Source organism: Paenibacillus sp. (genome assembly GCF_048976745.1).
Taxonomy (GTDB): Bacteria; Bacillota; Bacilli; order Paenibacillales; family Paenibacillaceae; genus Paenibacillus.
On sequence record NZ_JBHGUU010000011.1, the window covers coordinates 115,344 to 173,014 of the forward strand.

A 57,671-nucleotide genomic window follows, 5' to 3' on the forward strand; every position below is an offset into this window, starting at 1 on the left:
GAAGGCTATACCTATACTCCGCACTGCTTCTCCTTCTCGCCTTCACAGGTGGGTGTACCATTCTAAACACAGAAACAGCACAAGGGCAGCAACAGCAGGACCATCTGGCAAGCCTTGAGAAGGATACGGCTCCAGAGTATACGATATCCTGGACCATGCATCAGAATATCCCTGTTCCTGAGGACGCAGAGATGATTGCCTATATTGAGGATCGGTTTGATGTCGATCTGGAGGTGTGGAACCTTGAGAACAAGCGATACGAGGAACTGCTGGATCTGAAGCTTGCTCAAGGGAAAATACCCGATCTGTTCCGAATCAGACAACCGCATGATCTGCTTAAATATCAAATGCAAGGAGTCTTGGCGGAAATTTCCCCGGACGTACTTGAACAATATGCGCCAAATATCGTAAAGCGAATTCGGGATTATGATTCACGTTACTTGGCGTATGGAAAAATAAACGGCTCTCTATATGGAATACCGGCCATTAATCAGACCAACATCTATCGAACTCCTGTCGTATACCGAGAGGACTGGCTTCGGAAGCTTGGTCTGGACGTTCCGAAGACATTGGATGAATTTGAAACGGTCATGTATGCTTTTGCCAAAGATGACCCGGACGGGAATGGTAAACCGGATACGTATGGCCTATCCAGAGAGGGATTAAATGTGGTGTTTGGCGCTTTTGGACAGTCCGTTTTCACTGAGCAGCTGTATTTTAACGAGAAAAACAACCAACTGGTAATTGGCGCCTTGGAGCCTGAGATGAAAAAAGCCCTGACTTATATGCAAAAATGGTATCGAGACGGGATTATCGACCCTGAGTTCATAACCGGTGAAAACAAAGGCGGTTATAAACATCTATCCCATGCTTTTATTAATGGAAAAATTGGGATGACCTCGATGGGCAACTATTATCACTGGAATCAAGCGGGGGATTACAGTGTCCTCGATGAAAAGGGCCAAGAAACTCCAGTGGAACCCTCGTTCAATGTCAAAGAGCTGTTACAGAAGAATGCAACCGCAGAGATTATATTTGGTTCTCCTGTTATTGGTCCTGATGGACGTAGCGGTTCAAAAGGGAACAATCTGTTGATGAATTTTATTGCTATAGGTGCTGATGCTGCAAAGGAGCCGGGAAAACTGGAGAAAATTCTGCAGATCCTCGATTATGTAAGTGCCAACCCCGATCCTGCGGAGCAGATCAAAATGGAGTATGGCCTTCCAGGAAAACACTGGAATTGGGGCGCCGATGCTTCAAGCTCGTTCTATTTACTTTATCCATACAACCGAATGGAGAATTATATGAATAGGATCGGCTCAAGTATTGGCATGACGGTTCCAGGTGTACCCTCGGACAAACGTGAACAGTGGGCTGCATCTTCCGGGTTGACGGAGAATGGTATCTATAATCGCCTGGAGGTTGCAACCCCTGCCCTGATACAATATTCATCTGAGTTGATTAGCATGAGAGACAGAGCATACATCTCCATCATCACCGGCGATCAGCCTGTCGGGTATTTTGATACTTTTGTGGAAGAATTTAAAGATGCAGGTGGGCAACAGGTGCTGCTTGAAGCGAATCATTGGTTTAAGGAGCATAAGGAAACAGGTCGCACGCGATAGGTAGGACAGTTTAAAACATACATTTTCCATGAGTTTCTGGATTATACATGTGTATTCCTATACACCCATCCTTCCCTGACGTAACGTCACTCTCTATCCCTTTGCACTCGCGTTAGATCCGCGCAGTGAACGGGCTGAACTGCTTCGTGCCGTGCTTCCGGATTTGGAGGCGCTGCCTGAGGGTGTGTTCTCAAAACGCTTGCGTTCAGTCCGCTCCATCTGCACAATCTGACCTTCGTGCACCACGATATGCAAGGAACCAAACTCCATGTCATTCAGCTGTCCGGCAATTCGGTCCAACCATACCTCATCCACTTTTAACGGCTTAGCCATAGAGCCGCCTCCTCTTCTCGGGCTACTGCCCGCCATATTCCTAAGCTGCCATCCAACGGATTTATAAATCATTCTTATCCAACCTATATACTTGGTTTATACATTAGCAGGGCTTCCAGTAGCTGTCAATCTGTATTTTCTTCTTCCCATAATCACTTTTCTGAAACGGCTTTGTGTCCAAGCCAGCTCTTGAGCAGCAACGTGGCGAGAGCCAGAATCAGGAGCAGGGAAGCCACGGCAAATGAAGCCGAGAATTGATATTCGTTGTACAAAATCTCCACATGTAGCGGCAGCGTATTCGTCTCCCCGCGGATATGTCCGGACACCACAGATACCGCTCCGAACTCGCCCATGGCACGGGCATTACACAGAATGATACCGTACAGCAGCCCCCATTTGATGTTGGGCAAGGTTACACTCCAGAAGATTCGCCATCCGGAAGCACCCAGCGTAACCGCCGCTTCCTCTTCCCGGGTTCCCTGGTCCTCCATGAGTGGAATCAACTCCCTGGCTACAAAGGGGAACGTAATAAACAGCGTTGCAATGACAATGCCTGGCAGCGCAAAAATGATTTTGATATCATGTTCGGACAGCCACGGCCCAAACCACCCATTCGAACCAAAGACCAATACAAAGATCAACCCGCCCACCACAGGTGAGATGGAAAAGGGAAGATCAATCAGCGTGATCATGAGTCCCTTACCTTTGAACTGGAACTTGGTAATAACCCAGGCAGCGGCCACGCCAAATATCGTATTCAACGGCACGGTAATCGCGGCAACCAATAACGTGAGCTTCAGTGCAGACATGGCGTCCGGCTCGGTAAGAGCCGCGATGTATACACCCCAGCCCTGCTTCAACGCCTCCATGAGCACAATGGCCAGTGGCAATATAAGCAGCCATAGGAGTACCAGGCTCGCCAGTCCAATCAACAACCATTTGCCCCATGGAGCTTCCGTTGTTGCACGGTTGGTTCCGCGGCCAGATCGTACGGGTGGAACAGGGCTCAGTGGGACAGAACTCGCCATATGCTGCACCTCCTTTGGTTTGGGTGAGTGACTTTTTTTAATAACCTTATTCCATCACGCTTTATTGTCATGCCCTGCCCGCCTTCCGACTCCAGCGCTGCAAGGAATTAATAATCAGCAGCAGGATGAAAGAGACTAAAAGCAGCAGCAAAGCTACAGCTGTAGCGCCCGCATAATCGAACTGCTCCAGCTTGGCCATGATCAGCAAGGGGGCAATCTCCGTTTTCATCGGCATATTACCTGAGATAAATACAACGGAGCCATATTCGCCAATCCCCCGGGCAAAGGCCAAAGCGAATCCGGTCAGCAGTGGCGGAATCAGATCCGGCAGCAAAATGGTACGGAATATTCGCCATCTTCCTGCGCCCAGTGTGGCAGCCGCTTCTTCCACCTCAGCCTCCAGCTCCTCCAACACCGGTTGCACCGTACGAACCACGAATGGAATGCCGATAAACATCAGCGCAAGCGTAATCCCGGCCTGTGAATAGGCGAGCTTAATGCCCAAAGGCTCTACAAACTGCCCAATCCAGCCATTGCCGGCATAGATCGCCGTAAGGGCAACCCCTGCTACCGCTGTTGGCAAGGCAAAAGGCAAATCAATGACTGCATCAAACAGCCTTTTGCCAGGAAACTCATACCGAACAAGCACCCATGCTAGGAGTAACCCCAGCACGAGATTAATCAGGGCCGCTGCACCTGCGGTCAGAAAGCTGACCTGGAAGGAAGCCAGCACCCTGGGATTGGTCGCAACCTCAATCATGGTTGCCCACGTCAGCCCTGTTGAGTTAAATAACAGCGCCGCCAGTGGAATAAGTACAACCAGGCTCAGGTAGAGCACACTGTAACCCATCGTTAATCCGAATCCCGGCAATGTGCGTCTTTGCGTCACCATCACCTTGCTCATGCACGTTCATCCTCTCTGCCTTCAGCCGGTAAGGCTGGTTGGCCGCTCACAGCGCGATTGATCGGGTGTTCATTGAACAGAGCAACCTTAGCTGCCCGGAACATAGATCTGGTCGAAGATACCACCGTCATTGAAATGTTTGGCCTGAGTATCCCGCCATGTACCGAATACATCTTTCAACGTGAACAGTTCAAGTGCCGGGAACTGATCTTTGAATTTTTCCTCCACGCTGTCCAGCGTTGGGCGGTAATAATTTTCAGCGGCAATGGTCTGCCCCTCTTCACTGTACAAATATTTCAGGTAGGCATCCGCCACATCGCGGCTTCCTTTTTTTTCTGCATTTTTGTCCACAATCGCAACGGGTGGTTCAGCCAAGATACTAACCGAAGGCACCACAATATCGAATTTGTCCGGACCCAGCTCTTTTACCGATAGGAAAGCCTCATTCTCCCAGGCAAGCAGCACATCGCCAATGCCACGTTCAACAAACGTCGTCGTAGACCCACGAGCACCCGAATCCAGTACAGGCGCATGTTTGAACAATTCGCCAACAAATTCCTTCGCTTTCTCTTCATCATTGTTATTTTGCTTGAGGGCATATCCCCAAGCTGCCAAGTAGTTCCAGCGCGCTCCGCCAGACGTTTTGGGATTCGGGGTGATGACTTGGGTATCCCCTTTGATCAGATCATCCCAGTCCTTGATGCCTTTGGGATTGCCTTTACGTACAAGGAATACAATCGTGGAGGTATACGGAGAGCTGTTATGCTCGTATTTGTCCTGCCAACCTTCATTAATCAGACCTTTATCTTCAATCGCATCAATATCGTATCCCAATGCCAGTGTCACCACATCCGCATCCAGTCCGTCAATAACCGAACGGCTCTGTTTGCCTGATCCCCCATGGGATTGCTTGATCGTCACTTCCTGGCCCTTCTCTTTCAACCAATGCGCCGCAAACGCTTTGTTATATTGCTCATAGAGTTCCCGTGTTGGATCATAGGAAACATTCAGCAGTTCGATGGCCTTCGCCTCTTCCTTGCCGCCTTCCGCTCCCCCCGATGTTCCTGCCGCACTGGACCCGCCACTATCCGATCCGCATGCTGCCAGTACTCCTGTTAACACCAGTGCCAGACCAACCAGAATACCCTTGTGAATTCTCTTTTTCATAGATAACACTCCCCCGATATAGATCTGCATGACTACCTCAGGCCGGCTGACTGAACAGGATCGAACGCCCCGTAAAAAAAACAAGAAGACGGAGGAACCCCCGCGCACTTCTCCCCATAAAGTCATGCCGGCCCTAGGCCGTGTATGCTTTCATCCGGAAAGGATGCGCTGCGGTGTTCCTCCGTCTATACGGTGAGAACGTTATTCTGTTCAGGTTGTATGTTTTATTATTCCTACCTGTTTAGTGAGTTATATACGTATAATAAAGGCAGTCTATATACCTGTCAAACGTTTTTTCCGATTTTTACCGTATTTCTGCACCATTGGCAAAAAAAAGAGGAACAACGAACCACCGTCCGTTGTTCCCTTCAGCGAATCCCATACTTCGCTGTCTATTGTAAATAGGAATGGAATTGGACTGCCATGCCTGGTCCATTCGTCATCTGCCCGCATACCGGATATTCGGTACCGGTGGTGTGTTCATGCCTTCTCCCAGATAAAATCCGGTGTGTGGCGGTTGATTGTAGGCTACATTTTGCCAAGCGACGCCAAGACGGTATACCGGATCATGCATCAGCGTATAGATGCGTTTGTCCGTAACTGCTGTTGTGGTATAGATCCGCAGCGCTGAGCTGTCATTTGTCCGCCACACCACTTCCTCTCTCCAATCCCCGAACAGGTCGGCCTGCAGATTCGGCGTAGACTTGGTCCCGTTGTTGGAAGTAACGCCGGATGCGGTGAGCAGGTTCACCGTTGTGCTGTTGGCATAATTCCACTTGTCGATTCGGTTACTGTCCAGCAATTCACGGAGCAGGTCACCATCCCACCAGATTCCAAAATTCGTGGAGGAAGGCAGGGTTGTCCCAAGTTTCTGCCCTTTGGCTGTGTACAGACTGCCGTCCGCCCATACTTCGGCGCCTTTATATCTTGGATCGATATCTGCCGCCATGCCACGTCCAATATCCTTCGTTGTTTTGACTCCCCAAATGAGCTGGCCTGTACCTGCATCCCGGAATTCCACTCCGGCATTGGACGGTGTCTCATGAACCTGAAATACCTCAAGTCCAGGGCGATCCGGGTCGAGGTCGCTCAAATGCATGGCATCGCCATGATGGAGTCCTGTCGTGTACAACCCTTTGCCGTTATCATCCACCGCCATGGCACCATAGACAATCTCGTCTTTCCCGTCCCCGTCTACGTCCGCCACACTCAGATTGTGATTGCCCTGCCCGGCATAACCTGAGTTGCCCGATGTGTTGGAATCAAATGTCCATTGCTTGGTTAGCTGCCCATTGCGCCAGTTATAGGCCACCAGTACTGTGCGGGTGTAGTATCCACGCGCCATGACCAGACTTGGTCGCTCCCCATCCAGATAAGCAATGGCAGCGAGGAATCGATCCACCCGGTTGCCGTAGTTGTCTCCCCAGTCAGATACATTGCCACGCGCCGGTTCGTAATTCACCGTGGATAGTGCTTTACCAGTCTGCCCATTGAATACCGTCAGGAATTCCGGGCCAGATAATACATAACCACTGGAATTACGATAATCTTTGCTGGCATCACCGATGACCACGCCAGTGCCATCCTTGGTGCCATCGGCTGTTTTCATCGCGACCTCGGCTTTGCCGTCACCGTCGAGATCATACACCATGAACTGGGTGTAGTGAGCACCCGCACGGATATTTTTGCCCAGACTAATTCGCCACAGGCGTGTTCCGTTCAATTTGTAGGCATCGATAAACACTTCCCCGGTATAACCGCTCTGAGAGTTATCTTTGGAGTTGGAGGGGTCCCACTTCACAATCAATTCATACTCCCCATCACCATCCAGATCACCTGCACTGGCATCGTTGGCACTGTAGGTGTAGGCTACTCCATCGGGAGTTGTCCCACCTGCGGGTACACTGAGCGGTACGGACAGATAATTGTTGCCCCATACGCTCGCTGCTGTTGAAGCAGCCTGCTCTGTTCCACTGACGACAGCGCGAACCGTATATTTGGAACTGCTTGTCCCACTTGCATCCTGAAGGTTGGTGCTATTCGTTATGGGCGTAGCGTTCACCTTGGTTCCATCCCGATAGACGTTAAACGATACATTCGAACCTTCCGTACCCAGAAGTCGCCAACTGACAAACACACCTGTCCCGGTCTTTACCGCCACCAATCCGCGATCCAGATATTCCATCTGCCTTGTACCCGCGGCATGTGTTACCGGCGTGTTATCCAATCCAAGCGAAGTGACCAGTAACGCGGAACTCAACAACGATACTCCGGCTGTACGTAATGTGCGCTTCCACAGTGATGATCCTTTTCCCATAAACAATTGCCTCCCCAATTGTAGTGGTAAGCCCGATGCCCTTGTAGCGCCATTTTATATGTAAGCGCTTTAATATATTTAGTTTAAATTAAACATATAATTCCATCTATAGGTCTAATTTAGTAATTCATTGATATGTACATAAAAAAGCCGAAGGATTTCTCCTTCGACTTCGTACTTTTTTGAATAAATTCATAACTTTATACTCCGCCTGCTCCGTGGCCCAATAAGGCATAAATGATCGGGCAAATTGTAACTGTAACACTAAAAATGGTTAGCAACAAAGACGTTTTTTTTCGCATTGAGCCGTTGCACCTCACTTGATAAGGATTTGAACTTCTGTTTTGCTTCTGAATCAGCTTGATCTCTGTACTGCTCAAATAATGTCATACATGTAATAATATTTCGATCACTATTAATTTTAACTGACATTTGCAATCCTTCAAGAATAAGATTCATTGCATCATTACGATTTCTCATAAGTTGGTACATCCCCAGATCACTTAAAAACCGCGCATAATTTTCATTAATAATACGTTTATTATAATCTCCAAACTCCGTCTTGTAGGTACGCAAAGGCGTATGTTCAGAGAAACGCTCCAAAATCTCATCAATGTTCCAATCAAACCGATTGGCTGCCTGTATCATGTAACGTAAAGCTAAAAAAATCTCATCAGGATACTTCGAGATATAGTCCGCATATTCATGAACGATCTCCCATTCTCCAGATAACATTCGGTAGAGATACGTATTAGCTGTTGCCCATTCCCCAAATTGTTGCTGTATGCGCTCTGATTCGTCATCCTGTTCCTGTAACCAGCCCTGTCCATATGCATACAACGATACAAACTCCAAAGCTTTTTTATAATCTCCATACTCCTCATACACTGTGGATCGAATCAACCAAGCATATAAAATATAAGTATAGAGTGGACGTTCGGTTTGATTTTCATGCTGTTCCCTTCGTTTAGAAAGGTGTTTGGACTCATAAAAAATCTTCGCCAATTTGTACATCTCTTGTGCTAAACCATCCACTTTATCCCATTTATGAACGGCCATAAACACATGAATCAAATGTTTCAGCGCGTCCAGTTGATATCCCTCATCCAACCGGTCAACGTAGGGCTCGAACAAGATAGCTGTCCTTAGATTTTCCTCCAGGTTCTCTCCTTGTCCAATTAAAAACAACCGATATTGACACATCGCGAGCCGTTCGGAATGCTGATATTTCTCAACTTCACTTACACTCTTATATAACAATGCCGCCGCAGACCGCTGATCTCGTTCAAACAATTGTTCCGCCATCTCATATAATTCTGTTGCGTAATCCAGGTCATCCAGTAGCCGGTAAAGAACCTGTTCAATGCAGTCCAGTCGATTCAGCTCCGCACTTTGGATAATAAACGGTCTGATCCTCCGCATTGAGACGGAATAAGCAAAACATTCTTCCACATAGTCGGTAAAAAAATGATCCGCTGCCACGCCCATTCCGGATGAGATCGCAATCAACTGACTCACCGATATGGGGCGATTCCCATGTAAAATACGACTAATTGTGCCTGTATTGATGCCAGATACTTCCGAGAATCGGGAGAGTGTCATGCTGTTCTTATCGATAAAGTGGGTTAATTGCTCCCGAATTGAATTTGCAGGTTCCAAGGAAAGCACCACCCTTCGTGCAACATCCAGATTTTAGGTTTATTCACGATATATTCTGATCATAATGAACGTTCGAACGATGGTCAATAAAAAAATGTGATAATTGCCACTATTTTCAAGTTAATCGCGTATAAAACCAAAAAAGCTGAGAAACCATGTGTTTCCGCATGATTTCTCAGCTTGTAGACCTCTTTTTAGATGTAATAATGTACTCGCACTTATCTATCACTTCACCGAATTACAACTTAAACCACAGGCACAATACATACCGGACGAGGCAGTTCCAGCTTGAACCCGTTATGCGTCAGACGTCCGTCTCTGGAAACCTACAAGGTTATTGCTGTCCTGATTGGCCACGACCAGAATCCCACCTGGCAAAATATTAAAGTTACGCGGTGTCTGCCCAATCGTTGACGTCCACTCTACGGCTTCCAACTCACCACTCTCCTGGTCAATATGGTAGAGTGCGATGCTGTCATCTCCCCGATTGGATGCATACAGGAAACGTCCACATGGAGATACACGTATGTCTGCAGCGGTACCCTCGCCTTTATTTCCTTCTGGCAGTGTGGAAATGTGCTGCACCGTAGTGAACTCCCCTCTGCGCTCATCGTATAGGAATGCCGTAACCGTGTTGTTCAATTCGTTGATGACATATGCCCACTTCGAGTTGGGATGGAACACAAGATGCCTTGGCCCTGCGCCTGGTGGCTGATCCAGCTCACGATGGGTAACCAGACGTCCCTCTTCCAACCGATACACAATGATCTGATCCAGACCGAGGTCACATACGATAGCGTACTGTCCGGACGGATCTGGCTGAATGGAGTGAGCATGTGGCCCTTCTTGGCGTTCTTTGTTGATTCCACTGCCCGTGTGCTCTACCCATGCACTCATCTCACCAAGCGTCCCCTGATCACCTACCGGAAATACATTGACACTGCCGCTGCTATAGTTGGATGAGAACACCCACTGGCCATCTTTGGAGACCGACACATAACATGGAGATGCCCCTCGGGTCTGCTTTCGATCCATCAGGTGCAGCTCACTCGTTGCCGCATCTCTGCGATAAACCAACACCTCGCCCTCGTCCGTCTCACTTGCCACATACAGACAGTTTCCATCTGGGCATAGCGCCAGATAAGACGGATTATCCACGCCATCCATGTGATTGACGATTCGCATCTCTCCTGTATCCGCATTCAACGCACATAGGAATATCCCTGGTTCATTCGCTGACGCATACGTACCTGTATAGAAAAGTGTTTCCTGCGTTGTGACTGGTTCCATATCCAATCTCTCCCTTATCCTATATTCACTGTTCTGATTCTTCCCACTAGTATGTACTTACCCAATTCACGGGCTACTGCTTCACTTCCTGTAACGTGGATTTCTAAATCGAGAACAACCGCGTTGAGCGCTCTCATATCCGTCATTGACTCCCTTATGCCCTCTCACCATAATACAAAGTATGAGACCTAACAACAGACCACCCCTACAGCGTAAATCGGACGGATTTCGTATGCAAAAACTCATTGTGCTTCCAGACTTACTGCTGCAAGAAACCGCAGCTTATCCGGTCACGTCCGGACTATACGTTACCGATATCGGTTACTTTCACGAAGCGGAGCATCATTACCGAGACCGTCCCGATGGTTGTGAATCACACATTCTGATGTACTGTGCCCAAGGCACAGGCTGGTATACGATGGATGGCAGCAAGACATATGATGTCCGCCCGGGAAACCTCGTCATATTACCTGCACATGTTCCTCATGTGTATGGTGCCAACACAGCTGAACCATGGAGCATCTTCTGGATTCATCTGCGCGGTGAACACGCTTTAACCTACATAGAACCATTGTTAACCCATCATATCACGACCATGCCACCGGCCAAGGCTCAAAAATGGCTTGAGCTGTTCCATGAATGTTACGGCGCGCTAGAGACAGGTTACTCCATGCAGACGATGACATATGCCTCCCAGATTATCGGTTATATGCTGGGTATGCTCGCTTATGGACCGGAGACAACCGGAACGGATGGCCGGATTGTAAGCAGCAAACGTGCGGCTGAACAATCCGTTCAATATATGCTGGAGCACCTGGAGAACGGAATCACCCTCAAGGAACTGGCGGCACACGCCCGGCTGTCTGTCCCTCATTACTCTCAGTTATTCAAACAAGCTACCGGGCATTCACCCATCGATTATTTCCTGCGGCTCAAGATCCAGCATTCCTGCCGCTATCTGGATTTTACCGATTGGACTGTGAAGCAGATCAGTTCCGAGCTTGGATTCAAGGACCCGTACTACTTCTCCCGTCTGTTCAGCAAAATGATGGGACGTTCACCCACGGATTATCGAAATAAATCCAAAGGATAGATGCCGTGCATTCACTGTGCTTCACTTAAGCCTTTCAGAATCCTCATGAATTCAATTGGCAAATTCCAGCAACCTTTTGAACAGAAGGGTCGTCTATAGGGGCAAATAACTTTTATATAAAGGGATCATCCCTGGAAAAGTGAGGCGAACCTATCATGAAAAAAAATATAATTGCTACATTAACTGCGGGAGCTCTGCTCACGCTGTCTCTAAGTGCAGGCCCGATCAACGCTGCGCAGGCCCAATTCACGGATATTCAAGGTATCGCAGGAGCAGACAAAATCGAATCTCTCCATCAGGATGGATTCATCAAAGGTGTGAGCGACGGTTTGTTCAAACCTGAACTGGAGTTAAATACCGCTCAGGGTGTTCAACTGATTGCAGATGGACTGAATCTGAATCTGGACACCATTCGTTTTATCAAAATGCCAGTGCCAAGTGACCACTTCACCAATGTCAAAGATGGCGTATGGTACAGTGATGCATTTATCCGCGCTCAATATAATGGCATTCAGATGTCACAGGATATCGATCCGTCCAAGCCGCTTACTCGTGAACAATTCACACTGTTTCTGATGCAAGGCATCGAGGCCAAAGGTGGTCTGCCGATGATTAATATCAAACCTGTGGACATTACCGACGAACAGGAACTTACGCCAGAGTATCAAGGTGCCATCCAACGTTCACTCGTTCTTAAAATCAATGAACTGGATGCCAACGGAAACTTCAAGCCCAAACAAACGATCACTCGTGCCGAAGCAGCAGTGATGATATATAACGCAATCGAGTACATGGAATCGTTCCATGCACCACAAATCCCGGAAAGCCCTGAGAAGTAATCATCTCATGGCGGAAGCTGCATACTCACTTGAGTGGTGAATCCGCTCGATTGGAGCGCACGTGAGTGGACTTTACCACACAACCTCCATATGCCAAACAGCCGCACCTTCCCTCAGCAGGAAAGTACGGCTGTTTGTATTATACCTATATCACTGATGCAATCATCAGATGGAGCTTTTAACTTAGAAAGTTCTGAATTAGAAAGAACCTTTAACAACAACCTCAGACAACGGTAAACGTCCTGATGGGCGAGCAGGCTGTGCCGCTTTACCTACAGTGATCAACAACGTTGGTACAAATCGTGCAGGAATGTTGAAGGTTTCGATCAGTTTTTGTGGATTATATCCACCGATTGGACAAGTATCGTAACCCAGGGAGCGTGCAGCAAGCATAATATTTTGGGAAGCAAAGGATGCATTGCGGATCGCTTCATCGCGAGCGATTTGCGGGCTTTGGTAAGCACCGTTGATCTGTCCAACCAATGCGTCACGAACCTCAGCAGTCAGTGCGCCTGCTTCAACAGCTTGATCGTAGATTACGGTGTTACGGTTTGCTTCCAAATCTCCGAGAACAGCAATCGTAACTGAACTTTCCACGATCTGAGTTTGACCGTAAGCAACTGGCAGCAATTTCGCTTTGTCTGCTTCGGATTCAATCACGAGGAATCTCCAGTGTTGCAGGTTCCATGAAGATGGTGCTTCCGCAGCTGCTGTCAAAATCGCGTTGAGATCAGCTTCAGGCAATTCAAACCCTTGTTCGTACTTTTTGACAGCATGACGTTCGCTAATAACGCGAAGTGTTTCATTTTTTTCAATGCCTGACATGTATTCCACTCCCTAGAATCTATTTTTGTTTGTGTTCTTCTTTTACTTTCGCAAGGGATCTTGAAGTCTACTCTACCGAGTATTTACCTTCCGAAAATAACATCAGCGCAGACGATCTCTCTTCATCTGTGTTCAGGTTATGCCCGGAATCGCTTGAGAACATCCATGGATCTTTCACCGGAGCATACGCCCATGCCGTAACATGCCCACCATGCCTGATTAAACCAGACCATATTCATGGAAGACCATTCGTTGTGGACTCCGTCAGGACTTCTCCTTTGCAGGCAATCCACCTAACGATAATTCACATGCATCCCCACGACCTATGCGCTCTTTCACATCCTGTATGGATATACGATCAAAATAAGCGCTGAGCGCCTCTTCGCCTCCATTATAAATGTTCCCCATCACATCCTGCATATTGGAAGATACCACGCACGATGAACCGGACTCCCCTGAGCACCAGTTAGGGCCGAGTGAACCACCAGCTACCAGTCTATATAATTCTCCGAGCTTGATCTCTTGACTTGGACGGCTAAGCAAGTACCCGCCATGAGCACCTTCCTTGGTCGTCAGGTAACCATGCTTACGCAGAACACTAAGTACCTTACGGACTCTGGCCGGGTGTGTACCCACACTCTGGGACAAATCTTCACTATTGGCCATACACTCATCTCTCATCGACAGAAAAACAAGACAATGCACCGCTATGGTAAATTCGCTGTTCATAACTTACTCCTTCCCGGCTTACAACACCGATGAACTTCAACCCAAGGTAAGTATAACTGTCATTATATGAATAACAGTTATGTTTGTCAACTTTCACCCAGGATGGAGATCAAACGTGATTTTTCCTGTTATACCAATACTTACAGCTCATCTACACAATCAGGTTAGGATTAACATCCCGTCTGCTTTTTAATCCATAAAGAACAAAAAAGTGAGCCTTTCGCTACGCGAAGGGCTCCAATAAGATAGACATATGAAAGGGCTTACGTGACTATTATAATCGGTAATCTTCAATTTGAAAACGCTTTTTTTGTAAAGTGCATCATTATTTAAAATTTTTTTTATTGCAACAAAATGAACACAGGGTATTGCTAAAACTAATGACATTAGTTATTATACTAATACCATTAGTTTTAAGGAGGGTTTATCGATGCGCATTACCCGAGAATTTGATGTCGTTCAAGTTACGTTTTTTCCAAGACTCTTCCCTGTGAACGTATACCTGATTGAAGAGGAAGATGGATTAACCCTGATTGATTCCGGAATACCATTCAGTCTTAAAGGGATATTGGCAACTGCCCAGTCCCTTGGGAAGCCCATTACCAAGATCATTCTGACTCATGCTCATAGCGACCATATTGGTGCACTGGATCATCTCAAAGAGGCACTGCCCCAAGCCCAGGTCTTCATCTCCAGACGGGATGCCCGGCTATTGGCAGGTGATACTTCCCTTCTTTCAGGTGAGCCTCAAACCCCGGTACGCGGCGGCGTACCCAAGCCCGAAGCGGTTCGCACCCAACCTGACCACTTGCTGGATGATGGTGACCAGATTGGTTCGCTGCTTGCCATTGCCTCACCAGGCCATACACCGGGGCATATGTCCTTCATGGATACGCGCAGCCGTGTGCTCATCGCTGGCGACGCGTACCAGCTGCAAGGCGGCCTTGCCGTATCCGGCCGCATGCGCCCGCTCTTCCCGTTCCCCGCGCTGGCGACGTGGAACCGCGAAGCGGCTCTGGCCAGCGCGAAGCGCCTGGCGGAGCTGGAACCGTCCGTGCTGGCTGTAGGCCACGGACGGATGTTGCGCCAGCCCGCGTCCGCCATGCGCGCGGCAACCGCTGATGCACAGCAGCGGTTCGGTCTTGCCGGGGGGCAACGATGAGCCCCCGGCAAGGGCTGGATCGCGGCGCTCTGCTCAGCGCCGCCGCCCAGCTTGCTGACAGCGACGGCTTTCAGGCGCTGACACTGGCCGCACTCGCCCAGCGGCTGGATGTGCGCTCGCCGTCGCTCTACAACCACATCAGCGGTCTTCCCGGGCTTCGCCAGGAAATGGCGCTGATGTCCGTACAACAGCTTAGCCGCGCATTAACCGCGGCTACTGCTGACCACACTGGCGACGATGCCATCCAGGCCATCGCTGCCGCATACATTGGCTTCGTTCGCGAGCACCCTGGGCTCTACGAAGCCTCATTTCATGCCCCGGACCGCGAGGAGCCACAGCTCGCCGCGGCCAGCACAGCCACGCTGGAGTTGCTGCTGCACAGCTTGCAGCCCTACCCGCTAACCGAAGCGGAAGCATTACACGCCGTTCGTGGTTTGCGCAGCCTCTGCCATGGATTTGCCTCCATTGAGGCACAAGGCGGCTTCGGCATGAACTTTGACCCGGACGAAAGTCTGCGTCTGACCGTGTCCGCCTTCCTGCACGGACTCCGGCATCTTCACCAGGCGTAGTAAGGCACGCATTGCATCATCAAAAAGGACTGCATTTCCTCTGCAGTCCTTTTTGCGTTGCCGTGTAATGATACATCCCTACAAATCCCATTGCTCATGGTGATGGGGTCTAAAACATATGCGAGTTCCCCAGTTCCATTTCACTTGGCAATCTGGGCCATGCTTGATCCACCCTCTCTCTCAACCACACTTTTGCCCCTCACACCTACGCGCTTCTCTAATATGTACATCGCCGTTCCTCACCGAAGTTGGAATGGACTTTCTCTTCCCTCTTTCCATCAAAATGGTTCTCGATAGCCTGTCTACGGCCATTGCTGCCGTACATCCTGCACTTCATCCAAAATTTGCTTCATCACTGGCACATATACCTTCCAGTAGAACATGTCAGGAATGTCTTTCTGATCTGGCGTAAGTTTCGACCGGACGACCTCCCATCCCCGGATTCGGCGCCAGAAGGAATAATGCTTCATCTCTCCGAATGACCCTGCCATATAATACGACCGATTATAGTCGTCATAGCGGACAATTGCAGCAAATTCAGCAGGTATTCCTGCATTCCCCAATTTCTGCTCGCCTGTCTCCGTCACATCCGTCTTATACCAGGCTAATATGGAATTTTGCTGTTGCGGCAGAATGATATCAAACCAGCCACTGTAATGAATATCCTGGGTTATACCGCACCAATCCCTGCCTTCCTGTGTGAATGCAATCTGTACATTCCCTGTCTTTGCATCCGGGCCTTTCTCCAGCACTATGACCTGCCCATCCATATGCACCAGCAGAATACCTGCCCCGTGATAAGGCCATTTTTTGTGCTCCCGCTGTTCATAGTTCGTACGAACCCACCGAGGTACTTCTTCCTTGCTTTGCAGATTAGATACCGATTTCCCTTGCCATCCACTGCTGTTCACTCCCAAGATGGGATACAGCTGCTCCCTGGTCATTTTCGAAGCCGTATTCGCCAATGCACTGTATTCGGCGACAACCGTTACCCCTTTATACGCGGCCTCACGGATCTTCTGCACATCATATATCGTTAATCCTTCGTAGACTCCGTCTTGTTTCCGTTCATTCTTCTTCTGTGCAGACAGACTATTCCGATTGGCCGTCAGATAGATCAGATCCGTATCTGTCACCTCATCCGGCAGCAGTTGTTTCATCCGGGGAAGCCCGTTCTGAATATCATAGCCGTAATAATCCTCTTTGTACGAGTAGTATTCCCCTGTGTGCTGTACAATCTTCTGCTGATTCAGAAGCCAGACCAATCCCTTGTGCCCCTGATAGGACAAGTCCGGTTTGCTCTTGTCAATAATCATGATGTTCAGCGGAACGGGGGCCTGGGATTGCCACATAATCCAGGGGACAACCAGCACCACCGATACCACTGTAAAACAAGCCAACGTCCACATCGTGGCTGGCCTGTAACTTTTTTTCATGAAGCGTCTTCCTCCTTGCTCTGTTCCAAGGTATTACCAAGATTGCCGTTAGCTTACCCCAATCCATTCCTGATCTTCTTCTCCTCTTCCTTCCTCAATCCCATCGCCTGCAAGATGCCAAACATACGGAATATATTGTTCAGCGGTCTGAACCAGAACGTCTCGGAACAAGCATATAATAACAGACGTGTGACCTCTCTGGATGTGTATGCTTTGCGTGAACACCATATTTCGAACATTACCATCCCTGCGGACAACAGGGAACCATAGAGCATCAGCAGTAGAGCGAGAATGATGCATAGATTAATATCTACCAACTGTAGTGCTATGCCCGAGATGAACAGCAGAATCGCTCCCAGCTCCATCACAGGTCCCAACAATTCGATCAGAATAAAATACGGGATGGATACCATCCCCATCCAGCCATAGGCTGGATTAAAAATCATGCTCCGCTGGGCCCATAGACTGCTCGCAAGCTGCCTATACCAGCGGGTACGCTGTCTGCGTAGCTGACGCCACGTGCCCGGTACTTCTACCCTGCAGATCGGATCGGGAATGTATATAATACGACCACGTTCCCGTTTTCGCTTCATATGTTTTTGCAACCGCATGACCAGTTCCATGTGAGAGACTTGGTCATCGCGCTTGTACCCCCCCACTTCCATTACCCGGTTCTTTTTGAATACACCGAATACTTGGACCGTAAATAAAAGCACATTCATATTGTAACGAACGAGTCCCACACCACCAATCAAAAAAGCACGCACGTATTCAATAGTCTGCATTACATACAAGGTACTCCCCGTTCGTCTTGTGTTATTATCCGTTAATTTCATATGAGCCGTATTTCTGGGGACCATAAGATCTACTCGTCCGCTACAAGCAACGACCTCTTCTCCTGGTAGAGCATCCATAATGGGTTTCATAATCTTCACCAATGCATCTCGTTCCAGAAATGTCCGGGGTCCAACAGAGGCGATATAAGGATATTGCGAGATATTCAGACCTGCATTCAAGGAGTCCATTCGTCCTCCATACGCCTTGTCGATCACAATCAGACGATGATGCAGCCTGGATTGGTAGACACATTTAATCTGAGCCGTCTCCTGACCAAGTCCCGAGTAATAAACTTTACTCCGAATCGGCATCAGATCATAGGTTTCCATTAAACGCCGCATGGTTCTATCCTCTGATCCATCATTAATGATAATAACTTCATAACGTGCATATTGAATATCCAATAGACCGTTAATTCGCTGTACGATCGTACTGTCGCTATTACGCATCGGGACAAGCAGGGATACCGCCGGAGCCAATTCTTCATCCAACAGCTCATGATATTGCAGCGGGTCCAGATCCCTTCTCGGGATCAATGTGCGAGCGGCTGAAACGACCAGAACACTGCACATTACAATCGCAAGCACCAGATAGATAAATATACCCTCATAACAAGCCAAAACAAAACTCCGCAGCATCTCAATCCATCTTTCGTCCATACTGCATCCTTTCCAGCGTTTCTTCCGCTATCTGCCTAGCGTATTTATCCGGATGATTTACAGCCGTATCCCGGAGTTCTTCCAGTCCCCGCTCGTACCGGGCAAGGGAATTCGCCGCTTCCTGCCTGATCTGAAATGAAGGATCACCCATCATTCCCTTCAGGCGAGGAATAAAAGCATCCGCATGAACTGTGCCCATGAGCCGAGTCACTGTTAGTCTTTCAGCACGCTGCCTTTCCTCACCAGATTCGTTCCATACCAGTAATAACCCCTTCAGTTTATCTTCACGATTTCTGCCCACTTGAGCCAATGCCTGATAAGCGTGGGTACGCAGAAGCCCATCCTCTCCAAGAATGAGCTTCTCCAGTAAAACAACAGCACTATCCGTCTGGTCATCCCGAATACGAATGGCATGGACGATATTAGACTTGACCTGATAAGGTACATCCTTGAAATGATCCTTCAGACGAGTCCAGCATGAATCCGTCAGCAACAGCAGAATCTGCAGATACTGCGAATCGGACCATACATATTGCTCACGCATCAATTCCTTCACGATTCTGAAATAACCGGTTCTGGCATATATGCGCAAAATGATAAAACGTTCAAGTGGTGTACAGGAGGTAACCCGCAGCATATCCTCTAACCTGGACAGCAGCTCCACCATATGAAACTGTTCGATATATAACAACGTGTTGACTCGTTCTCTCCACTTTCCTGTCCTCAGAACCGACCGGTATGAGCTTCCAAATACTTGCCAGGATAACAGACGAATTCGCAGAATCTCCTGCTCTACCGGACCTTGAGCAAGCCGTTGCAATAACAAATGCTGCAAAACAATCTGTTGATCTCCATTCATATTCAATAAGTCTACGCCAATTTCCCCGAGGTTCAGGTAACGTTGTAGAAATGAACCTTCTGCATGTAATTCCTGCATCCGTATTGTCTTCACTTTTTCCCTGCGTCTGCTATCATATTTCAACCATAAGATATAACCGTAGATCATTAGCAAGAGAATCAGTACACTTGCACATATAAGGCCAACCACATGTACCAACCAATCTGTATTACCTGCAAGCCATCCTGTATGATGTGAACCGATGAGCTTCGTATACATCCATTGTTGTCCAATCATTGTATGATTTCCCCTTAATCGAATAAACGGCCTTACAACGGGCACAATAATACAAAATTTTCAAATACACCCTGTGAATACATATCGGGTATATGATACACTAAGCTTTCTATCGGCTTTCTGCGTTTGTGATATAATAGGAACTGAAAATTCCGGCAATTCGTACTGGTTCCGGATCTCCGGATAACATATTATTCCAGAAAGAGGGAGTTCTACGTGGCTCAAATCAGTCCGTACTACCTGCAAATCGGAGCAACCGTGGGCATGCTCGTCATGGCACTGCTCGCCATCTTCATCCGCATGAAAGCTAGTCACAGACCGGTGACCATTCGCAAAATCCTTATTCCTCCGCTCGGCATGAGCACAGGATTTCTCATGTTTGTTGTACCGGCAACACATGTTCCTCTACTCTGGGCATTCATTGCGTTTTTGGTGGGCTGGTTCCTCTTCTCCTATCCCCTTATTCGTAGTACACGGTTTGAACGAGTAGGCAAAGAAATTTTTGCCACACGTTCTCGCAGCTTTGCTTTTATCTTGCTTGGATTGCTGGCCGTACGCCTGATCCTGCATGAAGTCATTCAGCGATATGTAAGTATTCCGCAAACGGGCGGATTGTTCTTCCTGTTGGCTTTTGGCATGATTGTACGCTGGCGTGTATATATGTACAAACACTACAAAGAAGTGCTGGTCGCCGAACACTAGTCACCCTACTACATAGACTACGCACAGCTTTACAGATAAAAAAGACACGTTCTGCTGCACCAACGGTGTGCGGAACGTGTCTTTTCGTTTCAACCTAATTGTACATGTAAATCGTTCAATAACTATTCAGGATCTGCAACCTTAACCAGTTGCTTGCCCAGATTATCTCCAGAAAAGAGGCCCATGAATGCTTCCGGCGTCTGTTCAAACCCGTCCACAATGTTTTCTTCATACTGGATATGACCTTCCTTGATCCATTTCGCCAACTTGGCGCGGCCTTCCTTGAAGGATTTGGTGTAGTCACCCAACAGGAAACCCTTCATCAATGCTGTGTTCGTTAACAGCAACGTCTGTGGCCGCATCCCGATATCCGGTTTCTCCAGATTATAAGACGAGATCTGACCGCATAACGGAATACGTGCATTCCGATTGATGTGGCGCAAGACTGCATCTGAGATGTCGCCGCCCACATTATCGAAGTAGACGTCCACGCCATCCGGGCAAGCCCGTTCAATGGCCGCTGACATATCCTGCTCCTTCTTGTAGTTCAACACCACGTCGAAGCCCAGCTTTTCTTTCAAATACGCGCATTTCTCATCAGAGCCTGCAATACCAACCACGCGTGCTCCCACAATTTTACCAATCTGACCTGCAATCATACCTACCGCTCCGGCTGCTCCCGATACAACGACCGTTTCGCCGTCCTTCGGTTTGCCGATGTCCTCCATGCCAAAATAAGCCGTCAGACCCGTCAGGCCCAGCGCACCCAGGTATGCCGTGATTGGTGCCTCTTCGGTATCAATCAGTGAAAGATCCGCCGTATTCACTGCGGCATATTGCTGCCAACCCCACATGCCGGATACGAGATCTCCTTTGCGCAGGTTTGGTTCCGAAGATTCCACAACCTGCCCAATAGTTCCACCCTTAATCACTTCATTCAACGCGTACGGTGCAGCATAGGATTTTGTATCTTTCATGCGGCCCCGCATGTACGGATCGACCGACAAATATAATGTACGTACCAGGACTTGCCCAGCTTCCGGTTCAGGAAGAGGTGCATCAATGAAGTTAAAATTTTCTCTGGTTGGGGCACCTTCGGGACGAGACGCAAGTACGATCTGTTTATTTACAGACACCAAAATTACCTCCTTGTTGCCAAGTGGACGCAAGGTTAACCCTTGTCAGCTGAGACTACTCACCACTGGCTCTGTGTTATCACTTCTTATTAGTTTAAACCGAAACAGGCGGATCACAAACGTGGACCGCCTTGAAATATGCAAATATCGTCACATTGTATCTGCTTTTAGCTATTATTGTGCTGTCAAAATCACAGGACCGTCTGCTGTAATCGCAATTGTATGTTCATACTGGGCAGACAGACTTCCATCCATCGTACGTGCCGTCCATCCATCCGAATCCAGCTTGCTGCGATACGTACCAATGTTCAACATCGGTTCGATCGTAATAACCATGCCTTCCTTAAGACGTGGACCCCGATGTGGCGGACCATAGTGAGGGACTTGTGGTTCCTCATGCATCTTCTCACCAATGCCGTGACCAATAAACTCGCGCACAACCGACAGACCTTCACCCTCTGCATAGACTTGAATGGCATGGGAGATATCTCCGATTCGGTTGCCCACCACGGCATGTTCAATGCCTTTGTACAGAGAGTTTTTGGTTACATCCAGCAGATGTTGTGCTTCCGGAGTCACTTCACCTACGGCATAAGACCAGGCCGAATCGGCCAACCAGCCATTCAGATTAACCACCATGTCGATTGTAACGATATCGCCGTCTTTCAGTGCATATTTTCCCGGAAACCCGTGACAGATCACATCATTAACCGACGCACATGTCGCATATTGGTATCCGTTATATCCCTTTTGTTCCGGCGTAGCGCCATTTTTCTTCATAAAAGCCTCGGCAAACTGGTCGATCTCCTGTGTCGTAATGCCTGGACGAATCATTTTTGCAATTTCTCTATGGCATGCGGCGAGAATTTCTCCGGCTTTTTTCATATATTCAATCTGTTCTTTGGTCTTCAATGTAATCATGTTAACTACTCCTGTCCGTTAAAATCTTATCCTGTCCTCTATTGTAACGCTAAACGCTCAAAATAAAAAATTCCGCGCAATCAGCAACATCCTATTATACGCCAAGCGCCTGTCCAATGAATACCATTATCCATGAAAAACTCGAAACCCCTTCTGATCTGGCCACGTATATGGTTAAAACAGTTGAAGTCGAAAGGGTGAAAAGCTCATGTTCAAAAAAATAATCGGCAAACTTATCGATTCCAAATCTTCATCTCAACGCAAACGTTACAGCTCCTCGGACAGGCGCTCATATAAACGTCACAGCAGTTCCTCCGGCAAGCGTTCCTACAAGCGCTATTCTTCTTCGGATGTGAAATATAGGGACAGCCGCAGTGGTTCCGGGTATTACAAAAGCAGAAAATACAGCTCCAGCTAAGCGCCTTGTGCTCCTCCTGCTATTAAAAAGTACTCATCGGCCAGTTCAGTGTACGCGACCATATATCAATGATGTAACTAAAATAAAAGGGTGTTCGATAGCCATACACACGGCTAACAGAACACCCCTTTATTTCATCTTACCTTCAACAACACACGTTCCATCTCTGCCAGCAACTCCATCGCTCCGCCTTCATAACCCGGACGAAGTCCAAGAAGTCGTTCCAGCATCTGGTGCAATTCCGGCGTTAGCTTCAATTCCTCCTGCCAGCTGGCGGGTTCTCGACCCTTCTCTGGCTCATAAGCCGAATACAGCATAAAAAGAAGAAAGTGGCCGATATCCTGCAGATCATGATCCGGTGTAGCCGGTTCATCTTCAGGCTCAGGCACTTCACGCATACGCTGCTTTAGCTCCGGCAACAACGGCTCCCCCAAGCGTCTCGCCAAGCCAAAGTCAATCAGATGTACCGTCCCTTCACGTAAAATAACATTGGGAATCCGCACATCTCCATGAATGTATCCCTGCTCATGCACATGAGCCACCGGAGCCAGCAGTTGACCTGCCAATTCCAGACATTCCCGCTCCGTATATCGAAGACCTTGCTCAAATATGCAATCTTCCAGCGTCTGTCCACGAATATACTCGGTAACGATATAACTTCGTCTCCCGGATGTGAACACATCCAATAGGCCAGGGATCGCTGGATGATGCAGACGTTTCATCACGTCCGCCTCACGCTCCAACAGGGCTGCAGCGAGTTTTCCCTTGCTGGGCTTGGACTCCTTCAACGCCACTTCCCTGCCGTTCTGCTCATCTGTACATAGATATGTCAACCCATAGCTCCCCATACCCAGCAATTCCTGTATTGTATAACGCTCGGCAATGGTCGTCCCTTTCCGACGAGAACGGTCCGTCCACAGTCCAAGCAATCTTTGCCAGCTTCGTCGCAGCTCCACAGATCCTCCCACGCCAGCTTTCCGATCTCATCCCGGTCTGGTTCTATACCGAAAGATCCATTGCCAGTCTTCATGTTGTATGGAGCTTATTATATCAGGCCGATCATGTAAAATCACGATGACCAATGGTCTGTCTCTCAAGCTTCCTTATGCTTCTTGGGCAGGAACCCAAACAACATACGCAAAGATACTCCTTTTGGTTTGCGTTTTCTTCCCTGGAAGCTGCGCAAGTTGGTCACAAGTTCGCGATCTCGCTCTTCCTCCAGCTTCTCATTCATCCACAGGCGTTGTTTCTCCATCTGTTCCTGAAGGGCCATATGTGTCTCTGCCAGATGCTGAAGTGTCAGTTCCAGTTCATCAACCCGCTGTTGCAGCAGCTGTACCCGATCATCCTGTTGTTGTTCTACAGCACCGTATGTTACCTCACTTACCAGTTGCCCCAGACCCTCATAGGATCTTAGGTTTCCGATTGATTCCGCGCCCTCAGGATATGTTGATGGCATGACTGTCGCTGCACATTCCGACTCTGACAGACCTTCGATCCCTACCACAGGTACATCTACTTCTACTACAGCTACAGGTACTTCTGGAGCCAGTACAGTCACCACAGCATCTGCCAGGGGCAGATTATGCTCTCTGAGTTCGGTCATCAGGCGTTCAATGCATTCGATGTCGTCTGATTTGAATAGTCTGGATTTGTTGGCGGAACGTTCGAACCGGTATCCCTGCTCTTCCAGTGCCGCCGCATATTTACGAAGAGTACTGGCACCTATGCCCAGGCTCTTGGCTGTTTCCGTCGTTGCTCCTGCTTCTTCAATCATCATTAATTCCCTCCCGGAATGAAGTCTTTTGGGAATCAATTTCATCATACCTTTAGTGAGTTATGAAATTGATTCTTGGAAAAACACATTATGGCTTCAGCGTTCCTTTTTGGAACCGTCATCGGATCGGGGCAACCTGTCTCATGGATCAAGTATGCTTATCTTTTGCTTGTCCGTATGTATTCGTCAGCTTCTCGGCAGATCCCTTTGGCGGTTTTGTTCTGTTTCTGCGGATTCCTAAGAAGTTTTGTCAGGTATATAATCTGCATAAATAATCCCCAATCCGACAACGAACGTGAATGCTGTCATGTCGAATAACACAGGTGCAAACGCCGTCAAATCCTATGATAATGAATTATTCATGTCAATTTTGTTAACTCCGTCACTCCAATACGCTCCCGCGATAGCGGATATCATTGCTGTGCAGCTTTTTCGTGTGTTATCTTATGTAACGTAGAAGTACATTCCAGCATAAAATATAGGACTATACTTAACATAGAACGTGTTAGTAACGGAAAATATCAATCTAATTGGGGGCTGAACGGCAGTGTTAGGCAAATCAGGTAAAGTAGCGGTGATCGGGGCGGGTCTTGTCGGTTCAAGTTGTGCGTATTCCATGATTAATCAATCCATATGCAGAGAAATTATGATGGTGGATCGGACGTATGATCGTGCCGTAGCGCAGGCACTGGATTTTTCCCATTGTATGGACTTCACACATAACCGAACCAAAGTATATGCAGGCACATACGCGGATTGTGGCAATATGGATGTGATTATCTTAACCGCCGGGGCGAATCCCAAGCCAGGACAGACACGGCTGGATATTCTGGAGGAAGCAGAGTCCATTGCCAAAGACATTGTGGTTCCGATCATGAACAGTGGATTTAACGGGATTTTTGTCGTCGCTGCCAATCCGGTTGACATAGTAACTTATATGGTATGGAAATTATCTGGTCTTCCGCGTGAGCATGTCATCGGCACAGGGACGTCCATTGACTCTTCAAGGCTCAAAACACTGCTGTCTGAAGTCTTCTCCATCGATCCACGCAGTGTGCATGGTTATGCTCTCGGGGAGCATGGAGAATCCCAGTTCGTGGCCTGGTCACATGTGACCATCGGCGGCAAACCAATTATGCACATTTTGGATCAGCACAAGGAGCGCTTCAAACATCTGGATCTGGATGATATTGCACGCAAAACGAAAGATGCCGGCTGGGAGATCTTTACCCGTAAAGGCTCTACTCAATTCGGAATTGGCAACGCCCTCGCGCACATTACCCGTTCAATCCTCAATGATGAACACAAGATCATCGCTGTATCGGCTATTCTGGACGGAGAGTACGAGCAACACAACGTCTGCGTCGGTGTTCCTGCAATTATCGGTGGAGATGGCATTCAAGAGATTATCGAATTGCATCTGGATGCAGTGGAACGCCAGAAGTTCATTAACTCCTGTGAAATTCTAGCCGGTAATATCAATCGTCTGACATTGGCATAACTCATTCGTATACAGCTCTACTTCGTATGCTGCGTCTCAACTTCAAAAGCCTGTCAACGCAAACACGCCAATAACACTCCGTCTGAGGAGGATTATTGGCGTGTTTGCGTGTATTTTTTCAAAGCCGGCTTGTTGTTCTCAATTCGGTGCAAGCTGAGGTTCGTCCCTTGGTCCCCACTGCTGTAACACCCGCTTCAACTCACTCAACATGACTGGTTTGCTAATAAAGTCACGCATACCAATCTCCAGACAGGCTTCCTTATCTTCACGTTTGGCATTGCCTGTAACTGCAATGATTGGAGGTATGCGATCCCGTGGAATCAGGCGGTGTAACAGGTCTGTCGCCTTAAGTCCATCCATCACCGGCATATGAATATCCATCAGGACAATATCATAAGCATTCTGAGAGATGGCATCAATCGCTTCTACGCCATTGGTACACACATCTGCGTGGTAACCAAGCTTCTCCAGATATTCTCGCAAAATCTTGCGGTTCACTGGATGATCCTCCGCCACCAGAATTCGCATGGCTACCTTGTCACTCTGACGTGTACGATCATGATGGAACTGACTCGCTGTCTGTTCTGCTGAAGCATCTACACTCGCCGCAGGAACAGCAAACCGGAAGGTTGAGCCTTCCCCTTCTATACTCTCGACACTGATACTGCCTCCCATAATCTCCACAAGTCGCTTGGAGATGACCAGTCCCAGCCCTGTACCACCATATTTGCGGTTAATTACCGGATGCAGTTGAGAGAAGGACTGGAACAATTGATCCAGCTTGTCGGCTGGAATGCCAATTCCCGTATCTTGCACAGCAAAATCAAGAACGCTATCTTCAGGCTTCCTGCCTTTGATAATATCCACGGTAACATCAATGCTTCCCTGATCGGTGAACTTAAGCGCATTGCCAACCAAGTTCACCAGAATCTGCCGGATACGTATGGCGTCACCGACCATGAACTCAGGGATGCTTGGATTGAGACGATATCTGATCTCCAGATGTTTCTCATCAGCACGGGGTTTAAACAGTTCGGCAACCTGTTCCAGCATCTTACGTAATGCAAATGGTTCATAAGCCAGTGCCATTTTCCCGGATTCCAGCTTACTGAAGTCCAAAATATCATTAAGGATGTTCAGTAGCGCATCACCGCTATCTTGAATAATCTCGGCATATTCACGCTGTTCTTCCGATAAATCGGTACCGATCAACAATTCGGTCATCCCCACGATCCCGTTCATCGGTGTGCGGATCTCGTGGCTAACCATCGACAGAAACTCTGACTTGGCCTGAGCTGCGAGCTCAGCTGTCTCTTTGGCACGTACAATTTCACGTTCACCAGTCACATCATTGAACACAACCACCGCACCCTGAATCTGCCCCTGTTCAATAATCGGCGTCACCTGATACTGCACCAGAAAGCTGCTGCCATCTTTACGCCAGAATACATCTTCCTTGATTGAACGTCTCTGTCCATCCAACACGGTCAAGTGGATCGGGCACTCTTCTATTGGGAAATGACTCCCGTCTGCACGGGTGTGATGGATAATGGGATGTGAGTTCTTGCCAATGAACTCTTGCGCCTCATAACCGAACATCGAAGCTGCGGCAGGGTTCATAAACATGGTGATTCCATCCGCATCCAAACCATATATTCCTTCCGTCACCGTGTTAAGGATCAGCTCATGTTGCTTGCTAAGTTCCTGAATTCGTTCCGTGTATTCCTTACGCTCGGTAATATCAGACACGATTCCATAGACGCCTACCATTTCCTTATCCACGATAATGGGCACATTGGTAACGGACACTTCAATCTTCCGGCCTCTTGAATTGACGATTCGGGTCTCATAATATTGCGGTTCGCCTTGCTTCACCATAGCAAAATAATGTTCGCCGTATTGCACTTCGCATGGATCGAGATTAGACAGAAACGATTTGCCAATCAGCTTATTACGCGGAATATCCAACATTTGCACAAGTTTGCTGTTCACCGCACTGTACTTGCCTTCCAGATTCAATGAATATACAGCTGCCGGATTATGTTCGAACAGCGATCTGTATCGCTGACGACTTTCTCGAAGACGTCTGTCCGCATCCTTATGCTGGGTAATATCCCTGCTGATGCTTACAATCTGGACATTCTTTCCACTCTCCCCGGTCACAGGCTTCGCCAATGTCTCCATCCAGATATAGTGTCCCTTCTTGTGCAACACACGCATCTTGCAGCCATTGCTGATCTTTGAAAGATCCATCGGGTCCGGGTAATCTCCCGGATAACAATAATCCTTGAAGGACTTGCCGGTGACTTCCTCCGGCTTATAACCGAGCAAGGCGTACACGGAAGGGGAGACGTATAACAACTCTCCCTCCGCAGAACAAGTCGTAATCAGATCTTGCGCATGGTCAGCCAGCACCTGATATTTCTCTTGTGCCTCCTTAAGCTCACGTTGCACTTCCAGGATATCAGTAACATCTTTGGCAATACCATAGATTCCTACGACTTCGTTTCCATCCGTTATAGGCACATACGTGATCTCTGCCTGTTTCAAGGAACCATCTTTATGATAAAAAGTAATGGAATGACTGACTGAACGTCCAGCCAGCACTTCTTTAATATATTTTTTCCGTGAATTTTCACTGTCTGGAGGACAGAGCTGATCCCGATTAATACGAATCAAGTCATCCAATGTGTATCCTGATATCCGCTCTACCGAGGGATTAGCATCAATATAATTTCCATGGATGTCCATTACATAAATGCCATCTGGATGGTTAAAAAACAGTGATTGGTAAGAACTTCCCTCAGAAATAATGCGCTTCAGGGTTTCCGTTTTATTATTATCCAAGGCTTACCCCTCTTTTCTCAGCCAATATCTTTAATTTTACATTTAGAAATTATTTGGTTCCGTAGAAATAGGCTTACCCTCGAATAACCATGTAAGCCTGCCTAGAAACAACTTTTTTTATTTTACCAGATTTTCGTCTCATTTTGCTTATAATCTATGATTCAATTCACATGATGTGTGATGTAATACTTGGAATTTAAATCGTTCAAGCCAGTTGATTCTGGCAAATGGGTAACAACTTTAACGATACATTTTGTATCAAAAAGGCTATAATCGTTATAAAACGTTTTTCGACGACGAAGAGGATGGATGAATCATGCTGCCCAACAGAGTTAAAATTGCTTACGGTAAACTAAGAGGCTTGGCCATCTTTGGTAAAATCCAACCTTCAATGGGCCTGCTGCCACGAATCAGGGGTAAGGTGTATCTGAATAGATTGGGTGACTTACAGGTAGGAAAGCGGCTTAACATCATAGGTAAACCTTGGGGAACCCAGCTAACCGTGGTCAAAGGGGCACGATTAACCATTGGTGATGACGTCATGATTAATGCCGGTGTGGGGATTGCCGCTAACGTAGAGGTGACGATTGGCAATAACGTCATGATTGGTCCTCGAACAAGCATATTCGACAGTGCTTATCACCGGATTGATTCACTGGATGATGGAAGCCAGACTGCCAAGCGAATTGTGATTCAGGATAATGCCTGGATTGGTACAGGCGCGCTCATCCTGCCCGGAGTGACGATTGGCAGGAATGCAGTCGTGGCAGCAGGAAGCACGGTGACCAAAGATGTACCTGAGAATACACTTGTAGCCGGCGCGCCAGCCAAAATCATTCGAGAGCTGACCATTCATGACGGGTGGGTCAGGCATTAGAAAAAATCCTCCAGAAGCCTACATACAACAGAACTTTGCATGTTTTGCTTAAAGAGGATCTTCATCTTACAATAACCAGGCATATATCTAGGGCGTGTCTGAAAACTCCGAAGGGAGCAGATTTTGCCGAATTTTCGTTCCAAGCAAGAAAGTTTTCCGCAGGCGTGCCGGGGCACGTCAAGGGAAAGTGACGCAGCATGGGGCGAAAAGGGGGTGAAAGATGCACTTCAGCGAGTTTTGAGACACGCCCTAATTATTCAGATTTCTTTTTTGGCGAAATACATCATGCCGATTCCTATGAAAATAACAACACTGCCTCCGACAACCGCCAGCATTGTCAGCAGTGGAACATTGTAGGCTCCGAATCCGCCACCGTCCACAGGTGTCATCAGAATCATCGGTTGTGCCCAGGGATAATACGGCCCAAATGTAGCAGAGTTTACGATAAGAATATTTGGCACGGTCAGTGCAAAATTCAGCGCAAGCGGTGCGGCAAAGCTGCTCCACACCAGGGAAACGAACATCTGCAGGGCGGCAAGAGGTACACAGGCCAACAACCCAAGCAGCAGTTTGCCCATCAGGAATCCCCAGGGTATCTGCATCGTAATGCCATGGATCATGCCTGCCAGCAGAATGGACATCAGCAACAATACTTGTGTACCTGCCAGAAGCATGAGTACAATCGTCAGTTTGCCTGCATATACACCTGAACGTGTGAGCGGCAATACCAGCATCTGCTTCCACCCTCCTCCTGCATGTTCGAAACGGCAGACAAAGGACGTAAACACGCCAGTCAGCATCGGCAACAGGAGTAATCCATGCAGGAAGATCATGGTGCCCATCAGTACCTGCCAATTCCCTGATGGAGTGGACAACAGTCCAATGAGCAGTGCAATGAGCGGACTTAACAGAATCAGGAGCCATATGGGGGACTTGCCCATTTTCAACCGTTCAGCAGACAGAATTCGGAAATAGGTTGTCGCAAAGCTCATATCAGGCCACATCCTTCCGGCTAAAGTGCACCATACCCAGCAACAGAATCAAGATTCCCAGACCTGCACCCATGCCTGCATACAGATATGGATTGGGTCCATTCCAGGCCATCTGTGCCCAAGCGAGTGGAAAGTTCGGCGAGATACTGAGTGCGAACATACCGGTTATTGCGAGAACAATCCCCAGTGTGACGGGAAGCGCCTGATTCTTGTTTACCATCGTGAGCCATAACTCCAACGACAACACAGGAAGCGCACCAGCCAAAGGCAACAGTCCCAGCTTGATTGCATGCGTCCAAGGGATCTCACTGGCAGGGAATCCGAGGACCAGACCCAGACCTACGATTCCTGCGGTTAACAGCAGGCAGGAGATCACCAGCAGCAGACAAGCCAGCAGGAACTTTGCCAGATACACGGCCGGTCTGGGAATCGGCATCGCCAGCAACTGTTTCCACGATCCCTGTTCATGCTCGACATTAGCGATCATCGAGCTGAGAATGGTTGCTCCCAGCATCAGAGACAACGGTACAAAAACAACCACATTGCCGAGCAATCCGCCCCACAGGTTATCGGCATACTGCTCTTTCAGGTAGTCCAACCGCAAACCAAAATTAAGCGCCTGCATCGCTGTCAATCCAAGCGGGGCCAGAAAAACGAGAAACCAGATTCCCTTCCCCCGAATCTTGAGCCAGTCCGACGATAATGCACGCCCGGTCATAGGGAAGCCCCCTCGCCAATGACCCGCATGAACAGATCCTCCAGCGACTGACGCTGTTCCTCTACACGATACACGTCATGATCCTGTTCAATCAATCGGCGCACAAGCAGCGCAACCGAAGGGTTATCCATATAAGGGAACGTTAACGCAGAACCTTGTCGCTGACCGAATTGCCCCTGCTCTCTTGCCAGCTTCATGGCCTCTTCCGGCTCGGAAACCGTTAACCGGATCGAGCTACCCGTCTGACTATGCAGACTCGCGATGGTATCCTGAAGCACCATCTTGCCTTCACGGATAATACCGACACGACTTGCCATCTGCTCGACTTCACTCAGCAAGTGGCTAGAAACGAGTACGGTGATGCCATGTTCCAAGGGCATGCGTTTGATCAGTTCCCGAATCTCCTGAATACCTGCCGGATCAAGTCCATTTGTTGGTTCGTCCAGAATCAGCAGTTCCGGTTCACCCAGCAAAGCGCTGGCAATCCCCAGACGTTGTTTCATCCCAAGGGAATACCCCTTCACTGAACGTTTGGCATCCTTGGTCAGATCTACAATGGACAGCACTTCAGCAATTCTTGACTTTGGTACATTGATGATGCGACGCAAGGTCTCCAGATTCTCTACTGCGTTCAGATGTCCGTAATAGGACGGGTATTCAACCAGTGAGCCCACACGACGCAAAATGTCCATGCGCTCCTTGCGAATATCCTTGTCAAAGACACGGATCACACCTTTGGTTGGTTTAATCAAGCCAAGAAGCATGCGAATCGTAGTTGTTTTTCCGGCACCGTTGGGACCGAGGAAGCCGTAGATATCTCCCTTTTTAATATGCAGATCAAGTTCACGGACCGCTGCACGGTCCCGGTATGTCTTCCATAGATTAGCGGTTTGAATAATATTTTCACTCACTGTATGATCACCTCGGAACTATCGTAACCTTCCAAGGTTAAAGCCAAGGTAGTCTGCAGTTTAAGTTTAGTTTAAAAAAGTGATCTCAGCGGTTGGTTGAATCCTTACGTCCCTTACCACTGTAAATATATGTCCGGACACCCCCATCGGAACTGTCTACCCGCTTGCGCAGTCCCATCTCACGAATTAACAGGTCTACAATGGATAAACCCAGACCTGTGCCTTTGGTGTCGGAATCCTGTTGCATTCCCGGACCGCGATCCTGAATAACGATAGCCGTCTCACCCTGAATCTCCCGGGTTGATATGCCAATATATTTCCCGCTGGCGGCATGACGGATCACGTTTTGGAACAGATTATCGATTATACGGCGCATGCCCTGTTCATCCATATGCCAGATCAGCGGTTCCTCCGGCAGGTCAATATCAATTTCGAATTGCTCTTTCTCCCAGACCGGATACCAGGCCGCCGCCGTTTCCCTGACAATACGCAGCATATCTTTCTCTTCCAGCTTCAGCGTATATTTCCCGCTCGTGAGCAAATTGTAGGATAACATATTGTCAATGAGCCCGCCGAGATCCTCCATCTTTGCTTCCATGCGATGTAATGAACTGTCGCCTTGTTCGCTCAGCGCTTCCTTGTGCAACGCATGCATATGTCCACGAATCACCGTTAGCGGGGTGCGCAGATCGTGGGAGAGCCCGGCAATGAGACGTTTACGCAATTGCTCTTCCTCGCGTTCACGCTGGCGGCTGGCGGATAGTTGATGCACCATTTGGTTAAATGACTCCTCCAGTTGACCAATCTCATCTGACCGGCGGATATCCACCGGAAGCGGGATGCCTTCTTTTCCTGTGGTCATCATCGCCGTCTGCAAACGAATAAGTCGTTTGCGAATGCGCGCGAAGAAGAGAATCGACATAAGAATGAAAATCATGAAGATGATAATCATGACAACGCCAAGATATAAAAGTTCCATTGGCCAATTGCTCTGTGTCTTTTGCAAAAGCGATCGAGGCACCTCAATAATCATGAAGCCCTGTCCTCTGTCCTGTTCATTTCCGCCTATATATGCAACTACAGTTAGTGGATCACGATAGGAAGCTTCTTTCATGAATTGCACGGTATTGTTTGCATTCCATGCTGCAGGAATTCGGGTCTCTGCCGTTTTCCCGGAATCCAACAGCCACTTCAATGTCGTATCAGCCTTGCCATCTGCTGACGTGGATTGTACCAGCGTTACATCTTCACCACCAAGAATAAAGACCGTATCACCGCTCGCATTCACACGATACATGGAGGATTTGGGATACGATGCATGTAATTGCTCCAGCCGGTCCTTAATCTCTTCATCCGAAGCTCCATCCAGCTTCTTGGCTTCACGCGACCAGAGGTTACTGATTCGGGTAACGTCACCATAAGGTGCCGCTTGATTCGGATTCGTGTTATTCACTACGACAACATATAGAATGGATATGATCGGAAGAACGACGGGCACGAATAATACTGCCGCCAGGATCAGGATGATGTATCTGGACATCAAGGACCGTCCAAAGCGTAGCTTGCGCCGCCCGGATTGCTTTTGATCCATGCCTCGTTCTGCCTTCCGCTCTTCCTTCATGATCTTCCTTTCTCTGAACCACCGGATCATGGCTTCTTCACACGATATCCCACACCGCGGACCGTCTGAATAACGACCGGATTGGCCGGATCAAGCTCCAGCTTTTCGCGCAGATGTCGAATATGTACCATTAAAGTTTTATCTCCATCCAGATAGGGCTCGTTCCAGACAGCTTCATAGATCTGCTCTTTGGTTCGAATCATGCCCATATGCCGTAGCAGGTAGGCGAAGATGTGGAACTGTTTTCCCGATAAAATAATCTCATCCCCCGTCTCTTCATTGACGATTCGGTTGTCCTTCTCATAGATGGAGAGATGATCCAGCCTCAGAGCTGTATCGGAGGATACGGCTGTCCCTGCCTTCCGCAGTTGGACCTCAATTCGCGCAGCCAGTTCATCGGGGTGAAATGGTTTTGTTACATAGTCATCGGCAAAATCGAGACCGTGCAACTTGTCGTCAATGGACGTTCTGGCTGAGAGCATGACAATGGGTAGGGCGGGATGTTCCTTTTTCAATCGTTGACCCACCGTAAATCCATCCAGCCCGGGCAGCATGACATCCAGAATAATGAGTGAGCAACCAACAGCAGCCTCCGCTGCACCGTCACCACTGCCAAGCCACACCACTTCATAACCGCGTTCCTCCAGATCAGCTCTGACCCAAGTTGCAATTTCCGTATCATCTTCAATGTATAACAGTTTGGTTTTCATCCAAATATTCGTTTCCTTTCCGCCCCCATTGGGTTAATGATATATCTGAGCACCATCATATAAACAGTCTATACGTTGATGACCTATGGACCTATCTCTTGTTGAAACCATGCTGAAGCCCTTCACGTTACCACACATGCTAATTATAACTTATCCATTAACGTGGGGAATGTTATATCAATCAAGTCTACCAAGTACATATCAGTTCTACACCTGACGGGAGGAATTTCATTATGCTGCTGGAAGCCATCTATCATCAACCAAAACGGAACTGGGCTTATGCCTATGACCAAGATACAATCCACCTGCGCCTGCGTGCCAAAAAAAATGATCTGACCGAGGTACATGCCCTGACCGGAGACAAATATGCCTGGGATGCAACCAAAGCGCTGGTTCCCTTAACAAAGTTCACCTCTGACTCCATGTTCGATTATTACGAGGGAGAGGTGAAACCTCCCTACCACCGACTCAAGTACTCTTTTCTACTCAAAAGTGGAGACGAACAGACCTGGATGACCGAGACGGACTTCCAGGAAGAAGAACCGGATGACCCGGGTCGCATGTTCCAGTTCCCTTATATTCATGCTGGAGCTGTATTCACACCCCCTGCATGGGTTAAGGATGCCGTGTTCTATCAGATTTTCCCGGAACGATTCGCGAACGGCAACCCGGATATTAGTCCGGATAATGTGGAGCCGTGGGGTGGCGAGCCGACACCTTTTAACTTCTTCGGCGGTGACCTTCAGGGCGTGATCGACCATCTGGATTACATCAGTGATCTTGGCATTAATGCGATCTACTTCACACCCATCTTCGAAGCCACCACCAATCACAAATACGATACCGAAGACTACCTGCGGGTAGATCGACACTTTGGTGACGCAGATACCGTGAAACGGCTGGTTGAGCTGTGCCATGCACGTGGAATTCGTGTACTGCTGGATGCTGTGTTCAATCATTCCGGGAAAACATTTGCGCCGTTTGTGGATGTGCAGAAGAACGGAGAACAGTCCAAATACAAGGATTGGTTCCATGTACATGAATTCCCGCTGGACGTGAAGGACGGCATTCCCACGTATGAGACCTTCGGTTTCGAAGCGCACATGCCAAAGCTGAATACGGAGAATGCCGAGGTTAAGGCCTATCTGCTGGAGGTTGCCGAGTACTGGATCAAGGAAGTAGGTGCGGACGGATGGCGGCTGGATGTTGCAGATGAAGTGGATGATGCCTTCTGGCGTGATTTCCGCCGTGTAGTCAAAAACGCAAATCCGGATGCCTATATTCTGGGCGAAGTATGGAATGAGTCCTCTGCCTGGCTGCAGGGTGACCAGTTCGATGCGTCCATGAACTATCCGTTTACCGATGCCGTGAATGCTTTCTTTGTAAAAAATACGATGCACGCCGAACAGTTCGCGAACTCCATCGGTCGGCAGTTATCCCGCTATCCGCTTCAGGCCAGCGAAGTGGCATTCAACCTGCTGGACAGCCACGATACCCCGCGGCTGCTCACGCTATGTGAGGGCGATCAGCGCAAAATGAAGCTGGCTGCGTTATTCCAGTTCAGTTACATGGGCGCTCCGTGCATCTATTACGGAGACGAGATTGGCATGGTCGGCGAGCATGATCCGGGCTGCCGGAAATGCATGGAGTGGGATGAAGCGAAGCAGGACCGGGAGCTGCTCGACTTTTATCAGAAACTGATCTCCCTGCGTCATGCTCATCCTGCCCTGCGTTCAGAAGGTACTGTTCGTTTCCTTCAGGCTCGTCCCAATGGCAGCCAACTGGTATTTGAGCGGCAGAATGAAGAGGAACGCATTCTGATTCTGTTCAATCGATCAGAAGAGACGGCTATTGTCGAACTGGAGGCCGGTGACGGGGAATGGACCGAGCTGTTCGACGGAAACCATCGTACCGCCAAGGAAGATGGTGTGCTTGCCATTGAATTGCCTGCGTATGGATATGCCGTACTGAGTACGGCTGTGGGCCAGAACTAGATTCATACTACACAAACATCTGAAGTCACTTATAAGTAACCAAGCTTCGTATCATTTGGCGGCATAAAACAAGCGTCCTACAGAACCCGGATTCGGTTCGTGGACGCTTGTTTTTGTATTGCCGTTATACATCATAATATCACTCGGTGGAATCCGCAGGCTTCGACTCTGGCTCAGGCTCTGCACGCTTTGCCTTTGGTTTAGCCAGCTTTTGCATCATTTTACGGCCTGTTGGTGTCTGGGCCAGTCCGCCTTGGGCTGTCTCCCGGTGGCGGCTTGGCATCGCACTGCCTACTTCCAGCATGACGCCGATGACTTCATCTGACGGAATGGCGCTACGCACTCCGGCCAAGGCCATGTCAGCCGCAGCCAGCGCCGTAACTGCACCCAGTCCGTTACGGACGATGCACGGAATCTCAACGAGGCCTGCGACTGGATCGCAGATCAGGCCCAGTGTATTTTTTAACGCCAAGCCTACCGCATGAACGACCTGTTCCGGTGTACCTCCACGCAGTTCAACCATGGCACCCGCAGCCATCCCGATCGCGGAACCCACTTCTGCCTGACAACCACCTTCGGCACCCGAGATAAATGAATTGTTGGCAATAACATAACCAATCGCTCCTGCACAGAACAACCCGTTCACCAAATGTTCGTCCGTCCAGCCAAATCGCTCCTGTGAGCTAATAAACACACCGGGGATAATGCCGCAGGAACCTGCTGTTGGTGTTGCCACAATGCGGCCCATGGAGGCATTCACTTCAGATACACACAGGGCATACGCCATGGCAAGTGCAGAAGCATCTCCTGAGCAAGTCTCACCCTTGCGAATGTACTCGGCCATTTTTTTACCGTCTCCACCCGTTAATCCACTGCGTGATGTTGTATCTTCCGTTAACCCTTTACGTACCGCTTCCTTCATCACCTGATAATATTCAGACATCTGCTTCACAACATCCGCTTCCGGTGTATTGGTCTCCTGAACCTGCTCCTCAATCATCAGCTGAGCAATCGTTTTGGATTCCGCTGTGCAGATCGTATTCAGCTCGTGTAAATGTTTAAATCGCATCCGAATTAACTCCTCTCTTCAAATCGATAACACGAATGTCCAGCACATGGTCCAGCTCCTTTAGACGTTGGAGCATCTCGGGATTAGGCGCCCCATCCATTTCCATCGCGGTCAGCGCTTCGCCATCACGGGCTTTCCGATCCACCTGCATATACCCGATGTTAACCCCGGATGAACTGATGGTTGACGTTACCGAGGCCAGCACTCCTGCTTTGTCCGCATGGCGCAGAACAAGTGTCGGAAACTCACCACTAATCTGAACACGAAAATCATTCATCGCATGCACCGATACACTGCCACCACCAATGGAAGCACCAATCAAGGAGCAGGCACGTTCTCCATGCCACAATTCAATTTTGACGGTATTCGGATGAGGAGCAGGCAGGCCGCTTGTATAAAACTCAACCTCCATACCCGCTTCTTCTGCGTATTGCTCTGCATCCGGGATACGCGGATCATCTGTAACATAATCCAGCAGACCGCCGATCAGTGCCAGATCTGTTCCGTGCCCCTGATACGTGTCAGCGAATGAACCGTAGAGCGTCAGCCGGGCACGTTCAGGCGTACAACCTAACCACTGACGAGCGATTCTTCCCAGCCTTGCTGCTCCAGCTGTATGTGAACTTGAAGGCCCCGTCATCGACGGCCCAATAATTGAGAAAACATCTTTAAATCGCACCTTGTAACCCTCCAATTGTATTCGTCATTTACATCCAGATTCCATGCCTTAATGTTCCTTTTTTACTGAATGATGACATCAAAAAAGGACAGAAGAAGGCCCAAAGGCCCTCTCTCTGTCCTCGATACCTGAGAGTTTCACGATCAGCAGTGTCTCTCGACAGGGTGCATTGCCTGTGATTACAGACAAGTTCACCAGGCTCACTGATCATATACCCCTTGGGTGGCGCAGTTCGCGCACTCTCCAGAGCTGCGTCCAACGATGGTACATTTACCTGAGAGATTAACCACTGTGCCGGGTGCGCAGCAGCTTGCTCCTTCGGTGCCTAGCACTAGCCATTTTGCTCGGCTAACCCAGGTCTCTCCCGCTCGTTATCATCCGCTGTATGGAACCATTCTGAGCGTATGTCAGAACAGTCATGGAAGTCATTAATTTCTTCTCCATTAAGATTAATCGACCGGAAGATCAGTGTCAACAAACGTAACGATTTCTTTGGATGTATTTCCTTCATTTTCGATTGAACCGATGAAAACCAGAATATTTTGTCAGCTTTCATTACATTGATACGTTAAAAAGATCTTTTAAACAGGTTATTTCATCCTACTTCAATCAATAATGTGCTTACTATTATTTATGATATTGTCCACGAAACCGTTCGGGTATTCAGGCAATCATAACTTTGCACCATACTACTCTGTAACCCGTCCGAATCTGCACATCTGGATTAGTATTCACAGTTCATAGAAGATGCTCTTGTTCTGTACATAGGGTCTGCAAAACTTACTGCATAACTTCGGCATACGATCTTTCATCCATTCGTGCCTCGACTCGTTTGCCATCTGAAAGGCATAATAACCCAGTGTGAAGATCAACATGAACCCTTCCATTAATCGGATATCACGATCCGTCAGTAGTGCGGTCTGTTTCGTGTATCCAGATAAGAATATGTCACGTTCCTCCCGATTGAACATCAGTGCTGCCCCTCCGGCATCGAAAAGATAATAACCATAACCGTGTAGACAAAAATCAATCATGGAAATCCCCTGATCCGTGATCAGCAGATTGTTGCGAGTAATATCCCCATGAATGATCCCCCATGTCTCCGCGTGCTGTGGGTACGTTGCGAGCTGCTTGTTAATGTTCTCAAACGTCTCACGAAGCAGATCAAAGTCTTCTGTTGTAAAAATCCCCCGTCGGACACCTTCCTCCAGCTGCCCTAGCATGACCAAGTTCTCATGGCTATTGCCATATGCCGGCCGTACCTTCGTTCGATCTGTCTGATTCTGTACACGCCCATATTGATGAAGCGTCTGCAGTTGAACACCCAGGTCAATGATCTGCTCCGTTGCCAGCCGTTCTCCCTGCTGGATGTCCCTACCCTCAATCCACTCCAGTACTGTACAACAGATCTCTTTCCCTTCCTCACTTCTCCATAACGTGATCCAATCTCCTGATACATTACGTACCGGATGCTGTACGTGTAATGATGTCGTTGCATTTAACTCATGGAGCAGGTTCATCTCTGCCTCCAGCGCAGGAGATGTGTGCTGAATGCCTGTCATGCTTGCATATGCGGCTTGATGGATACGCAGCAGATACTTCTGCCCGCTTGCTTCATCAACGACATGATACGTCAGATTCTCATTGTGGCGAATATAGGAAACGACAGGTTTCTCCATGCTATAGTTCTTGATGATCTCAGCCGCCATATGGTCGTAAGACCTCTGATTGGTAGTGATTGTCAACATCTCCTCCGAAGTGATGTAAGCGTTCTCTTTGTACTGAATATCGTAGCATGATTGTTTTACACACAGCAAATTTTTCCAATATCAAATTAAAAAAGCACAACCCCCGAACAACCGTCCAGGCATTGTGCTTTTTGTCTCTATTATTTCTTAATCTCTCTGTCTATTGCTCTATGTGACACTCCATGATCCAATTAACCAAAACGGCCCATAATGTATTCTTGCGTCAGACGATTGTCGGGGTTCGTGAAAATATGCTCCGTATCCCCGTGCTCAATCATGCTTCCCAGATAGAAATAAGCTGTATAATCCGAGATGCGTGCCGCCTGCTGCATGTTATGGGTAACAATAACGATCCGCAGCTCCTTCTTGAGCTCGGTAATCAATTCTTCAACTTTACCCGTAGATACCGGGTCAAGCGCAGATGCAGGCTCATCGAGCAGCAGAATCTGCGGATCAACAGACAAGGCGCGGGCGATACACAGACGCTGCTGTTGTCCACCCGAGAGAGACAGAGCCGACTCGTTCAGCCTGTCTTTCACTTCGTCCCAGAGCGCAGCACGACGCAAGCTTTTTTCCACAATTTCATCCAGTGCCTTCTTACTCTTTGTACCACGGTAGCGGGGGCCAAACGCGATATTGTTGTAGATGGACTTATGAAAAGGATTGGGCTTCTGCCATACCATGCCAATCTTCTGACGAAGCTTGATTACATCGGTTCCGGGCTCATTCAGATCGTTACCATCCATCCAGATATGTCCCTCTGTACGGGAACCGGCAATCTCGTCATTCATCCGGTTGAGTGACCGAAGGAACGTGGATTTACCGCAACCAGACGGCCCAATAAGAGCCGTTACGCTTGCTTCAGGAAACGTCAGGCTAATCTGCTTAACCGCCTGGAAATGTCCATAATATATGCTTAACTGTTCCGTACCAAAAGGTATGGCCATGTTGGTTCCTCCTTATTTCGAAGCTGTCATGCGGCGGAATACAACCCGACCGATCCAGCGTGCACTCAGATTGAACGCCAGCACGAGAATGACAAGCACGGCGGATGCCCCTGCTGCCACTTCTTTGGAATCTGGCCCAATGCCTTCACTATTCACTTTCCAGATATGGACAGCAAGTGTCTCTGCCGGACGGAAAGGATTAAGCGGTGATCTTGGACTCGTCGGATTCCAATCTGTAAAGTCCAACGGTGGACTACTCATACCTGCGGTAAACATCAGCGCGGCTGCTTCACCAAAGATCCGGCCCGATGCCAGTATCGTACCTGTAATCAAGCTCGGCAATGCCACGGGCAGCAGAATGGAAGTGATAATTTTCCACTTGGACAGTCCAAGCGCCAGACCGGCTTCCTTCTGTTCTTTCGGAACGGCCCGGAAGGCCTGCTCTGTTGTACGCACCATCAGTGGCAAGTTAAAGATCGCCAGAGCCAAGGCACCCGAGATCAGAGAGAAACCAAGACCAAATTGATTTACCAGCAACAAGAGACCAAACAAACCAATAACGATGGACGGGAATGATGACAACACTTCAACGACCAGACGAATGAAGCTGGTGATCTTGCCTGGTTTGGCGTATTCCGCCATGTAAATTCCGCCGCCCCATCCGAGTGGAATGGTAACGAGTAATGTCAAGATAAGCAAGAATACCGAGTTAAAGAGCTGTGGACCAATCCCGCCGCCGCCCTTGAGCAACTGTGGTGCGCTCGTCAGGAAGTTCCAGCTAATATGTCCAATGCCTCTATACATGATGAAGCCAAGCAGACCGAGCAATAACATAACAATGAACAGGGCCAATACAACGATAACGGATGTTGCAATTTTATCTACCGTTTTTGCCTTCATTTTCATACCCGGTTTCTCCTTTCAAGCAGGCGAACCAGAATGACGAAGACAAAGGTCATCACCAACAGGACAAGCGCCATACTCCACAGTGCATTGTTATGAACGGAACCCATCGTGGTATTACCCATGCTGAGTGTAATTACACTTGTTAATGTTGAAGCTGATTCGAGCAAGGATGTTGGAACATGCGGTGCATTACCGATAACCATCTGTACAGCAAGTGCTTCACCAAAAGCACGAGCCATACCCAGAACGACACCTGTCAACAAAGCTGGTAACGTCGTTGGAATAATGACACGGTAGATGGTTTGCCAGCGAGTGGCGCCCAGTGCGTAGGAGGATTCACGCAATCCTTTTGGCAACGCGGACAACGCATCTGCCATAATACTTGTCACCGTAGGAAGAATCATTACCGCGAGAACAAGACATCCGGCTGCAATCCCGACGCCTGTTCCACCAAAGATACTACGTAACAAAGGTACAATGACACTCAGACCGATAAATCCGTACACAACGGACGGAATTCCTGACAAAAGCTCAATCGCAGGCTGCAAGATCTTTTTCCCTTTACCCGGGACAATCTCAGTCATAAAGAGTGCTGCACACAAACCAAGCGGGCTCGCGATTAATGCTGCAAGCAAGGTTGTGATGAAAGAACCGGTGATGAACGGCAATGCCCCGTAGAAGGCAGGTTCTCCCGTAGGATTCCACGTTTTCCCACCCAGAAATTCACTTATGCTTATTCCATTTGTGAAAAATGTTGATAGTCCCTTGGACGCTACAAAATAAACGATGGAAAACATGACAACGATCAGGAAAACGACACAAATCGACGTATAGATCCGTCCCGTCCACTCTTCCCAATAATGTTTCTCTTTTAAGGGCCGGCGCGGTTTCAACTTGTTATTCATTACCGTTCCCCCTTCGGTCTGTTCCATAACAACCATCCTTCTATAGTAGAATTAATGCAAAATATGGGATTATTTCAGAGCAAACCGCGTAAAGAGGCGGGACCTAAGTCCGCCTCTTTCGCTGTATGCGCAAGTTCAAAGATTACTCAACCACGTTACCTGCTGCATCGCGTTTTACTTTCATACCTGACATTGGAATGTATCCAAGTTCGGTCACGTCATTTTGTTGAACTTCGTCACTCAGGATGTAGTCCAGGAACGCTTTTGTTGCTGCATCCGGCTCACCTTTGGTGTACATGTGCTCGTAAGCCCACACTGGATAAGTTCCTGCTTCTACGTTCTCCACAGTTGCTTCGACACCTTCGTATTTCAACACTTGCAAGCTGTCATCCAAGTAAGACAGGGCAAGGTAACCAATAGCACCTGGCGTTTCAGCTACCAATTTTTTAACGTTACCAGAAGAATCTTCTTGAATCGAACCTTGGATATCATCCATTTTTGCACCCAATGCATACTTCTCAAAAGTCGCACGAGTACCGGAGCTGCTCGGACGGTTTACAATAACAATTGCTTGATCCGCGCCACCAACGTCTTTCCAGTTTGTCACCTTACCGGAGAAAATGTCGACCAGTTGTTGCTTCGTCAAACCTTCTACACCTGCATCTTTGTTGCTAACTGGCGCCATAGCGACTACAGCTACCTGATGATCAACCAGTTCTTTTACTTTGGCTTCGTCCTCCAGCTTCTCTTCTGCAAATACATCAGAGTTACCGATTGTAGCTTGTCCGTCAGATACTTGTGTCAAACCAGTACCACTACCGCCACCTTGAACTTGAACCGTTACGTTCTTATATTCATCAACTGCCATAAATTTCTGTCCAGCTTGTTCTACCAGAGGTAGCAATGCTGTCGATCCGACTGCCAGAATGTTACCGCTAAGCTCAGTAGCAGCTTCTCCTGATCCATTGCTTGCGGCACCCTCTGTACCAGCGTCATTTTTCGATCCGCATGCTGCGAGTACCAGTACGAACGTTAAGGTCATCAAAATAAACGGCAACTTTTTAAACATGTTTTGTTTTCCTCCCCCAATGTAGTGATGGCGTTTTGTGAATTTGTTTGTTCACCATCAACTCTTTACTCATTGTAGTTTCGGTATGTCATCTTAAAATCAGTGTTTTGTAAACGCAATGTTAAAAATATCGGCTGTGTCTTGAAATTTATCTGAGACAAATTGCGCTGAAGTGGGCGCTTCGGTAACGGACGTTGTTTCAATCGCTGTTATCCCCGGATCTATATGATTTACTATTCCCAAGGAATACATCCGTGGATAAAGGCGAACGCTTCGCTTTTCCACAATCGTTCCGTTCCCTTCGCTGTGTCAGCGCTCGTTGGATCTCAGGCATTTCAAAGATTAGCCTGGGAGGTAGGCAAAGAAGGCCAGCCCTACAATGGGCTGGCCTTACGTAAATTTCTTTGTTGATTCTTTGATAGAGCAAGAAAATCTGTTTCTTCTATAAGAAGGTACAAAAGTAGGAAACAAAAAACTGCCTCGCCGCCAGTGCATAGCACCAGCTGCGAGGCAGCGAAGAGAGCCGTCTTTTCCATTACATTAAATGAATCAGATACTTTTAATGCAAAACTACTTTTTCTAACCCAGAATCCATAACCACAATGCCAACCCGGCTAGCGTAATTAACAAGGTGGGAATGGTCAGGATGATGCCTGCCTTGAAATAATACCCCCATGTAATCTTCACACCTTTGCGGGATAACACATGCAGCCACAGCAATGTGGCAAGAGATCCAATCGGGGTCATCTTGGGACCCAGATCGGAACCAATGACATTGGCATAGATTAATGCTTCTTGAATGATACCTTCGGTATGTGCGCCCTGGATGGCTAGCAGGTTAATCAACACGGTCGGCAGGTTGTTCATCACCGATGACAATACTGCAGCGATGATGCCCATCCCGAGCGAAGCAGCCAGTAGACCATGCTCTGCTATGGCATCCAGCCAGCGACTGAGATGATCCGTTAACCCTGCATTACGCAGTCCATATACAACAATGTACATGCCCACGGAGAACACTACAACCGACCAAGGTGCTTCCTTGATGACCCGTTTCAAATCAACAGCCTCGCTCTTGCGTGCCAGCAAGGCGAACAGCAACGCAACGGAACCAACGATAACCGATACCGGAATCGGCAGAAACTCACTCGATGCGTAAGCCACCAATAACAGTCCAAGCATGAACCAGGCAATTCGGAACATTCGCGGATCACGTATTGCTTCCTTCGGATCACGTGCCAGAGAGATGTCATAGCGCTGAGGTATGCTTTTGCGATAAAACAAGAACAGCATCCCCGTACTCGCTAATATCGAGAACAGATTCGGTACGACCATACGTACCGCATATTCCACGAATGTAATGCCATAGAAATCGGCGGACACGATGTTAACCAGATTGCTAACAACTAGCGGTAACGACGTGGTATCAGCGATAAATCCACTCGCCATTACAAAAGCCAGCACCATTCGCTCATCAAACTTCAATGCGCGCACCATCGCCAACACAATCGGTGTCAGTATAAGCGCTGCACCATCATTTGCAAATAAGGCGGACACTGCGGCTCCCAGCAGAATGGAGTAGAAAAACAGTCTGCGACCATCTCCTCCAGCCAGCCTTGCCATATGAAGGGCAGCCCATTCGAAGAAACCTGTCTCATCGAGAATGAGAGAAATCATAATAATACCAACAAAAGCCAGCGTTGCATTCCATACAATGGATGCCACATCCGAGGCATCGTTCAAGCTGACGACTCCACACAACAGGGCAAGTAATGCCCCACCCGAAGCTGTCCAACCGATACCCAACCCACGAGGTTGCCAGATTACCAAGGTGATTGTCACTACAAAAATCAGTATTGCTACGTATACCATAAAGCCTCCTGCTGTACCCTGTATCAATATATTATTCGTTAATTCGATCTTATATTGTAAGATTTCACCGCTATATGCGCGGAATAACCAGACGATATATTTATACAGGGCTACAGGAACATTGTCTATCTTTATTTTCTTCTATTATAAAACGTGCGGTAAATTGTGGTGTTAAAATGTTAGGATTTATTCTTGCCCTTATCCTTCGGCGTATCCTCCACCATCTTGAACATGCCAAGCAATCCTTGCAATTGTTCTGCCATACTGTTCAGATGTGCAGACGATGATGCAATCTCTTCTACCGATGCCAGTTGTTCTTGCGAAGATGCAGACACGGATTCTGTATTCGCAGCCGATTCCTGGGTCACATTCGAAATATCACTCATCGCCTTGGCAACGTGGGAAGCCCCACTCTCCAGTTGTTTCGTTGTTGCGGACAAGTCATCCAATGTATGGACCGCATCTGCCACCGCCTCCCGAATCTGAGCAAAGGATTGTCCAGACGTATTCACGGCCTGAATCCCTTCTCCCACCCGAGTCTGCGCTGCATTCATGGCGATTAGAGCGGCATCCATGTCCTGACGGATATTATGAACGACCTCACCGATCTGCGCTGCCGAGCTTCCGGATTCTTCTGCCAGTTTACGTACCTCACCGGCTACAACTGCAAATCCACGACCCGCATCCCCTGCTCTTGCCGCTTCAATAGACGCATTCAATGCGAGCAAGTTTGTTTGTTTGGAGATGGATGCAATGACATCCACCATGCTACCAATCTCAACGGAACGGGCATTCAGAGATTGAACCACACTTCCCAGCTGCTCCACCGTTTCCTGGATACTGTTCATCTGCTCCACAGCTTGTCCTGCTGCCTCATTACCAGAAGAAGCCGCTCCGGATGTATTCCGCATATTCGCCGTAATTGATTGCACACGCTCTGACATCATCCGGACATCTTCTGCCATTCGGCTCATCTGTCCCGATCCGTCTTTCACACTGTTTACCTGCTGTTCAGCACCTTCGGCCAGTTCCTGAATGGCCTGTGTTGAATGCTCAATCGCTTTGGTGGTTTGTTCTGCACTGGCAGACAACTCTTGAGAAGAAGCCGATACTTGCTCTGTCGTTTCCTGTACACCAAGAATCATCATCCGCAGGTTATCGACCATACGTTCAAAATACTTCGCCAGTTCCCCTACTTCATCTTTACGCCCTGTTTCCATTTTCACGGTCAAGTCACCTTTGCTCACCGCTCTGGCAGATTCCTGCAATCGTTTAATTGGACGCAGCATGGAACGTGTAAACCAGATAATAAAGATGAGTGTAAGGAATGTGGCCGCAAGAATAACAATAAATGTGGCCATGCGAATATCCTTACTCGCATTGGTTATTTCACTTTTGAACATCGTGCCGGCAATTTTCCAGCCCGTTGCTTCATTGGTTGAAAAGATCATCATTTTCGGCTGATTGTTGTAAACGTAATCGAATTGACCTTCTTTACCCTCATACATTTCATCCAGCAAACCGCTAGATTCCTGTGTACCCGCATCTGCTACAGGGGATACGACATAATTTTTGTTTGCATCCATAATAATGACGTAGCCTTCTTTACCCACCTTAATGGATGCCTGCTCTTGAAGATCAGTCAGATCCAGAGACAAACCGACAACACCAGATTGGTCTTTTAATGTTTTGGAGATAAATACAACGGCAACGCCATCGGTATTAACAGACACAGCTGATACAACCGCTGTACCCGGGGCTTTTCCATTGCTAGTTTGTACCACTCCCGCTCCCTAGGATCATATGCATCTCCTCGTGTGCTGCTCGCTGTTGGTTTCCCTCGAACCATGATTCCGTCTGTTGTCCCTACAAAAATGTTCATGGCATCGGGATGCAAGCCCAGATATTGCTCCAGCTTCAACTGAAGCTCGAGACTATCGTTCTCCCCTTTGACCAGGCTCGGATCAAGGACATCCGCGAAATAGTTAATATCATGAATCTTGTTATTCATTTGGCTTTCTACAATTGTATTGGCAGTACTCACACTTTGCATGGCACTATCCACTAATTGCCCTTGTACACCATCTTCAGCCATCGTTAGGGTGATCAAGCCGATCGCCAAGCTTGGCAGAAGCAGAACGACCAAGAAGGAGACCAATAGTTTGTTCCTTATATTCCAGACAAAACCTTTCTTTTTCTTCTTCTTTTTATTTTGATTATGTTTTGGTTTGGCAGGTTTCGCCGCTTTCATTGGTTTAGTATTCTGAGTTTCACTCATGTCTTTCTCCCCCTCTAAATATAAAAATGCCCTCTTTCTTTTTATGTATGGAACACTCTAAAAGGCTTATCTTATATATCGGCTAAATGAGAGGATTTATTTGAGAGAAAAATGTGCAGACACGCCAAACAAGCCACCTCTGATCCGAAGTGACTTGTACAATGTACAGGTTGCTAATTATTCCATGAATTAGATGAAGTACTGGAGTACGGCTCGCCTGGAGGTTGTGCCGAGGGTTTACCAAAATAGTAGCCCTGTGCAAGCTCAATACCTATGGAACGACAGAATTCAAATTCTTCCATCCGTTCGATTCCCTCGGCAAGGACTCGACCTCCAAATCGACTCGACATCTCAACAATATGAAGAATTTTCTGTTGTTTGGTCGAATCCTGATCACAACGGTCAATAAGACTTCGATCTATTTTGACAAAATCCGGTTCTAACCGATTCATCAACTCGATTGTCGAATATCCGGCACCCACATCATCCAGTGCAACCGACATACCACGGGAACGATACACCTCAAATATTTGCTGTAAGATGGGCATATGCTGAATCTGCTCTGTTTCCACAACTTCAAACACAAAATCTTTAGGGTCAAGCGCAAGACGTTCAATCGCTTCAAACGTATGTGTCAGACAAAATTCGGGGTTATATATGGAGGAAGGCAGGAAATTTACGAAGCGTTTGACACCATGCGGCAGAAAAATGGCACTGGTCTCAATAGCAGTAATACGCGCCATTCGATCCAGAAAAGAATGTAGTCCGGTTTCGCGCGCAACTTCAAATAATTCATAGGAACTGAAGGATTTTCCATTCTCAGCAGGACGAAGCAAAAACTCATATCCGATAATCTGCTCCGATGCATCCACGATGGGTTGCATATGACTGCTGAATTGATGCTCCAGAATAATGGAAACAAGCTCTGCATGCTTGAAACGGGACTCCTGCATGGTTAGACTGATCCAGTTTTCTTCATTCGCCTGTTCGTTTAAAGGCATAATCTGAACGGTTAGGAAGTCACGTAATGTCGAATCCATCTCGCAGATCTCTTCGATTAAGCTCTGAACCGCCTCAGGATTTGAAAAATGCATCCACATCATGTCATCCGACGTCTCGATAAGTCTTCCCGGCGTTTGCAGCGCTTCCAGCAAAGCGGGGGAAATGGGACGCAGGTAAACGGTACCTTGGCCCTCTATAGGATAGATTGGACTGCAGCCACTGCAATTCATGTAGGACCCCCTTGCCAATTTATGATTCCATGTCCATTAATGTTTACTGGTATATACCCAAAGTTTGTAAATATTATATCATGGGTCTTAAAATTAATCTCTACTGTTTTGATGACTTCGCATATGACGGTTATTGGAACAAATATATTCAAAATTGCAGAAAAAAGACCGACAGTCTGATGACTGTCGGTCTCCTCCTCACCGCTTATTAAACTTTAAGAAGCGGGAATCACGATTTTCTGTCCAACTTTCAGGTTATGCACATTTGAGATTTTGTTAGCTGTCGCCAGCTTGCGCCAGTCCACACCATATTTCAAACCGATGCGGTACAGGTTATCCCCTTTTTTCACTACGTAAACAACCTTGTTGTTCGTTGCCGGTTTCTCAGGTTGTGGCTTAGGTGTTGGTGTCGGTGTCGGTTTAGGCATTGGAGCCGGCTCTGTACCTGTTTCAGGTGTTGTCGTTGCTTCACCTGTCAGTTTCAAACCATACTCTGCAAAACCTTCTTTGTTCGTACCGATAAACGACATCGCCGGATTCGCTTCAACCAGACCTTTTGCATCCGGGGAAGAAGCAAATACAACTTCAAGATCATTCAACGCCGCTGCGGTTACACCAGCAGATGGTTTAATTGGTGCCAGGGACCAGTTGCCGTCCGCTGCCGGATTAATCGTTTTATTTTCACGGATGTAGTCGATGATCACTTGACGGTTCTCATCCGGTGCAGCCAGAACGATCCGTTTGCCGTCTGGGTTAGCCAGTTTGGATGAAGAAGCACGGTAGTTATTTGTCGCTACAATGAATTTTTGCGCTGGGTCAACCGGTTTTCCGTTAAAGCTCAGGTCCTTGATTCGACTTGCGGATGCATTAACGATCGTAGCTTTGCTATCGTATTTGGCTGGTTGGGTCACATCAATCTGATACGTTACACCATCGATAACATCGAAGTTGTACGTTGGGAAGTCATTGTTGATCAGTTGTTGTTGTCCACCTTTGGCCGGGTCGATCTGGTTGAACTGGCCTGCAGACCATTCCAGCCATTCTTTCAGTTCTGCGCCGTTAACCATTACAGCATGTACCGTATTTGGATACACGTACAGGTCAGCAACGTTTTTGATCGCAATGGTGCCTTTAGGAATATTCGTGTAATACGAAGCGCCTGAACGTCCACCGGCTTTGAATGGTGCACCTGCGGACAATACAGGAATTTTCTCATATTCCGTACCTTGCATATGTTTTTCAACATACCATTTCTGTGCATTCGTTACGATCTGAATGGATGGATCATCCTGAACCAGAGCGAAGAAGCTGTTAATAGGTGCTGTCGTTTCGCCCACTGGACCACGAACATACTCCAATGTACCTTCATGCTCTTCATGAACCGCATCAATAATGTCCTGATCCGCATCTACCAGAGGCTTTTTGTTGGCTGTGTCATAGATTGGGCGTGCTTCCGTTTTGGAATCCACCACTTTCCATTTGCCATCAACCAGCTCCAGATCCAGATCGATAATACCAAGATGATCACCCCAGAACCCTGGCTCTACAGCAGGAACGCCATTGATTGTACCTTTCTCAAGGTCTACCCCTTTTTTGCCGGCAAAATCAGCACTTGGGAATACTTTGTGAGCATGTCCAAACAGAATGGCATTAATGCCTTCTACCTGACTCAGGTACAATACAGAGTTCTCCATCAGATCCGTTTGAGGGATATCCTCAAATCCGGAGTGAGGGATGGCTACAATAATGTCGGCACCTTCGGCCTTCATTTTTGGAATGAATTTCTTCGCGGTAGCGATAATATCCTTGGCGATGACTTTGCCTTCAAGGTTAGCGCTGTCCCACTGCATGATTTGAGGCGGCACAAATCCGATCACACCCACTTTGATCGTATGTTCCTTGCCAGTCTCATCCGTTACTTTTTTATCCAAAATCTCATACGGTGTGAAGTAATTCTTGTCATTCGTCTCATCATCATCACCATCATCTACATAGACATTGGCATTAATGTAAGGGAAGTTCGCTCCCTCCAGCGTCATGTCCAGGAAGTCCAGACCATAGTTGAACTCATGGTTACCGATGTTACCTGCATCATAATCGAGCAGATTCATCGCTTTATATACAGGGTGAGTCTCACCCTTTTTCAGTGGATCAATCTTCGCAACATAGTCTCCCAGCGGGTTACCCTGAATCAGATCACCATTGTCGAACAGCAAGCTGTTCTTGGCTTCATCACGCGCTTTTTTGATCAGTGTAGCTGTTTTGGCGAGTCCATACTGGTCTGTCTCTTTGTCGGAATAATAGTCGTAGTTAATCAGATTGTCATGAATGTCTGTTGTCTCCATGATCCGCAGTTTAACTTTGGCAGCATCCGCAGCCGATACAGGTACCGGAAACACCGCAAGCACGTTTAATGCAACGAAAGCGGCAGTCAGGCTTGATAATACTTTTTTACTCGTTTTCAAAATAACCCCTCCCGGTTATGTACATTGAATCATGCATTAATGGGCAAACGAAGAGCGCAGAAAAAGATAGATCTCATGGGTTGTGCGTACTGACTCTCCAATGACATGCATCGGAACTTCAGGTAAGTTTATCTCACATGAACATCTATTTATGTCTGTGCTTGTCGTTTACATTCCAAATCATAACGCAATGTCCAGCCATTGAAAAGCATTATTTTTTACATTACCCGCACATACCTAGGCAAGTTTACATTATCATGCGTGATTTCGACATTTTTTTCAACATTTTAGTAGGTATTTTGTACTTATTATCTTCAAAATACGTATATTACATGTGTCTTACATGTATAACCAATTCAGTCTTATTCATGCATACCAAAAACCGTGAAACCTTGATGGCTTTCACGGTTGGATTGAACTCTGCGCATATTTTCGCATAAGGACGCTACGTTACAGAGGTTATATTCATATTTGGTTTATTGTTCCCACACATGATGTTCATGATCTTTCCCCGTGTATTCAATACGAGTCGGAGTGATATCCAGAATGACATAGTTCGGATCATTAGGCCCATCGAACCACGCCTTCAGTTCGTCGTTCCACACTTGCTCACGCAAGCCTTCATTCTTCGTCACTTCACAGGTTCCTTCGATCTCAACGACTTCCTTGGAGCCACCAGCCTCATAACCAAGCAGCAGGCTAACATTCGGATTATTCTCCAGTTCCTCTACTTTATGTGTACGGCGGTTCGTTGCCAGATGAATGTTCAATCCATCGTTGAAAAGCGCCATATAGCGGGATTTCGGTTTACCATTCTCTACAGTCGAGAAGCTGCAAAAAGGGTTGTTTTCCAATGCTTTTACAATGTTTTGTTCCAATTCAGTCTGGTTCATGGGAAGTGCTCCTTTCGGTTTGGGGGAATATTGGGAGGACTCTTGCAGGCGGCCGTTCCGGGTACGGATCGTTCTTTGGAGCGCTGTTATCTCACCATGATCCCGATCTCTTCCTCATATACATTGGATTAACACCGATTCACACTGGCACTACGATGACAGAACAACCTTCCAATCGCTGTTATCCCCAGATTTTTTTGATTCCCTTGTTCTAAAGGGAAAATCCGGGGCTAGCGTATGCTTCCGATGTAGCTTTCTTTCAGAAAGCTTTTAGGCGACCGCTTCGCTTCTTCAGGTTTCTTCTGTCCTCTCCGTTATCGTGTGAATGCTTAATTCCAAAGGATATATGAATGAAAATCCAAGATACATGCGAACGTTCGCTTCCTCAGAATCGATTCCATCCCCTCCACTACGTCTACTGTTTTCCCAATTTGAGGAGTGGGTAAGCTAAAGTTCAAACAGAAACCTGTACTTAACTTTGCAGGTTTCGTTTCTTTAGGTTTTATCCGCTCCGTTGTTGTGTATAAGTACAGTCAACTTACGTTAGGTTTAATAAGCCTGTACTTATAGTGTACCCACCTCACCTATGGTGAATCCCATGAACCTGTTCGCAAACGTGACAAAATTGGAAAAGCCCTTTATGAGAATGTTTACACACAGGGATTAGTGGGTCATTTCCTTCATATCTGATTTAATTCAAATCTCCAAGATAGATTGAGGAAGAATCCGCTTTAAGCAGCAACTCACCTATGGTTTTTGGATATAAACGAATCTTGAACAGCTCTTCAAGTGCAATCCATTCCACGGCGACTTGATGGTCGTCAGGATTGGAGCCTTCAAAAATAGTTGCCCCCGGATCAATCAGGCTGCACGCAAAATAAAATTCAACCTGGTGGATATCAGCATCCCATTCGGCGAATTCATGATTTTTTCCGATATACTCCCGGATATGTAACAGCTCTCCCACGTTTACAGCCTGACCAATCTCCTCCAGACATTCGCGCGCGACCGCATCCTTGAGTTCTTCACCTTTCTCCTGTCCTCCACCCGGGAACACATAAGCGGTACCATATTGGTCTTCCAGCCGGATAACCAGCAACCGACCATCCTGCACTATGACGGCCTTCGCCGAGTTGCGTATGGGTTTCATTCTGTTCACTCACTCCTTGTTATTCCTAAATTATGCGCGGATAACGTAATGCCTTCCGATTCCAGCACACGACGAATTTCTTGGGCAAATGTCAACGCGTTCGCTCCGTCACCGTGGATACAGACCGTCTCTGCTTTAATGGAAACCAGCGCACCATCCGTGGATATAACCACGCCGTCTTTCACCATCTGGAGCACTTGAGCAATCGCTTGTCCCGACTCTACAATGACAGCTCCCGCTTGGCTGCGAGGGGTTAGCTTGCCATCCGCCCCATAGGTTCGATCCGCAAACACTTCGCTCACACTGCGCAGACCGATGCGATCCGCAGCGTGAATCAGCTCACTGCCCGCCAGACCATACAAATACAGATCAGGCTGCACTTGATAGATTGCCTCGGCGATTGCTTCAGCAAGCTTCGAATCTTCTGCGGCCATATTGTATAAGGCACCATGGGGTTTCACGTGATGCATTTGCGCCCCACCTGCACGGACAAAGGCATCCAGTGCACCAATCTGATACACCACCATGTCATATGCTTCCCGTGGCGTAATGTCCATACGTCTTCTGCCAAACCCTTGTAAATCCGGCAACCCGGGGTGGGCTCCAATGGCCACCTGATGCTCCAATGCCCTCTCCACCGTTAGCCGCATCGTAGCCGGGTCTCCTGCATGAAATCCGCAGGCAATATTGGCTGAAGTAATGAAGGGCAGAATGGCTTCGTCCGACAACGTGCGATATATACCATAACTTTCGCCCAGATCACAATTGATATCCAGGGTTTTCAAGGTATTCATTGAATGCCTCCATTTCTGCCATTCTTCTGCGTATCAGCTTATCCATGAGCTGCATGTTGCATTCCTGTTCCATGTACAACTGCCGGGCTTGATCATGCGTAATATGCTCAAAAGAAATTCGGGTTCCCGGCCCAGCCTGAGCCAGGATTGGCATATCCACCTGAGCTACCTGTGCTATGACAGGATAACCTCCAATCGTCTGATGGTCTGCCATCAGGATGATGGGCTGACCATCTGGTGGCACCTGCACCGTGCCATAGGTAACGGCTTCAGACAGCCGATCCAGCGGCTGATCCAGCTCCAGTCTGGAGCCTTGCAAGCGATAGCCCATCCGATCGGATTGCGGAGAGATCACGTATTTTTCGGCATAGAATTGTCCCAGACTTGCCTCGCTGAACAGCGAGCTGTCCTTGCTGTCCATCACACGAATAACAGATCTCCCATAATAGTCAGGTCTTTCACGTTCAGACAAAAACCACGCAGGCGCCAATATTCGGTGATCCCGCTCACTCTGCTCTACCTGTTGCTCCAGACGCTTCATCCATTCTTGTGCTTCACCCGAAGGTTTACCTGTAGATAACAGACCTGCCGCACGCAACGCTCTTCCTTCCAGACCGCCAAGACCTGTCTTGAGGTCTGTACTTCGACTGCCCATCACTTCCGGCACAGCTATCCCACCTGCAAACGCCAGATAACCCCGCAAGCCTTGACGACATGGGCCAAACTTCAGTACACTTCCAGCCCGCACCAGCACAGGGCGCCACAAAGGTACAGGCAGATGATCCACCGTTGCCGTCAGATCGGCCCCACATAATGAGATGAGCTGGCTCTCCTGAAATCCAAGCTCCGGCCCCGTCATCGTCATCTCCAGCACTGCCGCATGGCGGGAGTTGCCCACAAGCATATTGGCTGCTCTGGCTGCAAAGGTGTCCATGACCCCGCCAGGATGAATGCCATACCTTCGATAGCCGGTTCTGCCTTCATCCTGAACGGTAGATAACAGACCAGGACGAATCACTTCAATACTCATCGTTCGCCCTCCATCCGCTTCAATACCAGATAGTCCTGCATCGTAATCTGTTCAAATCGAACCCGATCACCCGCTGCCAGCAAACTCGGTACGTTCTCACCCGGCCGAAACAACCGGAGTGGTGTTCGTCCAATACATTGCCATCCTCCAGGTGTGTCCACCGGATAGATTCCCGTCTGTTTGCCACCAATTCCTACTGTACCGGCCTCTACCCGAAGCCTTGGTGTTGCCCGTCTGGGCGTAGCAATCCGTTCGGATAACCCACCGAGATACGGAAAACCTGGTGCGAATCCAATCATATGTACGAGATAATCTCCGGATGTATGAATTGCAATAACGTCCTCCGGGGTCAGACCATGCTCACTGGCAACACAGTCCAGATCAGGCCCCCATTCGCCACCGTAACATACGGGAATCGTGACCGTTCTGGACTTGTCTTGTGCAGATTCCTTCATTTGATTCAACAGCTGAATCAGAATGCGGCATAACTCGGGGTACGGGGAGATAAACGGATCGTAAAATAGCGTAACGGACGTGTATGAAGGCACCCATTCGATCATGGCTGGCAGAGTGCATTTTTCCAGCAAAGCACATACCGACATCACTCTGCGCTGCACCACGTCAGACAAACGATCCCCGCAATTAATGATCACGGCTGTCTCGCCCAGCGGAGATAAGATCTCCTCTGTCCATGTATACGTCAATTCGGTCATACGCCATCTCCCCCTTTGTCCACAAAGTTTGCTAGCGTTTTAACATCAGAGCATCCATCTACACGGACTCCCCAGACGAATTCAAATGCACACTGCAATTGTACAGTTCACATTGCCATGTATCATCTTTCTTGGCAATCCGGGTAATGGATGTGTTGGACAGCTTCACGCTAATATCAAGTTCTGGCACCAGACCTCGCAGTGTATTCCGCAGAACGGCTCCGTGACTGACAACGATCACTTTTCCATTCGGGTGCTGCTGTACAATATCTTCAAGCACCGCACTTCCTCGAACAGTCCCTGCCTCAGCAAGCTCCCGTCCCAGATCAAGGGTACTCCAGTCCGCTCCCCACTTGGCTAACCGTTCCTCTTCCGTTGTTCCTTCGACCTGTCCTCCGCCCATCTCACGAAGTCTGGGGTCCAGATGAATCTCCTGAATGTCCAAGCGATCACCAATGATGCGAGCCGTCTCACTTGCACGCTCCAAGTCACTTGCATAGATGGCATCCCAGGATTCCTCGGCCAGTCTCGCAGCAAGTAAAACTGCCTGCTGCCTTCCATCCTGATCCAGCGGATTATCCGTCTGTCCCTGCGAACGTTTTTCCTTATTCCATGCGGTGCTTCCATGGCGAATCAATGCAATTTGAGTCATTGTTATTCCTCACCTTTTTCGATATGAAGTTCATCTTCGGTAAAATGTTTGCGTGCCTTCGGCTTGGCAAATTTGCCGCCATTGTATTGATCTGAACCGTTTCTCGGAATCGAGAGACTGTCCCAAGCTGTTTCTTTAAGCATTTTCGCGGCAAATACAATCTGCCCGACATGATACGGATAATGCGCCAATTGCCGAATAATTGCTTCCATGACGGTGTGTCCTTCATTGCGAATGTATATGATGTGAGACAATTGTTCTGGCGTAAACGAACGAATGGCTTCAAGCAGACAATTCCAGCCTTCCTCCCATTTGGAGAGCAACTCTTCCCGGGAAGCAATATCATTCACGAATTCGGCATCTCGTTCACGCCACGGTTTCTCACCGTCTGTTGTCAGTACATCCGTCCAACGGGACAGCATATTGCCCCATAGATGTTTTACGATCACCGCGATGCTGTTTGCATCTTCATTCCAGGATTGAAACAATTGCTCAGACTCCAGTTGTGCCATCGCTTTTTCCCCGAGCTGCTTGTAA

The 57,671-nt window shown here is 48.0% G+C and carries 50 protein-coding genes and 2 riboswitches (2 of these 52 cut by a window edge); of the genes, 9 read left to right on the forward strand and 41 right to left on the reverse strand.

Annotation, left to right across the window (positions count from 1 at the left end; genetic code table 11):
- Positions 1–1,625 carry the 3' portion of an extracellular solute-binding protein gene (locus tag ACE3K2_RS18335; protein WP_421893253.1) on the forward strand. 19 nt of this gene lie to the left of the window's left edge, so only the last 1,625 of its 1,644 coding nucleotides appear in the window; its start codon lies beyond the left edge, outside the window; its stop codon occupies positions 1,623–1,625.
- A gap of 93 nt (positions 1,626–1,718) precedes the next feature.
- Here the strand turns inward: ACE3K2_RS18335 and ACE3K2_RS18340 are convergent, their stop codons facing one another.
- The 7 genes from ACE3K2_RS18340 to ACE3K2_RS18370 form a co-directional block, all read right to left on the reverse strand.
- The gene (locus tag ACE3K2_RS18340; protein WP_036607453.1) at positions 1,719–1,958 is read right to left on the reverse strand and encodes a YezD family protein; all 240 of its coding nucleotides are present in this window, start codon (positions 1,956–1,958) and stop codon (positions 1,719–1,721) included.
- A 152-nt stretch (positions 1,959–2,110) separates the two neighbouring features.
- Positions 2,111–2,986 (reverse strand): sulfate ABC transporter permease subunit CysW, encoded by an 876-nt coding sequence (cysW, locus tag ACE3K2_RS18345; RefSeq protein ID WP_421893256.1) that lies wholly within the window; start codon positions 2,984–2,986, stop codon positions 2,111–2,113.
- Between the two features lie 67 nt (positions 2,987–3,053).
- On the reverse strand, positions 3,054–3,890 hold the full coding sequence (gene cysT, locus ACE3K2_RS18350; protein WP_421893259.1) for a sulfate ABC transporter permease subunit CysT: 837 nt from the start codon (positions 3,888–3,890) through the stop codon (positions 3,054–3,056).
- Positions 3,891–3,977: 87 nt separating this feature from the next.
- Positions 3,978–5,057 carry a sulfate ABC transporter substrate-binding protein gene (locus tag ACE3K2_RS18355; RefSeq protein WP_421893262.1) on the reverse strand — a complete coding sequence of 360 codons (1,080 nt, stop codon included), beginning with the start codon at positions 5,055–5,057 and terminating at the stop codon, positions 3,978–3,980.
- A 439-nt stretch (positions 5,058–5,496) separates the two neighbouring features.
- Positions 5,497–7,374: a rhamnogalacturonan lyase gene (locus ACE3K2_RS18360; RefSeq protein WP_421893265.1), complete on the reverse strand. Its 1,878-nt coding sequence runs from the start codon at positions 7,372–7,374 to the stop codon at positions 5,497–5,499.
- Between the two features lie 264 nt (positions 7,375–7,638).
- Positions 7,639–9,033 (reverse strand): helix-turn-helix domain-containing protein, encoded by a 1,395-nt coding sequence (locus tag ACE3K2_RS18365; RefSeq protein WP_421893268.1) that lies wholly within the window; start codon positions 9,031–9,033, stop codon positions 7,639–7,641.
- 297 nt (positions 9,034–9,330) lie between these two features.
- Positions 9,331–10,323, reverse strand: coding sequence for a lactonase family protein (locus ACE3K2_RS18370; RefSeq protein WP_421893271.1), 993 nt, complete (start codon positions 10,321–10,323; stop codon positions 9,331–9,333).
- A gap of 232 nt (positions 10,324–10,555) precedes the next feature.
- On the opposite strand from ACE3K2_RS18370, the gene ACE3K2_RS18375 reads away from it, so the two are divergent.
- Both ACE3K2_RS18375 and ACE3K2_RS18380 read left to right on the forward strand, forming a co-directional pair.
- Positions 10,556–11,416, forward strand: a complete 861-nt coding sequence (locus ACE3K2_RS18375) for an AraC family transcriptional regulator (RefSeq protein WP_421893274.1) — start codon at positions 10,556–10,558, stop codon at positions 11,414–11,416.
- 155 nt (positions 11,417–11,571) lie between these two features.
- Complete coding sequence (locus ACE3K2_RS18380) at positions 11,572–12,255, forward strand: S-layer homology domain-containing protein (protein WP_421893277.1); 684 nt, start codon at positions 11,572–11,574, stop codon at positions 12,253–12,255.
- Positions 12,256–12,453: 198 nt separating this feature from the next.
- Here the strand turns inward: ACE3K2_RS18380 and ACE3K2_RS18385 are convergent, their stop codons facing one another.
- The gene (locus ACE3K2_RS18385) at positions 12,454–13,080 is read right to left on the reverse strand and encodes a nitroreductase family protein (RefSeq protein WP_421893280.1); all 627 of its coding nucleotides are present in this window, start codon (positions 13,078–13,080) and stop codon (positions 12,454–12,456) included.
- Between the two features lie 264 nt (positions 13,081–13,344).
- Positions 13,345–13,809 carry an RrF2 family transcriptional regulator gene (locus ACE3K2_RS18390; RefSeq protein WP_421893283.1) on the reverse strand — a complete coding sequence of 155 codons (465 nt, stop codon included), beginning with the start codon at positions 13,807–13,809 and terminating at the stop codon, positions 13,345–13,347.
- Between the two features lie 430 nt (positions 13,810–14,239).
- On the opposite strand from ACE3K2_RS18390, the gene ACE3K2_RS18395 reads away from it, so the two are divergent.
- The gene (locus ACE3K2_RS18395) at positions 14,240–14,971 is read left to right on the forward strand and encodes an MBL fold metallo-hydrolase (RefSeq protein ID WP_421893286.1); all 732 of its coding nucleotides are present in this window, start codon (positions 14,240–14,242) and stop codon (positions 14,969–14,971) included.
- The gene (locus ACE3K2_RS18400; protein ID WP_421893289.1) at positions 14,968–15,540 is read left to right on the forward strand and encodes a TetR/AcrR family transcriptional regulator; all 573 of its coding nucleotides are present in this window, start codon (positions 14,968–14,970) and stop codon (positions 15,538–15,540) included. The genes ACE3K2_RS18395 and ACE3K2_RS18400 overlap by 4 nt, the downstream gene beginning before the upstream one ends.
- A 302-nt stretch (positions 15,541–15,842) precedes the next feature.
- Here the strand turns inward: ACE3K2_RS18400 and ACE3K2_RS18405 are convergent, their stop codons facing one another.
- Genes ACE3K2_RS18405 through ACE3K2_RS18415 form a run of 3 tightly spaced genes read right to left on the reverse strand, consistent with a single transcriptional unit; the run spans position 15,843 to position 19,607 of the window.
- A complete protein-coding gene (locus ACE3K2_RS18405; RefSeq protein WP_421893292.1) occupies positions 15,843–16,976 on the reverse strand; it encodes a hypothetical protein in 1,134 nt (377 codons plus the stop codon).
- 53 nt (positions 16,977–17,029) lie between these two features.
- Positions 17,030–18,472, reverse strand: a complete 1,443-nt coding sequence (locus ACE3K2_RS18410; protein WP_421893295.1) for a glycosyltransferase family 2 protein — start codon at positions 18,470–18,472, stop codon at positions 17,030–17,032.
- Entirely contained in the window at positions 18,453–19,607 is a 1,155-nt protein-coding gene (locus ACE3K2_RS18415; protein WP_421893298.1) for a HEAT repeat domain-containing protein, read from the reverse strand. The genes ACE3K2_RS18410 and ACE3K2_RS18415 overlap by 20 nt, the downstream gene beginning before the upstream one ends.
- Positions 19,608–19,823: 216 nt before the next feature.
- Between ACE3K2_RS18415 and ACE3K2_RS18420 the strand changes: the two genes are divergently transcribed.
- Positions 19,824–20,309 (forward strand): CcdC family protein, encoded by a 486-nt coding sequence (locus ACE3K2_RS18420; RefSeq protein ID WP_421893301.1) that lies wholly within the window; start codon positions 19,824–19,826, stop codon positions 20,307–20,309.
- 122 nt (positions 20,310–20,431) lie between these two features.
- Here the strand turns inward: ACE3K2_RS18420 and ACE3K2_RS18425 are convergent, their stop codons facing one another.
- The 4 genes from ACE3K2_RS18425 to ACE3K2_RS18440 all read right to left on the reverse strand — a co-directional run bounded on the left by ACE3K2_RS18425 (position 20,432) and on the right by ACE3K2_RS18440 (position 24,564).
- Complete coding sequence (locus ACE3K2_RS18425) at positions 20,432–21,445, reverse strand: NADP-dependent oxidoreductase (protein ID WP_421893304.1); 1,014 nt, start codon at positions 21,443–21,445, stop codon at positions 20,432–20,434.
- 174 nt (positions 21,446–21,619) lie between these two features.
- The gene (gene map, locus ACE3K2_RS18430) at positions 21,620–22,366 is read right to left on the reverse strand and encodes a type I methionyl aminopeptidase (RefSeq protein ID WP_421893307.1); all 747 of its coding nucleotides are present in this window, start codon (positions 22,364–22,366) and stop codon (positions 21,620–21,622) included.
- Positions 22,367–22,918: 552 nt separating this feature from the next.
- Positions 22,919–23,740: a serine/threonine protein kinase gene (locus ACE3K2_RS18435; RefSeq protein ID WP_421893310.1), complete on the reverse strand. Its 822-nt coding sequence runs from the start codon at positions 23,738–23,740 to the stop codon at positions 22,919–22,921.
- A gap of 137 nt (positions 23,741–23,877) precedes the next feature.
- The gene (locus tag ACE3K2_RS18440) at positions 23,878–24,564 is read right to left on the reverse strand and encodes a hypothetical protein (RefSeq protein ID WP_421893313.1); all 687 of its coding nucleotides are present in this window, start codon (positions 24,562–24,564) and stop codon (positions 23,878–23,880) included.
- A 544-nt stretch (positions 24,565–25,108) separates the two neighbouring features.
- Here ACE3K2_RS18440 and ACE3K2_RS18445 point away from each other — a divergent pair.
- A complete protein-coding gene (locus ACE3K2_RS18445) occupies positions 25,109–26,062 on the forward strand; it encodes an L-lactate dehydrogenase (protein ID WP_421893316.1) in 954 nt (317 codons plus the stop codon).
- Positions 26,063–26,200: 138 nt separating this feature from the next.
- Here the strand turns inward: ACE3K2_RS18445 and ACE3K2_RS18450 are convergent, their stop codons facing one another.
- Complete coding sequence (locus tag ACE3K2_RS18450; RefSeq protein ID WP_421893319.1) at positions 26,201–28,909, reverse strand: PAS domain S-box protein; 2,709 nt, start codon at positions 28,907–28,909, stop codon at positions 26,201–26,203.
- Positions 28,910–29,225: 316 nt separating this feature from the next.
- Between ACE3K2_RS18450 and ACE3K2_RS18455 the strand changes: the two genes are divergently transcribed.
- Positions 29,226–29,786, forward strand: coding sequence for an acyltransferase (locus ACE3K2_RS18455; RefSeq protein WP_091038205.1), 561 nt, complete (start codon positions 29,226–29,228; stop codon positions 29,784–29,786).
- Positions 29,787–30,043: 257 nt separating this feature from the next.
- On the opposite strand, the gene ACE3K2_RS18460 is transcribed toward ACE3K2_RS18455, so the two are convergent.
- The 5 genes from ACE3K2_RS18460 to ACE3K2_RS18480 all read right to left on the reverse strand — a co-directional run bounded on the left by ACE3K2_RS18460 (position 30,044) and on the right by ACE3K2_RS18480 (position 34,738).
- A complete protein-coding gene (locus ACE3K2_RS18460; protein WP_421893323.1) occupies positions 30,044–30,778 on the reverse strand; it encodes an ABC transporter permease in 735 nt (244 codons plus the stop codon).
- A gap of 1 nt (position 30,779) precedes the next feature.
- Positions 30,780–31,496 (reverse strand): ABC transporter permease, encoded by a 717-nt coding sequence (locus ACE3K2_RS18465; RefSeq protein WP_421893326.1) that lies wholly within the window; start codon positions 31,494–31,496, stop codon positions 30,780–30,782.
- A complete protein-coding gene (locus ACE3K2_RS18470; RefSeq protein ID WP_421893329.1) occupies positions 31,493–32,407 on the reverse strand; it encodes an ABC transporter ATP-binding protein in 915 nt (304 codons plus the stop codon). The genes ACE3K2_RS18465 and ACE3K2_RS18470 overlap by 4 nt, the downstream gene beginning before the upstream one ends.
- A gap of 85 nt (positions 32,408–32,492) precedes the next feature.
- Positions 32,493–34,028, reverse strand: a complete 1,536-nt coding sequence (locus ACE3K2_RS18475) for a HAMP domain-containing sensor histidine kinase (protein ID WP_421893332.1) — start codon at positions 34,026–34,028, stop codon at positions 32,493–32,495.
- Positions 34,029–34,054: 26 nt separating this feature from the next.
- Complete coding sequence (locus tag ACE3K2_RS18480; protein ID WP_421893335.1) at positions 34,055–34,738, reverse strand: response regulator transcription factor; 684 nt, start codon at positions 34,736–34,738, stop codon at positions 34,055–34,057.
- A 233-nt stretch (positions 34,739–34,971) separates the two neighbouring features.
- Between ACE3K2_RS18480 and ACE3K2_RS18485 the strand changes: the two genes are divergently transcribed.
- Entirely contained in the window at positions 34,972–36,732 is a 1,761-nt protein-coding gene (locus ACE3K2_RS18485) for an alpha-glycosidase (RefSeq protein WP_421893338.1), read from the forward strand.
- 139 nt (positions 36,733–36,871) lie between these two features.
- Here the strand turns inward: ACE3K2_RS18485 and sdaAA are convergent, their stop codons facing one another.
- From sdaAA to ACE3K2_RS18580, 19 genes are all read right to left on the reverse strand, one after another.
- Positions 36,872–37,801 (reverse strand): L-serine ammonia-lyase, iron-sulfur-dependent, subunit alpha, encoded by a 930-nt coding sequence (sdaAA, locus tag ACE3K2_RS18490; RefSeq protein WP_421893341.1) that lies wholly within the window; start codon positions 37,799–37,801, stop codon positions 36,872–36,874.
- Positions 37,791–38,480 carry an L-serine ammonia-lyase, iron-sulfur-dependent subunit beta gene (sdaAB, locus tag ACE3K2_RS18495; protein WP_421893344.1) on the reverse strand — a complete coding sequence of 230 codons (690 nt, stop codon included), beginning with the start codon at positions 38,478–38,480 and terminating at the stop codon, positions 37,791–37,793. The genes sdaAA and sdaAB overlap by 11 nt, the downstream gene beginning before the upstream one ends.
- Before the next feature lie 113 nt (positions 38,481–38,593).
- Positions 38,594–38,729, reverse strand: a riboswitch (glycine riboswitch).
- 4 nt (positions 38,730–38,733) lie between these two features.
- A riboswitch (glycine riboswitch) is annotated at positions 38,734–38,857 on the reverse strand.
- Between the two features lie 354 nt (positions 38,858–39,211).
- A complete protein-coding gene (locus ACE3K2_RS18500) occupies positions 39,212–40,228 on the reverse strand; it encodes a phosphotransferase enzyme family protein (protein WP_421893347.1) in 1,017 nt (338 codons plus the stop codon).
- A gap of 191 nt (positions 40,229–40,419) precedes the next feature.
- A complete protein-coding gene (pstB, locus tag ACE3K2_RS18505) occupies positions 40,420–41,175 on the reverse strand; it encodes a phosphate ABC transporter ATP-binding protein PstB (protein WP_253429470.1) in 756 nt (251 codons plus the stop codon).
- 12 nt (positions 41,176–41,187) lie between these two features.
- On the reverse strand, positions 41,188–42,075 hold the full coding sequence (gene pstA, locus ACE3K2_RS18510) for a phosphate ABC transporter permease PstA (protein WP_421893679.1): 888 nt from the start codon (positions 42,073–42,075) through the stop codon (positions 41,188–41,190).
- A 2-nt stretch (positions 42,076–42,077) separates the two neighbouring features.
- The gene (gene pstC, locus ACE3K2_RS18515; protein ID WP_421893351.1) at positions 42,078–43,013 is read right to left on the reverse strand and encodes a phosphate ABC transporter permease subunit PstC; all 936 of its coding nucleotides are present in this window, start codon (positions 43,011–43,013) and stop codon (positions 42,078–42,080) included.
- A 115-nt stretch (positions 43,014–43,128) separates the two neighbouring features.
- A complete protein-coding gene (locus tag ACE3K2_RS18520) occupies positions 43,129–44,055 on the reverse strand; it encodes a phosphate ABC transporter substrate-binding protein (protein ID WP_278297173.1) in 927 nt (308 codons plus the stop codon).
- Positions 44,056–44,634: 579 nt separating this feature from the next.
- Complete coding sequence (locus ACE3K2_RS18525; protein ID WP_421893355.1) at positions 44,635–45,927, reverse strand: arsenic transporter; 1,293 nt, start codon at positions 45,925–45,927, stop codon at positions 44,635–44,637.
- 179 nt (positions 45,928–46,106) lie between these two features.
- Complete coding sequence (locus tag ACE3K2_RS18530; RefSeq protein WP_421893357.1) at positions 46,107–47,711, reverse strand: methyl-accepting chemotaxis protein; 1,605 nt, start codon at positions 47,709–47,711, stop codon at positions 46,107–46,109.
- Positions 47,609–48,205 carry a PDC sensor domain-containing protein gene (locus ACE3K2_RS18535; protein ID WP_421893360.1) on the reverse strand — a complete coding sequence of 199 codons (597 nt, stop codon included), beginning with the start codon at positions 48,203–48,205 and terminating at the stop codon, positions 47,609–47,611. The genes ACE3K2_RS18530 and ACE3K2_RS18535 overlap by 103 nt, the downstream gene beginning before the upstream one ends.
- A gap of 173 nt (positions 48,206–48,378) precedes the next feature.
- Positions 48,379–49,437: an EAL domain-containing protein gene (locus ACE3K2_RS18540; RefSeq protein ID WP_421893363.1), complete on the reverse strand. Its 1,059-nt coding sequence runs from the start codon at positions 49,435–49,437 to the stop codon at positions 48,379–48,381.
- A 215-nt stretch (positions 49,438–49,652) separates the two neighbouring features.
- A complete protein-coding gene (locus ACE3K2_RS18545) occupies positions 49,653–51,902 on the reverse strand; it encodes a bifunctional 2',3'-cyclic-nucleotide 2'-phosphodiesterase/3'-nucleotidase (protein WP_421893366.1) in 2,250 nt (749 codons plus the stop codon).
- Between the two features lie 476 nt (positions 51,903–52,378).
- The gene (locus ACE3K2_RS18550) at positions 52,379–52,795 is read right to left on the reverse strand and encodes a pyridoxamine 5'-phosphate oxidase family protein (protein WP_074093246.1); all 417 of its coding nucleotides are present in this window, start codon (positions 52,793–52,795) and stop codon (positions 52,379–52,381) included.
- A gap of 691 nt (positions 52,796–53,486) precedes the next feature.
- The gene (locus tag ACE3K2_RS18555) at positions 53,487–53,945 is read right to left on the reverse strand and encodes an NUDIX domain-containing protein (RefSeq protein ID WP_421893369.1); all 459 of its coding nucleotides are present in this window, start codon (positions 53,943–53,945) and stop codon (positions 53,487–53,489) included.
- A gap of 5 nt (positions 53,946–53,950) precedes the next feature.
- A complete protein-coding gene (locus ACE3K2_RS18560; RefSeq protein WP_421893682.1) occupies positions 53,951–54,730 on the reverse strand; it encodes a LamB/YcsF family protein in 780 nt (259 codons plus the stop codon).
- On the reverse strand, positions 54,705–55,769 hold the full coding sequence (locus ACE3K2_RS18565) for a biotin-dependent carboxyltransferase family protein (protein WP_421893372.1): 1,065 nt from the start codon (positions 55,767–55,769) through the stop codon (positions 54,705–54,707). Before ACE3K2_RS18565 ends, ACE3K2_RS18560 begins: the two co-directional genes overlap by 26 nt.
- Complete coding sequence (pxpB, locus tag ACE3K2_RS18570; protein WP_421893375.1) at positions 55,766–56,482, reverse strand: 5-oxoprolinase subunit PxpB; 717 nt, start codon at positions 56,480–56,482, stop codon at positions 55,766–55,768. The genes ACE3K2_RS18565 and pxpB overlap by 4 nt, the downstream gene beginning before the upstream one ends.
- 58 nt (positions 56,483–56,540) lie before the next feature.
- Positions 56,541–57,134: a histidine phosphatase family protein gene (locus tag ACE3K2_RS18575; RefSeq protein ID WP_421893378.1), complete on the reverse strand. Its 594-nt coding sequence runs from the start codon at positions 57,132–57,134 to the stop codon at positions 56,541–56,543.
- Positions 57,135–57,136: 2 nt separating this feature from the next.
- Positions 57,137–57,671: the 3' portion of a DUF1572 family protein gene (locus ACE3K2_RS18580; RefSeq protein ID WP_421893381.1), read on the reverse strand. It continues 50 nt past the right edge of the window; the window shows 535 of its 585 coding nt (coding positions 51–585); its start codon lies off the right edge, out of view; the stop codon is at positions 57,137–57,139.

Coding starts and splice junctions, on each gene's coding strand:
- ACE3K2_RS18340 (WP_036607453.1), bottom strand. CDS start 1,958: ATGGCTAAGCCGTTAAAAGTGGATGAGGTATGGTTGGACCGAATTGCC.
- cysW (WP_421893256.1), bottom strand. CDS start 2,986: ATGGCGAGTTCTGTCCCACTGAGCCCTGTTCCACCCGTACGATCTGGC.
- cysT (WP_421893259.1), bottom strand. CDS start 3,890: ATGAGCAAGGTGATGGTGACGCAAAGACGCACATTGCCGGGATTCGGA.
- ACE3K2_RS18355 (WP_421893262.1), bottom strand. CDS start 5,057: ATGAAAAAGAGAATTCACAAGGGTATTCTGGTTGGTCTGGCACTGGTG.
- ACE3K2_RS18360 (WP_421893265.1), bottom strand. CDS start 7,374: ATGGGAAAAGGATCATCACTGTGGAAGCGCACATTACGTACAGCCGGA.
- ACE3K2_RS18370 (WP_421893271.1), bottom strand. CDS start 10,323: ATGGAACCAGTCACAACGCAGGAAACACTTTTCTATACAGGTACGTAT.
- ACE3K2_RS18375 (WP_421893274.1), top strand. CDS start 10,556: ATGCAAAAACTCATTGTGCTTCCAGACTTACTGCTGCAAGAAACCGCA.
- ACE3K2_RS18380 (WP_421893277.1), top strand. CDS start 11,572: ATGAAAAAAAATATAATTGCTACATTAACTGCGGGAGCTCTGCTCACG.
- ACE3K2_RS18385 (WP_421893280.1), bottom strand. CDS start 13,080: ATGTCAGGCATTGAAAAAAATGAAACACTTCGCGTTATTAGCGAACGT.
- ACE3K2_RS18390 (WP_421893283.1), bottom strand. CDS start 13,809: ATGAACAGCGAATTTACCATAGCGGTGCATTGTCTTGTTTTTCTGTCG.
- ACE3K2_RS18395 (WP_421893286.1), top strand. CDS start 14,240: ATGCGCATTACCCGAGAATTTGATGTCGTTCAAGTTACGTTTTTTCCA.
- ACE3K2_RS18400 (WP_421893289.1), top strand. CDS start 14,968: ATGAGCCCCCGGCAAGGGCTGGATCGCGGCGCTCTGCTCAGCGCCGCC.
- ACE3K2_RS18405 (WP_421893292.1), bottom strand. CDS start 16,976: ATGAAAAAAAGTTACAGGCCAGCCACGATGTGGACGTTGGCTTGTTTT.
- ACE3K2_RS18410 (WP_421893295.1), bottom strand. CDS start 18,472: ATGGACGAAAGATGGATTGAGATGCTGCGGAGTTTTGTTTTGGCTTGT.
- ACE3K2_RS18415 (WP_421893298.1), bottom strand. CDS start 19,607: ATGATTGGACAACAATGGATGTATACGAAGCTCATCGGTTCACATCAT.
- map (WP_421893307.1), bottom strand. CDS start 22,366: ATGATTACATTGAAGACCAAAGAACAGATTGAATATATGAAAAAAGCC.
- ACE3K2_RS18440 (WP_421893313.1), bottom strand. CDS start 24,564: ATGATGATTGAAGAAGCAGGAGCAACGACGGAAACAGCCAAGAGCCTG.
- ACE3K2_RS18455 (WP_091038205.1), top strand. CDS start 29,226: ATGCTGCCCAACAGAGTTAAAATTGCTTACGGTAAACTAAGAGGCTTG.
- ACE3K2_RS18460 (WP_421893323.1), bottom strand. CDS start 30,778: ATGAGCTTTGCGACAACCTATTTCCGAATTCTGTCTGCTGAACGGTTG.
- ACE3K2_RS18465 (WP_421893326.1), bottom strand. CDS start 31,496: ATGACCGGGCGTGCATTATCGTCGGACTGGCTCAAGATTCGGGGGAAG.
- ACE3K2_RS18475 (WP_421893332.1), bottom strand. CDS start 34,028: ATGAAGGAAGAGCGGAAGGCAGAACGAGGCATGGATCAAAAGCAATCC.
- ACE3K2_RS18480 (WP_421893335.1), bottom strand. CDS start 34,738: ATGAAAACCAAACTGTTATACATTGAAGATGATACGGAAATTGCAACT.
- ACE3K2_RS18485 (WP_421893338.1), top strand. CDS start 34,972: ATGCTGCTGGAAGCCATCTATCATCAACCAAAACGGAACTGGGCTTAT.
- sdaAA (WP_421893341.1), bottom strand. CDS start 37,801: ATGCGATTTAAACATTTACACGAGCTGAATACGATCTGCACAGCGGAA.
- ACE3K2_RS18500 (WP_421893347.1), bottom strand. CDS start 40,228: ATGTTGACAATCACTACCAATCAGAGGTCTTACGACCATATGGCGGCT.
- pstB (WP_253429470.1), bottom strand. CDS start 41,175: ATGGCCATACCTTTTGGTACGGAACAGTTAAGCATATATTATGGACAT.
- pstA (WP_421893679.1), bottom strand. CDS start 42,075: ATGAAGGCAAAAACGGTAGATAAAATTGCAACATCCGTTATCGTTGTA.
- pstC (WP_421893351.1), bottom strand. CDS start 43,013: ATGGAACAGACCGAAGGGGGAACGGTAATGAATAACAAGTTGAAACCG.
- ACE3K2_RS18520 (WP_278297173.1), bottom strand. CDS start 44,055: ATGTTTAAAAAGTTGCCGTTTATTTTGATGACCTTAACGTTCGTACTG.
- ACE3K2_RS18525 (WP_421893355.1), bottom strand. CDS start 45,927: ATGGTATACGTAGCAATACTGATTTTTGTAGTGACAATCACCTTGGTA.
- ACE3K2_RS18535 (WP_421893360.1), bottom strand. CDS start 48,205: ATGAGTGAAACTCAGAATACTAAACCAATGAAAGCGGCGAAACCTGCC.
- ACE3K2_RS18540 (WP_421893363.1), bottom strand. CDS start 49,437: ATGAATTGCAGTGGCTGCAGTCCAATCTATCCTATAGAGGGCCAAGGT.
- ACE3K2_RS18550 (WP_074093246.1), bottom strand. CDS start 52,795: ATGAACCAGACTGAATTGGAACAAAACATTGTAAAAGCATTGGAAAAC.
- ACE3K2_RS18555 (WP_421893369.1), bottom strand. CDS start 53,945: ATGAAACCCATACGCAACTCGGCGAAGGCCGTCATAGTGCAGGATGGT.
- ACE3K2_RS18565 (WP_421893372.1), bottom strand. CDS start 55,769: ATGAGTATTGAAGTGATTCGTCCTGGTCTGTTATCTACCGTTCAGGAT.
- pxpB (WP_421893375.1), bottom strand. CDS start 56,482: ATGACCGAATTGACGTATACATGGACAGAGGAGATCTTATCTCCGCTG.
- ACE3K2_RS18575 (WP_421893378.1), bottom strand. CDS start 57,134: ATGACTCAAATTGCATTGATTCGCCATGGAAGCACCGCATGGAATAAG.